The sequence below is a fragment of the Streptomyces sp. NPDC059816 genome, from assembly GCF_042732055.1.
In the GTDB taxonomy this organism is placed as follows: Bacteria; Actinomycetota; Actinomycetes; order Streptomycetales; family Streptomycetaceae; genus Streptomyces.
The window spans coordinates 166385-224055 of sequence record NZ_JBHWIQ010000013.1 but is presented as its reverse complement, the minus strand read 5'-3'; the positions used below and the strand labels follow the sequence as shown (position 1 = coordinate 224055).

Here is a 57671-nt window from a genome sequence, read left to right as displayed (position 1 = left end):
GAGGGGCGGGCGGTCAGGCCCGGTTCTCCGCGCGGCGGCGCATCCAGAAGAGTCCGCCGCCGATGGCCGCCGCTGCGACGAGCCCGCCGCCGATCGCCATGTCGGTGCGGGTGGCGCCGCTCTCGCTGCTGCCGCCGAGGCCGCCGCGCACGCCGCCGATGACGGTGAAGGCGTGGTGCCGGGTGTGCCGGCGACCGTCGCACTCGGCCGTGATCTCGTGGGAGCCCGACGAGGCGAAGCGGTGGACGGTGACGGTTGCGGTGGCAGTGCCCCGTCCGTCCCGGTCGTCGCGGCCGAGGCCGGTCAACCGGGTGCGTTCGAAGGCGGGTGACTCGACGAAGCCGTTGCCGCAGGAGCGTCCGTCGACCGTGACCGTGAGGCGTCCGCCCCCCGAGATCACGCTCGGGTGGGCGGTGATGTTACCGATCTGGTCGTTGTTGCCGTTGTTGTTGCCGTTGTTGTTGCCGTTGTTGTTCTGGTCGTTCCCGGCGGTCGCGGTGGGGGCGGTGGCCCCGACGGCGGCCACCAAGGCGGCCGAGACCACCAGGGCTCGGAGACTACGCATGAACATCCTCCGCGGCAGGCGCCCCGGGGTACGGTCCCCGGTCGGTCGGCGAGAGCGCCTCCGTACCCGACCCTCAGGGGGCGGGCGCGGGCCCGCATGTCGACGCTCGCCCGTCCCGGTGAGCGCACGTCCCCGGCCACCCCGCGCGCTGCGCCATCACCGCAGGTCACGGACCGTCAGAAATTTCCGCACGGGGCCGACCCGGATGGCGCACGGCGGCTCGGGGGCACCACCCGTTCGCACCTGTCGCGTCGCCGCCCGCGCGCACCGCGCTTAGCTTGCTCGTACGCACCGACGACACGGCCGGCCGGGGGTCGCGTCGAGAGGGGATGGACCATGTCAGCGTCCCAGCCGTTCGAGGCCGAGCGGCCGAAGAAGCGCGCGCCGTGGGGGGTGATAGCGCTCGTGCTGTTGACCGGTCTCGCCCTGATACGGAACGGGTCGGGCGAGTTCGACACGGGTCCCCCGCAGCCGGCCTCCGTGGCGGCGACGGACCGCCGCGGGCCGGCCCCCGCCCCGGTGGACGGCGAGGAGTTGGACGCGCTGCCCTTCGCCCGCGCGGAGCGGGTGGCCATCCCGGCGATCCGGGTGGACGCGCCGATGATGCCGGTGGCGCTGGACTCCCAGGGCTGGGTGGACGCACCACCGCCGGAGGACCCCAACCTGGCGGGCTGGTTCTCGGGCGCGGTGTCCCCCGGCGAGAAGGGCACGGCGGTCGTGGTCGGCCATGTGGACAACACCCGGGGGCCGGCCGTCTTCTACGGGCTCGGGGCGCTCGACAAGGGGAACAAGGTGGAGATCCACCGGGCCGACGGCAAGACCGCGGTGTTCGAGATCTACGGCATCGAGGTCTTCCAGAAGGAGAACTTCCCCGGCGACGAGGTGTACGGGGACACCGGGTACCCCGAGGTCCGGGTGATCACCTGCGGTGGCGGCTTCTCCCAGCAGGGCGGCTACGACGGGAACGTGGTGGTGTTCGCCCGCATGATCGACGTCCGCTGACCGGACCGGCCCGGACGGACGGGGGCGGGAACTCCGGCCGCTCCCGCCCCTCGCCGTCCGGGTTCCTCACACCGTCGTGCGGTCCGGCAGCACCATCTCGTACCCCTCGGCGAGGAGTTCGGGGAGCCAGGTGCGCAGGGCCCGAACCGTCTGGGAGCGGTCGCCGCCGGCGTCGTGGGAGAGGACCACCGCCCCGGGACCCGCGCCTTGGCGGATCGACCGGGTGATGGCGGCGGTGCCGGGCGTGTCCCAGTCGAGGGTGTCGATGTTCCAGGCGAGGGGTTCCATCCCGAGTTCGGCACCGATCTGGAACACCGAACGGTTCCACGCGCCGTACGGTGCGCGGAACCACTCGGGGGCCGTTCCGACGGTGCGCTCGACGATCTCGCTGGTGCGCCGCATCTCGGAGCGGATCGCGCTCCGGGAGAGCGAGGGCAACAGGGGGTGGCTCCAGGTGTGGTTGCCCACCAGGTGCCCTTCGTCGACCATGCGTCGGGTCAGGCCCTTGTTCCACAGGACCTGCTCGCCGCAGACGAAGAAGACGGCGGGCACGCGGTGTTCGCGCAGCACCCGAAGGATGTCGGGGGTGTAGAGGGGGTCCGGCCCGTCGTCGAAGGTGAGGACCATGGTGCGGCGCCCACCGCTGTCGATCCGCAGGATCGGGGCGCGACGCACTGCGGGTTTGACGACCACCCGGGTCCGGGCCGGGGGTCCGTAGCCGGTGAGCGGCTGGAGCCGATAGGCCGAGGGCTTCAAGGGGGCGATGGCCGGGGCTCCGGGGGCCGGGGCTCCCGTGGCGGTCGCGGGGGCCGCCCGGCCGGATGTGCGCGCCGGGTCGGTTGCGAAGCAACCCGCACTGGCAGCCACGCCGAGGGCCGCGGCACCGCGGAGCAATGCCCGACGCATGGGTGTCGTCCGATCGTCTTTCATGACTAATCCGTCGCACGGCTCACCCGTCGGATGGCTCACCGTTTCCGGAGCGCCGTCCGAATGCACCCGATGGGAGCAAAGGCCGTTCGGCCGGAACCGGAGGCAGTCTGCCACGCTCCGGTGGTCGCGGCGCGCGGGGACGCGCCGGGGGCGGCCACCGTTCCCCACGGCGCGCCGGGGCACTTCGGCGGCCGTCGGAGTCCGAATCAACGTGCCATGGTCAGACCGTCCTTGGCGGCGCCCCGGCTGAGCACGGTTTCGCGTACCCGCTCGCGCACCTCGGCCGGTTCCGTGCCGTCGGTGACCTGGGAGGTGGTCAGGTCCACCACGCGGCCCCGCCCGGTGTCGAACCACTGGGGCAGGAACTCGGCCTTGTCGACCTCCCACCGGGCGCCGGAGCGGACGGGGGGTCGGAAGGTGAAGCGGGCGATGCTGCCCTCGTTGCCGCGGGCGTCCCACTCGCCGTCGTAGTTCATCATGTCGCCCGCGATCTGGTCGCCCATGCCGTAGACGATCCAGGTCCCGTTGACCTTCTCGTACGCCTGGGGGACGTGGGCGTGGGTGCCGATGATGAGGTCGATGTCGGGCCGGTCGCCGGTGCGCAGCGCGGTGAGCTGCTCCCCCACGGCGAGTTGGTCCTCGTCGGGTTCCTCCTGCCATTCGGTGCCCCAGTGCAGGGAGACGACGACCACGTCGGCGCCGGCGGCCCGGGCCGCCCGGGCGTCCCTGGTGATCAGTTCCGGCTCCATCGGGTTGACGGCCCACTGCATGTCCTCGGGCAGGGGGTTGACGTTGGTGCCGAAGGTGTAGGCGAGGTGGGCGACCTTCGCGGTGCCCCCGGTCAGCCAGGCGGGGGTGCGCGCCTCCCGTTCGGTCCGGGCCGATCCGGCGTGTTTGACGCCGGCGCGGTCGAGGGCGTCGAGGGTGCGGGTGACTCCTTCGACACCGTCGTCCAGGGTGTGGTTGGAGGCGGTGGAGCAGGAGTCGTAGCCGGTGGCGCGGAGTCCGGCGGCGACCTCGGGCGGGGACTTGAAGGCGGGGTAGCCGGAGTAGTCGCCTTCCGCTCCGTAGATCGTCTCCATGTGGCAGACGGCCACGTCGGCGCCGGAGATCACCGGCCGGACCCCGGCGAGCATGGGGGCGAAGTCGTACCCCTCGCCGACCGCGTCGGCCCTGGCCCTGCGGATGATCGAATCGTGCGGGAGGACGTCCCCGGTGGCGACCAGGGTGAAGCCGCGTTCGCCGCGGGGGCTCGCGCTGGCCGCGGGCGCGGCCCGGCTCGCGGTGCCGCCGGTGGCCGGGGTCGCGGACGTGACGGCCGGGGTGCGGCTCGCCGCGGTGCGCTTCCCCGCCGGGTCCGCGCAGGCCGTGGCGGTGGCACCGAGCAGGAGGGCGGTGCAGGCCGCGAGGGCGTGCCGGGTCCTGGCGGGGAGGAGGGGACGCGGAGGGTGGTGCGAGGTCATGGAACCGGCTTCCCGTCGCTGCGCGTGTCTGCCGAGCCGGGGGGCGGGGAGGCGGGTGCGTGGATCACGGTCTGAGCTCCACACGCTCGACATTCTTCGTATGTGCGGACGATATGACTTCATAAGTAACGAAAGCGGGCAGCAACTCACCGCGCCGCCCGGTCACCCGATGGGACGCACCAAGCACCCACACCCCTACCGGAAGGAGCCGCCCATCCGTCACACCCTCGAGACCCACACGCACTCGCGGACGGACCCGCCTCCACTCACGAACCGACCAAAGCGCAACTCTCAAGTTGCACCCAATGGGGCGATGTGCAACTCTGTAGTTGCATCAAACGTCGACCTCGAAGGAGTCCCCTCATGAGCCAGGACCGGATCGAAAGCGAAACCCTGATCGAGGCACCCCTGGAGCGGGTCTGGCCCCTGGTGGCCCAGCCCGGTTTCTGGGTGGCCGACAAGGCGACCCTGCCCGGCACCGTGGCCAGGGAAGGCGAGGAGTTGCTGACGAAGAACCCGGAGTACGGCGACTTCCCGGTACGCGTGGAAAAGGTCGAGCCGCCGACCTACCTGGCCTACCGCTGGGCCAGCGCGTTCCCCGGGGAGGAACTGCGCGAGGACAACAGCACCCTCGTGGAGTTCACACTGACACCGGAGGGCGACAAGACGCGGCTGCGCGTGGTCGAGAGCGGGTTCGCGGCACTGGCCGGGTCCGAGGAACTGCGCGACCGGGCGGTCAGCGACAACAGCGTCGGCTGGCCCCAGGAACTCGACGCGCTCAAGACGCGCGCCGAACAGCCCTCCGCGTGACCGACGGACCCCGCGGCACCGTCGAGGCGGTCGACACCGTCCTCACCGCCCTGGCCGACCCGACGCGGCGTCGACTGCTCGAACTGCTCGCCGCCGAGGGCGAGGCCACCGCGACGACGCTCGCCGGACACCTTCCCGTCTCACGTCAGGCCGTGGTCAAGCACCTCGCGGTCCTGGACACCGCCGGGCTGGTGAGCGGCGGTCGCATCGGGCGCGAGGTGCGCTACACGGTGCGGCCCGCGGCGCTCGACGCGACGGCGCAATGGATGGCCTCGCTGGCAGCCGACTGGGACCGGCGACTGGCACGCATCAAGCAGGTCGCCGAGGCTGCGGAGCGGGAGTCGCAAGCCGATCGGGACAGCCGCGACGCTTCGCGCCCACCGATGTGACCCCGAAGAGGAGCACGATCATTTCCATGGAGAGCCGAGACCTCGCCCACGGCCCTGCCGCGTACGCCTGCATGATGATGCGCAGGCCAGCGGCCGAGGCGTTCCGGGCATTCGCCGATCCGGCCGTCACCTCACGGTTCTGGTACAGCAAGAGCAGCGGGCCGATGGTGACGGGAGCCGACCTGCGCTGGGAGTGGGAGACGTACGGGGGGTCAGTCGACGTCCGCGTCCAGGACGTGCAGGAGGGACGTCTGATCCGGTTCGGGTGGGGCATCTACGGGCAGCCGACCACGGTCGAGGTCACGTTCACCCCGCAGACGCCTCAGGTCACGTTCGTCGAGGTCACGGAGACCGGTTTCCAGGGCTCGGTGACCGACACCGTCGGCTGGCTGAACGACACCGTCGGGGGCTTCGCCACCACACTGTGCGCGATGAAGGCCCTGCTCGAACACGGCATCGAGCTGAACGCCGTGCCCGATCACCACCCCCACCCGGCCTGACCCCCCACCCGCCCCGCTCCCGATCCGCCCGCCGCGCGGCCTCGTTCCTCAGCGAGGCCGCGCGGCCGTGAGGGCGTGAGGTCGCGGGGCGTGAGGTCGGCGGAGCGCCCGCATCCCGCCATCGGCCTCCCGGGCGTTGCTCGACGTCCGGGCCGGGACTTCGAGGCCGCCACGGCACACCGAAAGGTGCCCGTGTGACGCATCTCACGTTTCATCCACCGCCCTCTCGGTGCGTGACGATGGTTCGCGGTTCAACCCCCGCACGTGCCGGTAACGCGACGCTCCGTAGCGGAATGGGCCGTTCCCGTGCGTCGGATGCGACGGGAAGGCCCATCTGCGCCCTCAGGGACGGTTGCGGGCATCTGAAAGGGCCTCTGAACGCCCCGCCCGGGCAGCAGTTGACCGGGCCCGGTGACGTCCGCCGGCCCAGGAGGTTCACGCTTCACCATCACATTCCGCCACCGACGGCCGTAATGTGAGGGCTCGGCCGACCGGACGTCGGGGCTCCCCGCCCCGTGCGTCACACCTGTGGCCTGCCGCCCGGGGACGGGTGAACCCCGGCAGGCCACCCGCGAAAGCACAGAGTCAACGTGAGTGAAGCCGGACCCGACAGCGTGTCTCACGGTGCGGGCCCCTCGCCGGAACCGGCGCGGGGTCCGTGAGCACGCCGAGGTCCAAGAAAAGGTGGAACGGTGCTGCCCGACAAGACGAACGGCACGAGTGACGACGAACTCGTGATCCCCATGGCCTGGCTGTACGCCGAGTACATCGCCGACGAAGTGCTCCGCACCGGCGATCTCGTCCCGGCCAGCACGTTGGAGTTCCGAGCCGGACGCCAGACGCTCGCCCTCACCGCCTACCTCTCGGACCTCAACAACGAACTGTCGGGCATCCGGGTCGTCTCGCAGTTCGACGAATGGCTCTCGCTGACCGCCTACGGCCACCCCTGGCAGGAGTGGGTGCGCGAACGTCTGGCGAGCCTCGCCGCCGAGGAACGCGCACGACGCCGCACCAACCCCGACCTCCGTCTCGCCGAGGCCGCCTGGCGTTGGCTGGAGCACACCGAACTCCTCGCCCCGGACCTCGACACGGGGCTGGCCTGGCGACGGAGCGAGCTGTCGGTCGACGAGAGCGATCAGGTCTGGACCCCCGCCTGGCAGCTCGGTGTCCCCCTCGGTCATCTGGCCATCCACCTGTTCTGACCACGCGTCCGACCCGCCGTCCGTGCGCCCCCCGGCACACGAACGGCACGGCTCCTTGAGTGAACGCGCCGGCCGTTCCGTATCCGAGGACGGCCCCGCCTTCCATCCCGAGGACCCCCATGAGCCCGCAGCAGCGGCACCGGGACGTCGCCGCCTACGCGCTCGACGCCCTGGAACCCGCCGACGCCCTCCACTTCGAGGAACACCTCGCCCACTGCGTCCCCTGCTCGGTGGTGCTCGGTGACTTCGCCCGCCTGGCCGCGCTGCTGGCGCCCTACGCAGGGCCGCGCCCCCGCGCCCGGCCGCCGCTGGAACGTCCCACGGGCGCCCTGCTCGTCCGGCTCCTGGACGAGGTGGCCGCCCTACGGGGCCGGGCCCGGGGCCGACGGCTACGGCTGGCGTCGATCGTCACGGCACTGATCGTCACGGCACCCGTGGGGGCGTACGCGCTCACCGAGCCGACCCGGCGCACCCCTGCACCCGTGGCGCCGGTGGCCCGGACCTGGCAGGCCACCGACCCGACGACCGGGGTGCGGGCCCGGCTGACGCTCGTCGACCGGTCCTGGGGCACCGAGGTGGCTCTGGCCCCGGCACGGGTGCCCGGGCCGGCCGTCTGCGAACTCGTCGCCGTGGGGCGGGACGGCACCACGCAGACCGTGCTGACCTGGACGGTCCCCCACCGTGGCAGATCGGCTGCCGACCCCCGGGGCGGCACCGGACTGCACCGTGCGGACATCGCACGGTTCGAGATCCGCGACGGGGACGGGACACCACTGGTGACCGTGACCCGTGCGGGGTGACCGACCCTCACCGGGACGGCGACACCAGACCGTACTCGTACGCCATGATGACGAGCTGCACCCGGTCACGCGCGCCCAACTTGGTGAACAGCCGGCCCACGTGCGCCTTGGCGGTGGCAGGACTGATCACCAGCCGGTCGGCGATCTCGTGGTTGGACAGGCCGCCACCGACCAGGGTGAGCACCTCCCGCTCCCGCTCGGTGATCCCACGGACCGCGGGAAGGGGCGGTGCGGGCTCGGGGCGCGCGGCGAACTCCTCGATGAGACGGCGGGTGACCCGGGGCGCGAGCAGCGCCTCCCCGCCCGCCACCACGCGGATGGCCGTCAGGATCTCGTCCAGGTCCATGTCCTTGACGAGGAATCCGCTCGCCCCGGCGCGCAGGGCGCCGTACACGTAGGCGTCGTCGTCGAAGGTCGTGAGGATCAGGACCCGCGCGGCGCCGGGTCCGCGGATGATCGCACCGGTGGCTTCGATGCCGTCCATGCCGGGCATCCTGATGTCCATCACGATCACGTCCGGGCGCAGGTCGGCGGCGAGCCGGACGGCGTCCTCGCCGCAGGCCGCCTCCCCCGCGACCGTCAGTCCGGGGCTGTCCGCGATGAGCACCCGCAACCCGGCGCGCACCAGGGGCTGGTCGTCCACAAGGAGCACCGCGACCTGCGGCGTCGGCCACTCCCCTGCCGTGGTGGGCGGCCCCTCTCCGGAGCCGATCACCGGACACCCACGGGTACGGGCAGCCAGGCCGTCACCCGGAAGCCGCCGCCGGGGCGGGGTCCGGCCGTGCACCTGCCGCGCAGCAGGGTCGCGCGCTCCCGCATGCCGGTGAGGCCGTAGCCCCTGCCCGGCTCTTCGGCGGTGCCCCGGCCGTCGTCGGTGACCGTCACGGTCAATGCCCTGTCGCCGTAGTCGACCGAGACCCGGCACTCGGAGACGGCCGCGTGCCGGATCACGTTGGTGAGCGCTTCCTGGACGATGCGGAAGGCCGCGAGTTCCACATCGGCGGACAGCGGGCGCTGTTCACCGGAGTGCACGACGTCGACCCGCACTCCGGCGTCCTGGGCGTGGGCGACCAGTCGGTCGAGGTCCGCGAGGGTGGGCGCGGGTGCCAGGGGTGGCCCCTCGGGGTCGGCCTGGCGGAGCGCCCCGAGCATGTGCCGCAGACCGGCGAGCGTCTCGCGGCTGGTCGATTCGATGGCGGTCAGCGCGTCCCTGGCGTCGGTGGGGCGGCTGTCGATGACCCGGCGGCCCACCCCGGCCTGGATGGCGATGGCGCCGATGCTGTGGGCGACCATGTCGTGGAGTTCCCGTGCGATGCGCAACCGTTCGGCGCTGACCGCGAGTTCCGCGGTGCGGCTCCGGTCCGACTCGGCGTGCCGGCGGCGCTCGTGGACCAGATGACCGACCGTGCAGGCGACGGTGAGCGCGAGCGCCAGGAACGCGAGGGTGGAGACGTAGGCGTCGGAGCCGGATCGGTAGTACGAGGCGCCGACGGCCTGCGCGGCGAAGGTGGGCCCGGCGGTCAGCAGCATGCGGAGCACTCCGGGGCGGGTGGCCACGATCCAGGCGACGACGAGGTCCGCCACCAGCGCCTGGAGGTAGCCGAGTTGCCACACCGGCGCCGGCGCCCACGCCCAGGGCGTCGTCACCGCCGCCCGGGAAGCCGCCGTCGTGGTCGCGAGGAACGAGGCGGTGAGGACCAGGACCAACGCGGGCAGCGGCCGGCGCCAGACCAGGGCCACGGGGAGCGCGGCGCACGCGACGAGCGGCAGCAACCGCAGCCCGGTGAGCTCGGGTTCGGCCACCACGGCGAAGTACAGCGCCACGGGGTAGGAGAGCGCGGCGCACCAGGCCAGGGCCTCCCCGACGGCCGCTGGCGGGCGCCGGGCCCACGGGGCGCGGATCGGGGCGGTGGTCATGGCCCGATCATAGGGACGCCCGTTCACCGGGGCATCCGCCCGGGGGCGTACGCCCCGGGGCCACCCCGGAGCCGGGCAAGCCCGGAGCGCGGCTCGGGGGGCTACTTGAGGAAGCGGGACGTCCGGCGGTCCGCCAGCGGTTTGCCGCCGGTCTGGCAGGTGGGGCAGTACTGGAGCGAGGAGTCACGGAAGGACACCTCGCGGATGGTGTCGCCGCAGACCGGACACGGTTCGCCCGTCCTGCCGTGCACCCGCAGTCCGCTCTTCTTCTCGGCCTTCAGGTGCCCCGCCGCCACCCCGCGGGACCGCTCGACCGCTTCGCTCAACGTGCCGCGCACCGCGGCGTACAGCAGCGCGGTCTCCTCGTCGGTGAGCGAGGCGGCGAGCTTGTACGGGGACATCTTGGCCACGTGCAGGATCTCGTCGCTGTAGGCGTTGCCGATGCCGGCGATCAGACTCTGGTCGCGCAGGGCGCCCTTGAGCTGGCGTCGTTCCCCGGCGAGCAGCGCGGCGAAGGCCGTCTCGTCGAAGGACTCGGCGAGCGGGTCGGGGCCGAGCCGGGCGATGCCGGGGACCTGCTCCGGGTCGTCCACCACGTAGACGGCGAGCCGTTTCTGGGTGCCGGCCTCGGTGAGGTCGAAGCCCTGGCCGGTTTCCAGGGCGACGCGCAGGGCGAGGGGGCCCTTGCCCGGCCGGGGCGGTCCGTCGGGGAGCCGGTCGCGCCAGTGGAGCCAGCCCGCGCGGGCGAGGTGCGTCACCAGGTGGGGGCCGTCCTCGGTGGCGAGGTCCAGGAACTTGCCGTGCCGCCGCACCGCGTTCACGGTGTGCCCTTCCAGCGCGGAGGGCGGCGGGGCGTAGGTCTTCAGGACGTGCACGGCGACGGGGAGGACGCGGACGATCTCGTGGCCGACCAGGTTGTCGGTGAGGAAGCCCCGGAGGGCTTCGACCTCGGGCAGCTCGGGCATGGCTTCAGCGTCACACGCGGGGCGGTGACCCGCCCGTCCGGCCGGCACGGCGGGCCGGCGGCACCGGGCCGGTCCGTCGCCGGGCCGGTCAGTCGCGCGGTCAGTCGGTCGCGCGGTCAGTCGGGCTCCGGGCGGGGGGCGACGGCGAACTCGGTCCACACGCACTTGCCGGTGCCGCGGGACTCCACGCCCCAGGTGTCGGCGAGTCGGTCGACCAGCAGCAGCCCGCGGCCGGAGACCCCCTCGTCCCCGGCGTCCCGGCGTCGGGGCAGCGCGCTGGAGGGGTCCTCGACCTCGACCCGGAAGCGGCGCTGCGCGTCGGCGAGGACACGGAGGGTGACGGTCGCGGGGCCTTCGGTGTGGATCAGCGCATTGGTGATCATCTCGTCGGCGACGAGTTCGATGTCGTCGGCCCGGTTCCCCGCGCCCCACGCAACGACCGCGGACCGGATCATCCGGCGGGCCCCGCGCAGCCCCTCGGGGTCCCCCGGCAGCACGCGCTGCTGGAGGCGGCCACCGGACTGCGGAGCGCCGACCCCCAGCCGGCGCAGCAGCAACAGCGCCACGTCGTCGTCGCCACCGCGTTCGTGGGCGGTGCCGCAGAGCCGGTCGGCGAGCTGCTGGATGTCCCGGGGGCCTTCCTCCACCAGGGCGGTCAGGGCCATCAGACCGTCGTCCAGGTCGGTGCCGGGGGTTTCCACCAGGCCGTCGGTGCACAGGACGAGGGTCTGGCCCGGGTCGAGTTCCGCGGTGGTGACCGGGTAGTCGAGGCGCCCGAACTCGGCGGAGAGCCCGAGCGGCAGCCCGCCCTCGACGGGCAGCCGTCGACAGGTGCCGTCGGTGTCTTTGACCAGCGGGTCGAGGTGGCCGGCGCGCACCAGCCGCACGACCCCGGTGGACAGGTCGACCTCGGCGTACAGGCAGGTGGCGAAGCGCTCGGTGTCGAGTTCGTCGAGGAAGGCAGAGGCACGGGCCATGACGGTGGCCGGGGTGTGTCCCTCGGCCGCGTAGGCACGCAGCACGATCCGCAGCTGGCCCATGACGGCCGCCGCGTGCGTGTCGTGCCCCTGGACGTCCCCGATGACGGCGCCGACCCGGCCGCCGGGCAGCGGGATCACGTCGTACCAGTCGCCGCCGACGTCCCGGCCGAGGGAGGCGGAACGGTAGCGCACGGCGAGGTCGGCGCCGGGTACGGCCGGGATGGTCCGCGGCAGCATCGCGCGCTGGAGGCCGGTCGCCAGGTCCTTCTCCTGTTCGTAGAACATCGCCCGGCGCAGGCCCTGGGCGATGCTGCTGCCGAGGGCGACCAGCACGTCCCGTTCCTCCTCGGAGAAGCCGTACCGGTCGTGGTAGAGCAGTCCGAGGGCGCCGATCGGCCTGGCCTGCGCGATCAGCGGCAGATAGGCGGCCGAGGTGATCTCCAGGTCGGTCAGGTGCGGCCACAGGACGGGGTACGACTCGGCGAACTCCTCCGGCGACTCGATGAAGCGCGGGGCGAGGGTGCGCACGACCTCGCTCATGGGATAGGGCTCGTCGACGCGGGTGACCCGGGTGCCGGGCACGAAGCTCCCGGCGGGGCCCTCGGCGACCAGTCGGATGCGGCCGGCCTCGACCAGCCCGAGGACCAGGCTGGTCGCGCCGAGGTGGGTGAGGCCCCGGGAGTCCTTGAGGGCGTCGATGACGTCCTGGACGGTACGGGCGTGGGCGAGGGCGTCGGTCGCGAGCTGCACGGCGCTGGTGCCGCGACCGGGGCGGGCGTGCGGTCGGGGGGTGCGGGTGGGGCCGTCGCTGAGCTCCAGGGCGGCGTCCCGGACGATGCCGACGATCCGGCGGGGCCGTCCGGTGCCGTCCCGCCGGATGTGGGCCTGGACGTGGGTCCAGCGCAGCGTGTCGTCCCGGTGGCGGACCCGGAAGTAGCCGGCGTATCCGTCGCTGCCCTTCTTCATGGCCTGGGCGATCCGGGAGTCCAGGCGTTGCGCGTCGACCGGGGGGACCCGTGCGGACAGCGTTCCGGGACGGGCGTCGAACTCGTCGGGAGCCTGGGCGAAGAGTGCGCAGGCTGTCGCGTCGAGGTGCATCCGCCCGCTGTCGAGGTCCCAGTCGAAGCTGCCCATGCGGTTGGACGACAGGATCGCTGCCGGCTCGGCGGGCCAGTCGTCCGGCAGTGACGGGTCTCGCGCTCCCCGCTCAACCATGGGCCCACCTTGCCACCACTTGTCCGGATGTTCGACTTGTCGGGGGATTTTCCGTGCTCCACCGGCCCACCGGGAGTGACGGACTCCACAATGGAGGGGTGCAGTGGTTCACGGAACCCGACTACGAGCTGGCCCGGCTGGTCTTCCAGCGCATGCTGGCCGTGGTGTACCTGTTCGCCTTCCTCGGTGCGGCCCGTCAGTTCCGTGCGCTGCTCGGCGACCGGGGGATGCTCCCGGTGCGCCGGTACGTGGCGCGGACCCCTGCGCGGCGGGCCCCGAGCGTGTTCCAGCTGTACTACTCGGACCGGTTCTACGCGCTGTGGGCGTGGGCCGGCTGTGCGGTGTCCGTGGCGCTGGTGGCGGGCGTGGACGGGCTGCTGCCGTTGTGGGCGGCGATGCTGCTGTGGGCGGTGCCCTGGGTGATGTACCTGTCGGTGGTGAACGTCGGGCAGACCTGGTACGGGTTCGGCTGGGAATCGTTGCTGCTGGAGACCGGGTTCCTCGCGGTGTTCCTGGGCAACGACGAGGTGGCACCCCCGGTGCTCGTGCTGTTCCTGCTGCGCTGGGTGCTGTTCCGGGTGGAGTTCGGTGCGGGGCTGATCAAGCTGCGGGGCGACGCGTGCTGGCGGCGGCTGACCTGTCTGTTCCACCACCACGAGACGCAGCCGATGCCGGGCCCGCTGAGCTGGTTCTTCCACCGCCTGCCCCGACCCTTGCACCGGGTGGAGGCGGCGGCGAACCATCTGACGCAGCTCGTGGTGCCGGTGTTCCTGTTCGCTCCGCAGCCGGTGGCGAGCTGGGCGGCGGTCGCGATGATCGTCTCCCAGCTGTGGCTGGTCCTCTCGGGCAACTTCGCCTGGCTGAACTGGCTGACGATCGCGCTGGCGGCGTCGGTACTGGACCCCTCGGCGCTGTTGGTGCCCACGGCGGCCCCCGCCCCGGCGAGCGCCCCGCTCTGGTACGTGGTCGTGGTGTGCGCCGTGACGGCCCTGGTCCTGGTGCGCAGTTACCGTCCGGTGCGCAACCTGGTGTCCCGGCGACAGGTCATGAACCGCTCGTTCGACCCGTTGCACCTGGTCAACAGCTACGGTGCGTTCGGCAGCGTGAGCCGGGTGCGGTACGAGATCGTCATCGAGGGCACCGCCGATCCGGTGCCGCGGGCGGACGGCACCTGGCTGGCGTACGAGTTCCGGGGCAAGCCGGGGGACGTCCGGCGCTGGCCCCGCCAGTTCGCTCCGTACCACCTGCGGCTGGACTGGCTGATGTGGTTCGCCGCCCTCTCCCCCGCGTACGCCCACCCGTGGTTCGGCGCCCTGGTGGAACGGCTGTTGACGGGCGACCCGGACACCTTGCGGCTGCTGCGGCACTCCCCGTTCCCGCCGCACGCCCCGCCGCGCCACGTCCGCGCCCGGCTGTTCCGCTACGCGTTCGCCTCGGGCCGGGAGCTGCGGGAGACGGGGGCCTGCTGGACCCGGAGTTACGTCAGGGACTTCCTGCCGCCAACCCGCGCGGCCTGACCCGGAAGCGGGCCGGGGCCGGGGGGGGGGCGGGCGCGCGGCGCCCCCCCCCGCTGGGGGCCCCCCCCCCGCCGGGGGGCGGCGGGGGGCGGGGGGGGCGGGCCCCCCCCCCCGGCGGCCCGCCCCCGGCCGGGCCCGCCGCGGGGCGTCCGCCCCCGCCCCACGGCCCCGGCAGTGAGGTGCCCGGCTCCGGTGCGGTTGCCGCTGGAGCGCGTCAGTCGACGCTGGGCAGGATGTGCGGCTCGGCGAGGTCGTCCTCGTACCCGGCGAGCCTGATCGGCGCCGAACGGGACCACACCTCCAGGCTGCCGAGCGTGTCGGGCCCTCGGCGGGGGGCCCGCTCAACGGGTTCCGGGGGTTGGTCGCTGGTGGTCTTCTCTGGTGTCACCGCGCACTCCTTCTGTGTCGGGTCACCCTCCGGGTCGGCTGGCTCCACGCTGTCGGCGGGCGCCCGGCGGCCGGTCGGGCATGGCTAGAGGGCAGTTCGGACGCGGTGGCGCCGGCAACTCGCTGAGGAGCGGACCGTGTGAGTGGTTCGCCCCGGGACGGACCATGGGTACGGGTACGAACCCCTTGGTGCTGTCCGTCCGCTACAGCCTAACCATCTGAGCGGGCAGCTGCTCTATAGGGCCGGTAACAAATAGGGGCGGCTCAGGGGGGTGTCGACGCCATCCGGCCATGATCCGCTGGCGGGCGGCCGACCTTCGCCCACCAGCGGCGACGACGCCCGCCCGCACCACGGGTCGACGAACGGCTGCCCGCACCCCAGGGGGGTGCGGGCAGCTGGGCCGTCCGGGTGAGGCGGGGTGTGCGGTGCGGCGACCGGGACCGGAGGGTCAGGCCCGCCGCGGCGGGATCACCACTTGCCCGGCGCGTAGTCCTTCATGAAGACCCCGTACAGGTCCTCGCCCGCCTCGCCGCGCACGATCGGGTCGTACACCCGTGCCGCGCCGTCCACGAGGTCCAGGGGCGCGTGGAACCCGGCGTCGGCGAGCCGGATCTTGTCCGGGTGCGGACGCTCGTCGGTGATCCAGCCGGTGTCGACGGCCGTCATCAGGATGCGGTCCTGCTCGAACATCTCCTCGGCGCTGGTGCGGGTGAGCATGTTGAGCGCGGCCTTGGCCATGTTGGTGTGCGGGTGCCCGGCGCCCTTGTAACCGCGGTTGAAGACGCCCTCCATCGCCGACACGTTGACGATGTAGGCACGACGCGCGCCGCCCGCCACGGCTGCGGTCATCGCCGGGCGCAGCCTGCTGATCAGGATGAACGGCGCGGTGGAGTTGCAGAGTTGGACCTCCAGCAGCTCCACGGGGTCCACCTCGTCGACGGTCTGCACCCAGCTGTTGCTGGCGTGCAGGTCGGGGACGAGCCCGCCCGCGTCGATCGCGGTTCCCGCGGCGATGCGCTCCAGGGACGCCGAGCCGGAGACCAGGGCCAGCTCGGTGACGTCCTGCGCGGACAGCCCGCCTTCACGGGCGGCGGGCAGGGCGGCCACGGCTCCCGACCCGAACCCGCCGATGATCTCGGCGGCGGGCAGTTCGCCCGCCGGCAGTGGCGCCGACTCGGCGGCGAGCAGTTCGCCGTAGGCGCGCGGGGAGCGGCGGACCGTCTGGGCGGCGTTGTTGACCAGGATGTCGAGGGGGCCCGCTGCGCTTACCGAGTCGGCGAGGGCCACCACCTGGGCGGGGTCGCGCAGGTCGATGCCGACGATCTTGAGTCGGTGCATCCAGTCGTCGCTGTCGGGCATGGCCTTGAAGCGGCGGATCGCATCGTTGGGGAACCGGGTGGTGACGGTGGTGTGGGCACCGTCCCGGAGCAACCGCAGGGCGATGTACATGCCGATCTTGGCGCGTCCGCCGGTGAGCAGGGCCCGCTTGCCGGTCAGATCGGTCCCCGCCTCGCGCTTGGCCCGGTTGGTGGCGGCGCAGTCGCGGCAGAGCTGGTGGTAGAACGCGTCGACCTCGACGTAGCGGGCCTTGCAGGTGTAGCAGGACCGGGGGCGCTGGAGTATCCCGGCGAGCTCGCCCGAGGCACTGCCGGAGGGCAGGATGCCCTGGGTCTCGTCGTCGATGCGCTCGGCGGAGCCCGTGGCGGTGGCCTCGGTGACCGTCTTGTCGTGAGCGGTCTTCGCGGCCCTGCGCTCCTGGCGGCGGCGCTGCTTCACGGTGCGGTAGATGCCGGCGGTCGCCCGTCGCACGGTGATCGCGTCGGGGTGGTCGACGTCCAACTCGTCGAGCTCTTCGAGCACGCTCAGGCACACGGCGAGCCGTTCCGGGTCGATGCCCGGACCGTAGATGGGAAGGTCCTCTGTCGCCGTCATGCCGTTCCTCGTGCCGCTCGTGCCGCCGTGGCCCGGGGGTCGGCCGGGCAGGGTGGTGGGTGGTCGTCCGAAAGCGGAACTTTACGTGAGGGGCCCGCCCGCACGCCAAACCGCGGCCCCGTGCTCGGGGCCGGAGCGGGGGCCGCTGCGACCGCTCAGACCGCGGTGGCCTGGCGCAGGGCCGAGAGTTCGGCGCCGAAGGCGGCGGCGAGGGCGTCCAGGTCGGGGACGGCGAGGGCGTCGGCGACGAGCCCGATGTGCACCCCGCCCCGGTAGGTGGAGACGGCGACCGCGACGGACTGGCCGTGGGCGAGGGGGGCGAGCGGGTAGACCTCCGTGAGGGGGCAGCCCCCGAGGCGCAGGCCGAGACTGGGCAGCGGCACGCTGGTGACCAGGATGTCGAAGAGGAGCCGGGCGGCCTGCGCGACGACGGGCCCGCTGACCCGGTGGCCGAGTGCGGGCAGGTGGTCGGCCAGGAGTGCCACGGCCCCGGCGCCCCGCTGGGGACCCGCCTCCTTGTTGCGGTCCATGGCGGTGCGCACGGCCCGCAGCCGGGCCAGCGGGTCGCCTTCGTCGACCGGCAGCCGCAGGAGGTAGCCGGAGAGTCGGTTGCCGTGGGGGTGCCCGGTGCCGGAGCGGCGCCGGGAGACGGGCACCAGCGCCCGTGGCCGTACCCGGTCGTCGCCGTCGCCACGGCCGTCGAGCCAGCGCCGCAGGGCCCCCGCGACGAGGGCGAGCACCACGTCGTTGACGGTGCCGCCGGCGGTCTTGCGGATCCGGTGGACGTCGTCGAGGTCGAGGAGCACCCCGGCCGTCCGGCGGGTGCCGGTGGGGCGGGAGGTGAGCGCGGGAGAGGAGCGCACGTCCCAGGTGGCGCGGGCGACGGCGGCGCCGATGTCCAGGGCGCGGGTCAGCTCGGCGGCGGCGCCCCGCAGGCGCTCGGCCAGCGGTGTCGCTCCGGCCACGGGCGCACGGCGCGGTCCCGGACCGGTGGCCCGGTGCGGGCGTTCCTCGGTGGCGGTGGGGTCCATCATCCCGGCGGCGAGGGTCAGGGCGCGCATCCCGTCGGCGAGTGCGTGGTGGAACTTGAAGAGCACGGCGAAGCAGGAGTCGTCTTCGACGGCAGGGAGGACCAGGGCCTCCCACGGCGGCTTCGTCCGGTCGAGGGGCCGGCTCATGGCGTGTCCGGCGGCCGAGTGGAAGTCGGACACGGGGTCGGACAGGCGGACGTGTTCCGCCGGGTCGAAGTGGGCGGACGGTTCCCGCGCGGCCCCGCCGAGGGGAACGGTCACGTCCCGGATCCGCATCCGCAGTCCGGGGACGGCCGCGGCGCGGGTGGCGAGCAGTTCCGCCGCGTGCCGGGCGGCGCCGGGGGCGCCCTCCGCGAAGACGCCGAGGGCGCCCATGTGCATGGGGTGGCGGGCCGACTCCATGTTCCAGAAGGCCAGGTCGAGGGGTGCCAGCGGGTCGGTGCCCATGCTCTGCTCTCGCGTGGGAGACGGGGTACGCAGTCAATCGCCGCGGTCCGCCCCGGTCAAGCACGGTCACCCCGTACACGGGCGGCAGCGCGGGAAGTCCCCCCGTCCGGGAGGCGACGGCCCGCCAGCCGGCTCAGCGGCGGGCGGCGCCCGGGTCCAACGGCGGCGGCGCGGCGTCCTTCCCGGTGCCCCAGGTGGAAGGCGCGTCGCCGACCGTGAACGACAGGTCGCGCACTGCGCGGAGGGTGTCGGTGGTCAGATGGGTGTGCGGATGGGGCGTGCCGTCCAGCGTGGCCGCGCGGATGTAACGCCGGTCCGCGGTGACCCCGGGGGCCCGGATGCTGAAGCCGCCCTTCGGGTAGTGGCGGCGGTCGAGGGTGAGGTCGACGCGCGGGAACACCGGGGTGGACAGGCCCCACACGTCGGTGCCCGGGCGCACCGGGTAGATGCCGAGGGCGGACAGGACGTGCCAGGCGGACATCGTGCCGAGGTCGTCGTTGCCGGTCATCCCGGTGGGCCCGTCGGTGAACAGGGTGAGCGCCGCGTGCACCACGTCGGTGGTCTGCCAGGGCCGGCCGGTGGCGAGGTAGGTGTAGGGGGCGATGAGGTCGGGCTCGTTCTGTGGGTTGTACCGGTCGGCGTGGTAGTAGGCGTACGGCCCGTTGACCCAGACCTCGCGGGCGGTTCGGGCGGGGTCGGCGAGCAGTTGCTCGTAGGCGAAGAAGGCGTCGAGGCGGGCGTTGGTCCGCTCGCGCCCGCCGAGGAGGTCGATCAGGCCGGGGAGGTCCTGCGGGACGAGCCACTGGTACTGCCAGGAGGTGCCTTCGTGGAAGCCGACGCTGTGGGCCGGGTCGGCGGGTCCGGTGAAGGCCCCGGCGCCGTCCCGGGCGCGGAAGAAGCCGGTGGCGGGGTCGAGCAGGGTGCGGTAGGCGCGGGAGCGGGCGGCGTAGCGGCGGGCGTCCTCGTGGTGGCCGAGGTCACGGGCCATCTCGGCGAGCGCCGCGTCGGAGAGGGCGTACTCCAGGGTGGCGGACGCCCCGTGGTCGAAGTCCGAGTCACCGGGTTTGGCGTGCGGGCGGCCGTGCAGGTAGGGGGCGTACCCGTGTTCCAGGTAGGCGGCGTTGGCCTCCCTGCCGACCGCCGGGGAGTCGGCGGGCGGTACGCCGTCGGCGTTGCGTTTCAACGCCCGGTACGTCTCCTCCTCGTGGCCCTCGAGGAGTCCCTGTTGGTAGGCGTTGGTGAGGAACGGGGTGACCGGGTCGCCGGTCATGATGTTCGTCTCGACCGTTCCGTAGCCCCATTTGGGGAGCCAGCCGCTGTCCTTGCCGATCTGGAGGACCGAGCGGGCCATGTCCCGTGACTCGCGGGGCGCGAGGAGGGCGAGGAGTTGTGCCTGGGTGCGGTAGGTGTCCCAGAGGGACCAGTTCTGGTAGTAGGTGAAGCCCTTCGCCCGGTGGACCCGTTGGTCCCAACCGCGGTAGCGGCCGTCGGTGTCGCTGCCGAGGTTCGGCGCCAGGAAGGACCGGTAGAGGGAGGAGTAGAACGTCCGGCGCGCCTCGGGGTCGCCGCCGTGGACGCGCACGTTGTCGAGGCGGTCCTCCCAGGCGGCGTGCGCGGCGCTGCGCACGCGGTCGAAGGAACGGCCGCCCTCGGCGCGCAGGTTGCGGGCGGCTCCCGGGGCGTCCACGTAGGACAGGGCGGTGGTGGCCTCGACGGTGCGGTCGCCCCGGGTGTCGAAGCGGAGCCAGGCACCGCTGCGGCCGGTGGTGGCGGTCGCGGTGGTCGTGCCTGTGGTGACGGTGGCGCCGCGCCAGGTGCCGTGGGTGGTGAAGGGGCGGTCGAAGCGGGTGAGGGTGTGGACCGTGTACGGCTCGGTGGCCTGGCAGAAGCCGCTGCCCGTGATGCTGGTGCGCACGGTGCGGTCGTCCAGGATCTCGACCTCGCTGGCGCGGTTGCGGTGCAGTGCCTGACCGGCGTTGAGCAGGACGTTGGCCTTGGCCGTGGCGGGGAAAGTGTAGCGCTGGACGCCGGTGCGGGCGGTGGCGGTGAGTTCGGCGCGGATGCCGCTGCCGAGGTCGGCCCGGTAGTAGCCGGGGGCGGCGCGCTCGTCGGCGTGGTCGAAGGGGACGGCGTACTTGGCGTTGTCCGTCTCGGTGACGTCTCCGGTGGTCGGCAGGACCGGTAGGTCGCCCCCGATGCGGCAGCCCACCCCGGACAGGTGCACGGTGGAGAAGCCGCGGATGCGGGTGTCGGCGTGGTCGTAGCCGGTGTTGTGGCCGGTGTCGGGGGAGAGTTGGACCATGCCGAAGGGCACGGCGGCGCCGGGGTAGGTGTTGCCCTCGTTGGTGGTGCCGATGAACGGGTTCACCAGTTCGGTCGGGTTCTGCGGGGGCGTGGCCTGTGCCGCGGTGGTCTGCGGGGCGGCGAACCCGCCGGCGATCAGGGCGAGTGCCGTCACCGCGACCGCGCAGCGCGGGAGGTGCGGACGCCGGGTCCGTGCCATGGGGGGAGACCTCCGGGAGGGTGGTGTCGCCGCTGTCGCCGTGCGGGTGCGAAGGCGGCGGGCGGACCTCGTGCGTACGGCGTTGCCCGGGGCCGGGTGGTGGACGGCGGGTCAGCGGGGGCTCATTCTTGGCAGCGGGAACGGGGTGGTCAAGGCGCCGTGCGGGTGGGCACGTCCTGTCCCCCGTACGGCCGTTGTCCTTCGGGCCGCGGCGCCCGCGGGCCGTCCCCCGTGGGGAGGACGGCCGGGGGCTGACCCGCGTCCACCTTGGGGACGACTACGGGCGGAGTTCCCTAAGGGGACTACTCCATCGGCAGTAGGACGGATTGCGTGCTCAGGTACGACGACGTGACGACCCATGAGCGGGATGCTGGAACCATGACATCCCACCCACCGCCGCGCCGGGCGCGCCGCACCCCGCGTAGGGCCCTCCGTACTGCCGGGAGACGCGCATGAGCGGCTTCGTCCTCGCGGTGGTGCTCTGCCTCGTGTCTGCGGTGGCGTACGCGGGTGGGGCGATCGTCCAGGAGCGGGTGGCGGCGAACGCCCCGGACCGTGTCCTCGCGGCGCTGCGGCGTCCCGCGTGGTGGGGCGCGGTCGGGCTCAACGGCGTCGGAGCGGTGCTCCACGTGATCGCGCTCGCTTACGGACCGCTCAGCCTGGTGCAGCCGTTGGGCGCCCTGACGATCGTGTTCGCGCTGCCGATGGCGGCCTACTTCGTGCACCGCAAGGCGGGGGCGGCGGCCTGGCGCGGGGCGCTGATGGCGACGGTCGGCCTGGCCGGTCTGTTGTCGCTGATGGGCGCCGCCGACGACCAGTCCATGGACGGTCAAGAACGCGTGGTGCTGGCGCTGGTGACCGCGGGCGTGCTGGTGACCCTGACGGTGGCGGGTCGGGCGGCCCACCGGCATCCGGCGGTGCGCAGCGTGTTGCTGGCCGGTGGCGCCGGTGTGGCGTTCGGGATCGGATCGGTGTTCACCAAGGCCGTCGCCGTGGACTGGGCGGGCCGTTCGCCCTCGGTGGACGTCATGAGCCTCGTGGTGATCGCGGTGATGGCGACGGCGGGCATGTTCCTGTCCCAGTCGTCGTACCGGGGCGCGGGGCTGGCGGCGCCGTTGTCGACCGTCACGGTGGTGAACCCGGTGGTGGCCACCGCGGTGGGGCTGACGCTGTTCGGCGAGACGTTCCGTTACGGGGCGACGGGGACCCTGCTCGCCCTCGGCTGCGGGGTGGTCGCGGCGGGCGGTCTGATCCTGTTGACGACCGAACGCATCGGACGCGAGCAGCAGGCGGGCACCTCGGTGACCGCGGACGAGGAGTCGGACACCGCGGGTACCGGGGCGGGCGACCGGCCGGACGACGAGGTGAGCGAAACGGACGTGCTGCCCGGAAGGCGGCCGGACGGGGCGGTCCCGGGAGTGCTGACGGTTTCCTCCGGCGTGTCGGCCGTGCCCTCGCAGCGCATCGGCCCGCAGGGGCACCGCGAGCCGGAGCTGCCCGGCGAGTTGCGCAGGCCGCGCGAGTCGGGGGCGGGGGCGGGACCGCGTTCGGTGCGGGACCACACGGAGTACCGGATCCACCTGCTGCGGGACCGGGTGGGAACGTAGGTCCGGGTCGGCCCCGGCGGCGGGTGCCGCCGGGGCCGGTCGGTGTCAGATGCGGACGCCGCCCGCGCGCAGGTAGGCCACCGGGTCGATGTCCGTGCCGAAGCCGGGGCCCGTGCGGATCTCGAAGTGCAGGTGGGGCCCGGTGCTGTTGCCGGTGTTGCCCGAACGGCCTATGCGCTGCCCGCTCACCACGCTCTGACCGGACCGGACGGAGATCGCGGAGAGGTGGGCGTACTGGCTGTACCGGCCGTCCGTGTGACGGATGATCACCTGGTAGCCGTACGATCCGGCCCATCCGGCGGACACCACCTGGCCGTTGGCCACGGATCTGACCGAGGTCCCGGTGGGCACCGGGAAGTCGATGCCCGTGTGGTACCCCTTCGACCAGTGCCGGCCGGCCACCCGGTAGCCCGTGCCGGTGTCGGCGGCGACCGGGGCGGTGAGTTGGCCGGAGGATCGGCGGTCGTCGCCGCGGGTGGCCGAGGCGGGTTGACGGCGTTCGGGAGTGTCCTTCTTCTTGGGTTTCGCGGTGGCCGAATCTCGACCGCTCTTCTCCGGCGCGGCGGACGGTTTCTTGGCCGCGGGCTTGTCGGCCGCGGGCTTCTCGGCCGCGGGCTTCTTCGCCACCGGTTTCTTCGCCTGCGGTTCGGCGGCCCGCTTGCGTTCCCGGTCGGCGGGCCGGTCGCGCTCCTTGGGAGCGGTGCGCGCCTTGGGGTCCAGGGCGAGCCGCTGACCGGGGATGATCAGGTCGGGGTCGTCGCCTATCGTCGCCCGGTTCCCCTGGTACAGGCGCTGCCAGCCACCGGGGACCCGGCGGTCGGCGGCGATCCCGGAGAGCGAGTCCCCGGTGACAACGGTGTACATCTTCGCCTTGCCCGCGCGGGACTGCGGGGTGGTCTCCGGCTTGGCGTCCCGTGCGTCACCGCGGGCCGACCGGTCGGGCAGCGCCTTCTGCCGGCCGGCCGTGGGGTTGACGTCGGGTGCGTCGCCGCCGCGGGTGAGGCCCGCGCGGACCGAGCAGTTGGGCCAGGCACCGGGGCCCTGCCCCTTGAGCACCCGCTCGGCGATGGCGATCTGCTGGTCCTTGGTGGCCAGGTCGGCGCGGGGTGCGTAGACCCGGCCGCCGTACTCCTCCCAGGTGGACTGGGTGAACTGGAGGCCGCCGAAGTAGCCGTTGCCGGTGTTGGTGTTCCAGTCACCGCTGGACTCGCAGGCGGCGACCTTGTTCCAGGTGCTGACGTCCGCCGCGTGGGCGAGGTCGGCGCCGATGAGCGGCATGGCGAATCCGGCGCCGCCGACGGTGAGGGTCAGAGAGGTCCGGTTGATCCGCTTCGGCTGGACCCTGCGGTGTCGGCCACGCACGGCCATTTGCGCCCCCTTGTTGTCCTACGGGGTCGGCCCCCGAGGCATCAGGATTCGCCAAACTATGTGTTACCCGGCCGGGCGGACAAGAGGGTAATCAGTCGCTCACCGACCGCACGGCCGGCCCCGGTGCGTGCCGGGGCCGGCACGGTCCGCTACCCCTTCAAGTGTTCCGACACCCAGCGCAGTTGGACTGCCTGCTGATAGGGGCCGCCGCCCTCGTGACCGTTGAAGGAGTACACCTCCATGGAGCGCTCCCCACCTGCGTAGGCGTTGAACGCGGCGAACACCGTGGACGGCGGGCACACCTCGTCCTCCAGTGCCGTGGAGAAGAGGGCGGGCGCACGGCCCCGGGCCGCGAAGTGCACCCCGTCGAAGTAGGACAGGGTGTGGAAGACCCGCTCCTCTCCCCCGCGACGCGCCTTCAGGTACGCACCGATCTCGCGGTACGGAAGGCGGTCGGTGAGGGTGGCTCCCCTGCGGAAGTGGCACAGGAACGGCACGTCGGGGGCGATGGCCGCCAGGTCAGGCACCAGACCGCCCACGGCGAGCGTGATCCCGCCCCCCTGACTGCCGCCGACGGCGGCGACCCGGTCCGCGGCGACCAACGGGTGGCTGCGGACCGCGTCGACCGCCCGGACCGCGTCGGTGAACACCCTGCGGTAGTAGTAGTCCCGGGGGTTCTCGACGCCCCGGGTCATGAAGCCGGGGTGCGAGGGCGGGGAGCCGACCGGGTCCGGCGTGTCGCCCTGCCGGTCCCCGTCGCAGCCCTGTCCCCGGGTGTCCATCACGAAGTGGGCGAACCCGGCGGTCGCCCACAGCAGGTGCTCGTGCGGCAGTCCGCGACCGTCGCCGTAGCCGAGGTACTGGACGACCGCCGGTATCGGCCCGGTCGTGCCGGCGGGCAGTACGAGCCATCCCTTGACGGGGTGTCCGCCGAAGCCCGCGAACGTCACGTCGAAGACCTCGACGCCGACGAGCGCCGCGTCGACCGGCACGAAACGGGCGTCGACGTCGTGCTCACGGGCCTCGCCCAGGGTCTGCTGCCAGAAGGCGTCGAAGTCCTCCGGTTCCGACAGATCGGGGCGATAGGTGCGCAACTCGGGAAGGGGCAGATCGAAATGGGCCACGGATGTTCCTTTTCGTACAGGTTGTCGGCGCCCCACCCTACGGGTGAGCGCAATACTGATCATCACGACCTACAACATCCGAATCCAGGAGCCTCAGGAATGACCACCCAAGCTCAGATCGGTGTCACGGGCCTCGCCGTGATGGGACGCAACCTCGCTCGCAACTTCGCCCGCAACGGCTACACCGTCGCCCTACACAACCGCACCGCCTCGCGCACCCACGACCTCGTCAGGCAGTTCGGCGAGGAGGGCATCTTCGTACCCACGGAGAGCGCCAAGGACTTCGTCGCCGCCCTGGAACGCCCGCGCCGCCTGGTGATCATGGTGAAGGCGGGGGAGCCGACGGACGCCGTGATCCGGGAGTTCGCCCCACTGCTGGAACCGGGGGACACCATCATCGACGGGGGCAACGCGCACTTCGCGGACACCCGACGCCGCGAGCGGGAGCTGCGCGAGCAGGGACTCCACTTCGTCGGCGCCGGCATCTCCGGCGGCGAGGAGGGCGCACTGCACGGGCCGAGCATCATGCCCGGCGGTCCGGCCGAGTCGTACGCGTCGCTCGGGCCGATGCTGGAGAGGATCTCCGCGAAGGCGAAGGACGGCGCGCCCTGTGTGACGCACATCGGGCCGGACGGCTCCGGACACTTCGTCAAGATGGTGCACAACGGCATCGAGTACGCCGACATGCAGCTCATCGCCGAGGCGTACCAGCTGTTGCGCGATGTCGCGGGGTACTCTCCCGCGCGGATCGCGGAGATCTTCCGCGAGTGGAACACCGGCCGGCTGGACTCGTACCTCATCGAGATCACCGCCGAGGTCCTCTCCCACGTCGACGCGGCGACCGGGAAGCCGTTCGTGGACGTCGTCCGGGACAGCGCCGAGCAGAAGGGCACCGGCCGCTGGACCGTGCAGATCGCGCTCGACCTGGGGGTTCCGGTGTCGGGCATCGCGGAGGCCGTGTTCGCACGGTCCGTGTCCGGCCACACGGACCTGCGCGACGCCTCCCGGTCGCTGCCGGGGCCGACGGCCCGGCCCCTCGACGAGGCGCAGGCCTCGGCGTTCGCCCGGCAGGTGGAGCAGGCCCTGTACGCGTCGAAGATCGTCTCGTACACCCAGGGCTTCCACGAGATCGCCGCGGGCAGCGCGGAGTACGACTGGAACATCGACCTGGGCGCGGTGGCGTCGATCTGGCGGGGCGGCTGCATCATCCGTGCGGCGTTCCTGGACCGCATCCGGGCCGCGTACGACGCACGGCCCGAGCTGCCGAGCCTGCTCTCGGACGAGGGCTTCGCCAAGGAGATCGGAGCGGCGCAGGACGACTGGCGGGCGGTGCTGGTCGCCGCGACGCAGCAGGGCGTTCCGACGCCCGGTTTCTCGGCGGCGCTCGCGTACTACGACGCGTTGCGCGCCGAGCGGCTGCCGGCGGCGCTGACCCAGGGGCAGCGGGACTTCTTCGGGGCGCACACCTACCGGCGCACGGACCGGGACGGCTCGTTCCACACCCTGTGGGGCGGGGACCGTTCGGAGGTGTCCGCCGACTAGCCCGCCGAGCCGAACGGGCCCCGGGACCGGTCGCGCACCGGTTCCGGGGCCCGTGGGCGGGGCCGGACGGACCTACGGGTTCAGGAAGGTGATCCTGCCGGGCGCGGGCGGTGACCTCGGTGAACACGGTGAAGCCGTTGCCGCCGTTGGTGAGGAAGTCGTTGACGGGCACCCGGTAGGTGCCGTCCGCGGTGACGGGCTGCCCCTTCACCCGGATGGCGTCGGCCAGCAACCGGTCCGCTCCGGACCGGCTCAGGTCGACCGAGTAGCGGAGCTCGTCGGACAGTTGGAGGCAGACGGGCACGGCCGCGTCGGCGCCGCTGAACTGTTGCCGGAGCGCCGCGGTGAGTTGGGCACCGGTCAGCGGCGTGGGTGCGCAGGGAGCCGACCTGGGCGGCGGTGAGGAAGCTGCCGAGCGGGGTCGATGAGCTTCGCCATCGCGGACTGCCACCGATCATGTCGCCCGCTGCGACGGTCAGCGTGTTGCGTTGGTCCGCCCGTGCACGCTCCGCGAGGGTGGCCAACTGCGCGAGGCCGCCCGCCTGGATCGCCTGACCCCGGTGCGTGATGCGGCCGGCCACGCCGTCCACGGGGTCGAGGTTGCCGTGGAGGTCGTTGAGGGCGAGCAGTTGAACGGGCTCGCGCGGCGCGGGCGCGGCGCTGGGCGCCGCCGCGGACCGGCGGCGCAGGAGATCAGCCGGACGGCGGGGTGCTTCACCCCCGACCGGTAGTGGTCGTTCGATCCTCCACGCCCCGGCCCGCGGTGGCCGGCTGACGCTCAGGAGGCGGGTCCCGGTTGCGGGGTCGGCTCGGGGCCGGGGGGCTCGGGGACCGGCGACGGCGAGGGCACGGGTTCGGGGGCGGGCGGGGACGGCGGACGGGGGCCGGGGGGTGTGGGGACCGGGTCGGTCGGCGGGGGCTGCGGATGGTCGGGGCCCGGCAGCGGGCCGGGGGTCGGTCCGGGCGGCACGGGGGTGGGGAAGGGATGGGTCATGAGGGGCCTCCGATGGTCGCGGTCGACTAGCTGGACTCCTCCCCCGGCTACCCGCTCCCCCACCCGGGAGTGCCCGTCCGCTCACCCCGAGGGGGGACGCCGACCGGCGCCTCAGCCGAGCAGGCGCCGTAGCGCGGCGCAGGCAGCCGCCTCGGTGGTGTGGTGGGTGACCACCTCGTACCTGCCGCGTTCGTAGACCCCGGTCTCCCAACCTCCGTCCGACGAGCGGCGCAGGAACAAGAAGTCGGTGGGGACGGGGACCGGCTCGTGGGCGTCCTCGATGCGGTAGTAGCCGTCGGGGACGCCCGCGGCGGCGAGCGCGCGGTGCAACTCGTAGCGGTTCACCGGGTCACCTGCCCGGCGGCGTCCCTCGAGGGGTCAGCGGGTGGCCGGGGTGAGGTAGCCATGGTCGAGGAGCCACTTGACGTTCAGGCGCTGGCCCTGGCCCGGGTCGAGGAAGACGGGGTCGAGTTTGATCTGCTTGCCGCCGCCGGGCTGCTCGAACCACGGGGCGATGCCGCCCTTCCACACCCAGAAGGGCTTGGCCACCTTGTAGACGCGGTAGTCGCAGGGGACGGCGGCGTCCCGGGTGTTGAGGCTCTGCGGAGGCAACGCCCGCTTGGCGTAGGCGTCGCCCGCCGGAGCGAGGTAGGAGCCGTACTCGGAGCCGAAGCGGTCGAGGCGCTGGCCCTTGCGCAGCTTCGCCGGTTCCTTGTCGAGCTGCCCGTTGACCTCGGCGAATCCGTCGTTGGGCGGGTACTTCCAACCACCGGTGTCGGCGGGGCCCTCCCAGTACTTCTTCAGGAAGTCCTCGGAGTTGAGCTGGCCGGTGCGCTGCCAGCCCTTGAGGAGCGGGCCGACCGGCTTGTCGCGTTTGGCCGGGAGGTGCTCGGGGCCGAGCCGGGCATCGCCCTCGTACGCGCCGGTGCAGGGCGCGGCCGTGGGGGCGGCGGGGGAGCCCGCGGCGGTGGGGGCGGGGGCGGCATGGGCGGCGGGTGCCGCCGCCGCGGTCGCCGCGACACCGAGCGCGGCCAGGACGGTACGGACGCGGTTCACTCAGACATCTCCTCGGGTGGTGATCATCCGAGCGCACAGCTTACGCACCGCGTTCGTGCGAGCGCGATGCGTATCGCCCACCTGGTCAGTGTCGGATCCAAAGCAGACCCGCCGTTCGGCGGGGGGGCGACGAGGAGTCACCCACGGCCCGGTGACCGGTCGGCGAGCAGGGCCGGTACGTCACCGAGGAGGAGCGACGCGGGAAGGTGTGGAGTCGATCAGACGGGACACAAGCGGGAGGACCGTAAGGAGTTCATCCCGTGCACCCATCGTCACCCGAGGTCCTTCGCGACCTGCTCACCCGGTACGCGACCCTGCGCATCGCCGTCGCCGAACAGGACGGCCCTCGGCAGCGCCGGGCGCTGGAGGACGTCTCCCGTGCCCTGTGCCAGGTGACCCGCACCGACGACCCGCGGGACGCGGTCGCCGCGGCGGACACCGCACTCGCCCGGAGCTGCTGTGGCGCGCACGCCCCGTCGGCCGTGCGCCGGGCGGCCTGAGCCGCCCCCGTGGCCGAGCCGTTCGCATCCGCCCCACCGCGCACCTCGGCCGGTGCCGCGGTCGCCCGAGGGGCGGGCCCCGGCGAGAGCCGGCCGGCTTCTGACGCCGGAGCGGGCGCCGCCCGAGTCGGGCACCCCGCGGTCACGGGGTGCCCCGCAACCGCCGGCGAGGCCCGTCGCCTGGTGCTGGCCCTGATGAGCGGGCACTCACCGGGTGGGTCCGCCCGGCTGGACGAACCCACCGTCCTAGACGAACCCACCGTCATCGACCTGCTGTTGGTGACCTCCGAACTCGTCACCAACGCCCTCGTGCACGGCGGTGGGGTGACGCGCTTCGAAGCGACCGTGGTGCCCGACGGCGTGCGGCTGACCGTGTGCGACCGCAGCGAGGCGCTGCCCGGCGCCGCCCACGGCCGGAGCGGGTTCCCCCGACCGCACCTGGGCGGCGGCTACGGGTGGCCGCTGATCATCCGACTGGCACGGGAGATCACCGTGACCCGGCTCCCCGGGGGCGGCAAGGCCGTCCGCGCTCTCGTACCGACGGGCTGATCCGCCGGACCGGTTCGGGCCCCTTCACCACTGCTCGGGGTGCGCGGCGACGTACCGCTTGGCGGCCCGCAGGAGCTCCGGATCGGCGACGGGCGCCTCCTCCGGATGGCGGGCGGCCCACTTCACGACGTACGGGCACAGCGGGGCGACCGGGACGCCCTCGCGCGCGGCGATGGTGTACAGCTCACGGGCGAGGGACCCGGCGATGCCCCGGCCCTCGAACTCCGGCCGCACCACGGTGTGCACGGGGACCAGGGCGGGACCCGGTTCCGTCAGGACGAAGTAGGCGATGTGACCGGCGAGTTCGCCGTCCGCGTGGGCTTCCAGCCGGCCTGCCGCGCGGTCGTCCCTGATCTCCGTGTCGGTCATGGTGTTCCCGTTCCTCCGGTCTGCTCGTCGATCCGGGACCGCTGGTACGGGCCCGGACGTTCCACGTGGTGCGGCACCCGGTGACGACTCGGCCGCCCCTCCGGTGCTGGTGCTGGTGCTGGTGCTGGTGCTGGTGCTGGTGCTGGTGCTGGTGCTGGTGCTGGTGCTGGTGCTGGTGCTGGTGCTGGTGCTGGTGCGACGACGGTACGGGCCCGGGGGGCTCGGCGCGGCGTCGGGCTCGCCTCAGCGGGCACGTTCGTACCCTCAGGCGGACGCGGGCACCGCGGTGTGCGGGGCCCGCCGGGTGTCGCCGCCGGGTGCCGGTGCGGAGGGGTCGGCGCCGAGCTCGACGATCCGGTTGCCCTCGTCGACGTGGACCACCCGGGGACGCAGCGCCCTGGCCTCGGCGTCCTCGACCTGGGCGTAGCTGATGATGATCACCAGGTCGCCGGGGTGCACCAGGTGGGCCGCCGCGCCGTTGATCCCGATGACGCCGGTACCCCGCTCGCCCTCGATGACGTACGTCTCCAGGCGGGCGCCGTTGGTGATGTCGACGATGTGGACGAGCTCACCGGGCAGCAGGTCAGCGGCGTCCAGGAGGTCCGCGTCGATCGTCACGGAACCGACGTAGTGCAGGTCAGCCTGGGTGACGGTCGCCCGGTGGATCTTGGACTTAAACATGGTGCGCAGCATCGGGGTACTCCTGGGGCTAGGCTCCCTGCCTGCGTTTATGCAGGTCAAGGGCGGTTTCTCCACCCTACAACGAGATGATGCCGGGCAGGGGCCCGCGGGTCTCCCCGGCCCGCTGGAGCTGGCCCCACTCCTGTCGAACAATCTGGCGGGCCGTTGTTGCGGACTTGCAGTGCGGGGGAGCTTGGAACGCGGCGAGGACGTACGGACGCTCCGCAGGAGGCTCAAGGCCTTTCGGGCTCAGCGGTCCGCCTGCTGTGCGAGTCCGTCGAGGAGAAGGTCGAGACCGAAGGTGAACTCGTCGTCGGGGTTGACTGCGGTGAGGCTTTCGGCCGTGGCGGCGATGGCGGGGTGGGTGGTGGGGTCGAGTTTGCCGTAGTAGTCGGCGAGGGGCGGGCCGTCGGATTCGCGCTGCTGGACGGCGAAGCCGATGACGTAGTGGCCGACGGCGATGAAGGCGCGGGCCGCCAGAGCGGGCGGCAGGCCGTGGCGGAGCAGGGCGGCGAGGACGCGTTCGCGCTGGGCGAGGGCGTTGGGGCCGACGGGGACGTGGTCCATGAGGGTGGGAAGGAGGCTGGGGTGCCGGGTGAGGACAGCGCGCAGCTGGTGCCCCATGGTGCTCAGTACGTCCCTCCAGCTGGCGGGAGCGGCTGGAGGGACGGTGTCGGCTTCGCCGAGGGCGAGGTCGACGGTCAGGGCGAGGATTTCGTCCTTGTTGGCGAAGTGGCGGTAGAGGGTGGCGGTACTGGAGCCGAGGGCGTCGGCGAGGGTGCGCAGGGAGAACGCCTGAACGCCGTGTTCGTCGATGAGGTGCAGGGCGGTGGCGACCATGTGGTCGGTGTCGAGGGAGGGCCGGCCGCGGCCCCGGCGGGGGGTAGCGGTCGGTGCGGTGCGCCGGAGCCACCAGGCCGGGGTTCCGGGGGCGGGGGTGCTGGTCATGCGGTGTCCTTTGTGCACGGGGCCTGGTTCGCGGGGTGGGTTTGCGGTTCACGGTAGCGGGCGCGGGGCCGCCGGAGACGCGATCGTGCTGCCGGTGGCCCCGCGGTCAGGCCGCGGGTGGGGCGGGGGTGAGCCGGCGGAGGGTTTCGGTGAGGCCGGCCCCGGGGGGCGTGGGGGTGCCGGGCCGGTGGATGTGGGCGATGTAGCCGTCGGGGCGGACCAGGATGAGTGTGTCGTCGGTGATGCCGTAGGCGGTCAGGAGGCTCGCCGCGTCGGGGGTGGAGGTGCTCGCGGTGGTGGCGGTCAGGAGGGTGTGGCGGTGCAGGGGGGTGCCGGCGGCGGGCCAGTGGAGGGAGGCGAGCGCCTCACCGGCGCGGGTGCCGAAGGCGAGGGCGGTGAAGTGGGGGCCGCGGTAGAGGTCGAAGATTCGGCCGCCGTCGGGCAGGGGGGCGTCGGGGGCGCGGTCGCCGGGGTGCAGCGCGGCGGTGGAGGCGGCGTCGGCGGGCGCCAGGGGGCCGCCGAAGTAGGACAGACCCAGCTGGCGTTCCTCGTCACCGCGGGTCAGGGCGCGGGCGCGGGGCTGCTTGAGTCCGGCGTAGAGCTCGGTGGAGCGGCCCAGAACCTTGGCGGCGACCGGGCGGCGCTCGCCCTGGTAGGTGTCGAGCAGGCTGTCGGGGGCTCCGGCGAGGACCTGCTGGAGCTTCCAGCCGAGGTTGTAGGCGTCCTGGATACCGGTGTTGAGTCCCTGGGCTCCGGCGGGGGTGTGGACGTGGGCGGCGTCACCGGCGATGAGCAGGCGGCCATTGCGATAGCGGTCGGCCAGACGGATGTTGGGCCGGAACACGGAGGCCCAGGTCAGGCCGTGCAGGCGCAGTGAGCGCCCGGCCCGGCGCTTGAGCAGGGCGGCCAGGGCCTCCTCGGTGAGGTCGGCGGGGTCGTCGGGCCGGATGGTGATCATGAGTTGGAACAGGTCGCTCCCGGGCAGGGGGCAGGCGGCGAGGGTGCGGCTGCCGGTGCGGGGCCAGACGTGCCAGCGGTCCGGGGCGAGGCCGTCGACGCGGGCGTCGGCGATGATCATCCGGTCGGCCTCGTCGGTGCGGCCTTCGAAGGCGGCACCGATGGCCTTGCGGACCGTGCTGCCGCCGCCGTCGGCCCCGACGACGAACCGGGCGTGCAGCAGTCGGCCGTCGCCGGTCGTGACGGTGGCAGCGTCCTCGTGCTGGGTGATCTGCTCCGCGGTGACACCGAATTCGACCGTGCCGCCCTGGGCCAGCACGGCGCGGTGGAGCAGGGCAGTCGTGGCGTACTGCGGCAGCAGCAGGATGTCGGGGTAGGGGGTCGCGGCGGCGGCCGGGGCGGGGTGCTGCATCTGCCACGTCTTGGTGAAGGGTCCGATGTGCAGGCCCATCGGCGGGTACGGCCCGCCGGCGGCCCTGGCGTCGGCGGCGATCCCGAGGTCGTCGAACACCTCCAGGGTGCGGGGCTGCACACCCTTGGCCCGCGACCCCTCGAAGGTTCCCGAGCCGCGCTCCAGAACGCGTGCGTAGATGCCGCGGCGGGCGAGGTCCAGAGCGAGCGCCAGGCCCACCGGCCCGGCTCCGACCACGACCACGTCGGCGTCCATCGGCGTGCCGTTGAGCTGTCCGTCGACCGTCATCACTCCCCATAAGTCCGTTTCGGATGGATTCTGCTTCATTTACGGCTACAGTGTAGCCGTAAATAGGCGCCGGTTATCCGGCCCGTCGGCGAGAGCAGCGCTCGATGGCAGCGGAGGCAGCGATGGAGGCGGCAGTGGTCACACAGGCAGGGCCTCCACGCAGTACCTGGACTTCCCCGAGCCCGAGGCGGGCCTCGGTGAACATCTGGTGAATCCGGTCGCGGCCACGATCCACCCGGTCGCGCGGTCCAAGGCCACCGGGCGCCACTACAGCAACACGAGGGGTGGGGTACCTCTTCGGTGCGGTTCTGGGCGCGGGGCGACTCGTCGCAGAGGCTTGGTACCTGCCGACAACTCGCGGTCGAGAATCCGGCGCGGCGAGGGCGACGGCCACCATCGGCGCGGGGTGTCCCGCGCGGCGCCAATCCGGGACGAGGTTGGCCGGGGCGCGCTGAGCTTGAGAGAAGGCCGACCTTGTGCATCATGCCGCCGCGCCAGTGGACGCCCTCGCAGGAGGCGAAGAGAGGGGGCGCAATCGACCGATTCCGCGCCCGGCAGCGCTATGGAGCTGCGGGAAGCCAGTCAGCCCGCAGGTGAACCTGGGATGACACAGTGCTTGGAGATCCACGGTTGCAGAGGTCCGGCCACGAGCGGTCGGCGGGTGCTCGGGAAAGCCATCGGCCGGACCGTGAGGGCACGGTCGCACCAGCTCGTCGGTGCGAGCGCGGCCGCGCGGCCTCGGTCGCTGCGGCCTGGCGGCGGTGCGAACCCCCGCACCTGCCGGCCGCGGACCTGCTCCCGCTCGGCCTCACGGACCCACGCCCAGCTAGGTCACGGACACGCGTCGAGCGCTCTTCCGTTCGTCATGACACCGCGCAAGATGTCCGCCACGTCCGCGGCGCGCTCGTTGGTGAAGAAGTGGCCCCCTGGCAACTCGTGCACCCGCAGTGTCGAGGAGGTGTGCCGCTCCCCTGCCCAGACGTCGAGTCCTCGCCGACAGGGTCGTCCAGGGCGGGCAGCGTGATGCGCGAAGGGGCGGGATGCCCGGAGGCCACCAGTACGAGCCGTCGCCGATCGGGCATGCGTCGGACGACCTCGTAGGCCACCGCCGCCCCCAGGCTGTGACCGAAGAGGACCAGCGGTCCGTCCCCGCGGGCCGGGGCCAGCGCTTCGGCCACCTGGCCGGCGAGGACGTGCACATCGGTGAAGGGAGGCTCGTACCTTCGCTCGGCCCGCCCGGGGTACTGCACGCACGCCGTCCGGGCCGTGTCGGCCAGCCGTGCCGCGAGCTCCTGGTAGGAGCCGGTGGAGCCGCCCGAGTGAGGGAAGAAGAGGACCGTCCAGGGGGTGGTGGGTATCGCCGCGGCGGGGAAGGGCCGTATCCACGGTTCGGCATCGAGCATGGCTACCGCTCTCTGGGAGGGCGACGGGCGACGACGTGGCTCAGAGGGAGTGGAGGAGGGCGAGGGTCTGTTGGAGCTCGTCCCGCAGCGCTCGTCCGGCCGCCTCGGCATCCCCCCGCACGACGGCGTGCACCAGAACGGCGTGCCCCTCGTCGCCGTGGTTCGGATCGTCGGAGCGCAGGCTGAGCAGCTCGACCAGATCGAGGAGTCGTCGCTGCAACACCGGTATGAACTCGGTGAACAGGGCGAGGAGTACCTGGTTGTGGGCCGCGGCGACCATGACCTGGTGCAGGGCGATGTCGGCCGCCACGAACTCGGCGTTGCCGGCGTTCGCGGCGTCACGGCGCCTGGCCAGGGCCTCGTGGAGGGCGGTGATGTCGTCCTCGGTCCGGCGCTGCGCGGCCAGTTGCACGGCCTCCACCTCGATGAGCATCCGCACTTCGTAGACGTCCGTGATGAGCGCCTGGCGGAGCTGGGCGGACCAGTCGTCCTTGGGCTTGGCGGCGATGACGAAGACACCGGATCCTTGGCGCGCCTGCACCAGTCCCGCACCGGCCAGTGCGCGCAGCGCTTCACGGATGGTGGAGCGTCCCACGCCGAGGGACTTGGCGAGAGCGGTCTCGCCGGGGAGTTTCGTTCCGACGGCCCACTCACCGCCCGTGATCTGCTCGCGCAGGTGTTCCGTGGCCTGTTCGACCAAGGGGAATGGCCGCAAGGCGCCTAGCGACATGGGAGATTCACCTTCCCGTACCTCTCGGGTTGTCTGAGGAGCTGAGTTCTCGTTACCGTACCTCGCATGCTGTGGCACGGAATCCTTCTTCTCGGCTGCCGCTGCGGGGCCTGACACGACCGGCACCCCGCAGCGGGGTATCGGGCTGCGCCGGTCACACGATGACCGACTGAAAGAAGTTCCGCACACCATGGCAGTTCTTCCCTCTCAGAGCACGGTGTTTCCCGCCCTGCGCACTCCTGCCGGCGGTGTCCCGGCGGACGCGCCGCGCTGGAACCCGCAGCGCCCGAGCGCGATGCCGCACCACCGTTACCAGCCCGCGCACCAGCGGGTGGCCCTCCCGCTGACGGACCGCACCTGGCCCTCGCGTCAGATCGAGCGGGCCCCGTTGTGGGTGCCGGTCGACCTGCGGGACGGGAACCAGGCGCTGGCCGAGCCGATGGACACCGAACGTAAGCGTCGGATGTTCGACCTCCTGGTCACGATGGGTTTCAAGGAGATCGAGGTCGGCTACCCGTCCGCCAGCCAGACCGACTTCGACTTCGTCCGGCACCTGGCCGACAGCGGCGCCGTCCCCGACGACGTGACGATCTCCGTGTTCACCGCGGCCCGCGAGGACCTGATCGACCGGACCGTCGCCTCCGTGGAAGGGCTCCCCCGGACCCTCGTACACCTCTACACCGCGACCGCGCCCACCTGGCGGGACGTGGTCTTGGGCCGCTCCCGCGCCGAGGTTCACGGGCTGATCCTGGACGCCGCCGGCTATCTGATGCGCAAGGCCGAACAGAAGCCGGGCACCGATCTCCGTTTCGAGTTCTCCCCGGAGGTCTTCAACCTCACGGAGCCGGACTTCGTCCTGGAGGTGTGCAACAGCGTGACCGAGCTGTGGGAGGCCAGCCCCGACCGGCCGGTGATCCACAATCTGCCCGCGACCGTGGAGATCGCCACACCCAACGTGTACGCGGACCAGATCGAGTACATGCACCGCCACCTGGCGCGCCGCGACTCGGTGATCCTCTCGGTCCATCCGCACAACGACCGCGGCACCGGCGTCGCCTGCGCCGAACTCGCCGTCATGGCGGGGGCGCAGCGCGTGGAGGGCTGCCTGTTCGGCAACGGCGAGCGCACCGGGAACGTCGATCTGGTGACCCTGGCCCTCAACCTGTACGCACAGGGCGTGAACCCGATGGTCGACTTCTCCGACATCGACGCGGTGCGCGAGGTGGTGGAGCATTGCAACCGGCTACCGGTCCACCCCCGTCACCCGTACGGCGGCGAACTCGTGCACACCGCCTTCTCCGGCACCCACCAGGACGCCATCGCCAAGGGCATGGCCCACCACGCCAAGCAGGCCGCCGAGCAGGGCCTCGCCGCCGAGGAGGCGCCGTGGGCCGTGCCCTACCTGCCCATCGACCCGGGTGACATCGGCCGTACGTACGAGGAGGTCATCCGCATCAACTCCCAGTCCGGCAAGGGAGGCATCGCCCACCTCCTGCACACCCACCACGGGCTGGACCTGCCCCGGTCGATGCGCCCGGACGTCTCCCGCACGGTGCAGCACGTCACCGACTCCACCGGCCGGGAGTTGAGCCACAAGGAGCTGTGGCAGCTCTTCCGCACCACCTACATCGCCCCGGCCCTGGACGGTCCCCTCACCCTGGCCTCCTGGAATTCCGCGGAACCCGCCCCCGGGGAGCACCGGTTCACCTGCACCCTGCGCCTGCGCGGGCAGGAGCACCATTGCCGCGGCACCGGCAACGGACCGCTGTCCGCCCTCGCCGACGCCCTGCGCACCGTGGGCATCACCGTCGACATCCTCAACTACACCGAGCACTCCATCAGCACCGGGCCGGGCAGCTCCGCCGTGGCCTACGCCGAATGCCGGGTGAACGGCGTGACCTGCTGGGCCGCGGGTTGGGACACCTCCGTGCTGACCGCGTCCGTTCACGCGGTCATGGCCGCCGTCAACCGCTGCGAACAGGGGTCCTCGTGACCACGGCACCGGTGCTCCACGCGCGGGACGTGGAGGTCGTCCGCGACGGCAGCGCGATCCTGAGCGAGGTGTCGCTGACCGTGCGGGCCGGCGAGCACTGGGCGCTGCTCGGCCCCAACGGTGCGGGCAAGACCACCCTGCTCGGCCTCCTCGGGGCGCTCACCCACCCCACCCGTGGCAGCGTCGAGGTACTGGGCCACCGGCTGGGACGGGTCGACATGCGTCAACTGCGTTCCCACGTCGGACACGTCAACCCACGGCACCACCTGCTCTCGGCCCTCAAGGTCCACGACGTCGTCCTGACCGGGGTCACCAACACCCTCGAACGCGTGCCGCGCTGGACCCCGGCCCCCGAGCAGGTCGCCCTGGCCGATCGTCTCATCGGGCTGCTCGGCCTCGGCGACCGCCGGGAGGCACGTTGGCCGACTCTCTCCCAGGGCGAGCGGGGCCGCACGCTGATCGCCCGGGCGCTGATGCCCAGTCCGCGGCTGCTGCTGCTCGACGAACCCGCGACCGGTCTGGACGTCGCCGGCCGCGAGCAGCTCATCGAGCGGCTCGACACGTTGCAGCACACGTACGCGGACCTCGCCTCGGTCCTGGTCACCCATCATCTGGAGGAGCTCCCTCCCCGGACCACCCACGTGATGCTGCTGCGCGACGGTCGCTGCCTGGCCTCCGGCCCCGCCGACGAGGTCCTCACCAGCGATCAGGTCAGCAAGTGTTTCGACCACCCCATCCGGCTCACCCGCACTGACGGACGCTGGAGTGTGACGGCCCGCCGCGCGCCCCGGCGGGCCGACTGAGGCGACTGGGAGGGGTGGTGCGCGCCCGCCGGCGTGCACCACCCCTCCCCTTGTAGACGCACTCGTGCTTGACCGGAAGCAGTTGCTGGAACGCGGCGCGGTCGCCGGACTGGTCGAAGAAGGGGTCGGAGGCCGCACGGCGTTCCAGCGGCAGGCCGACCTCTCCGGCCAGGGCGTCCAGGAAGTGCGCCGATTGATCGAGGTGGTCCACCACCTGTTCCGGGGTTCTCAGCGCCACGACCTCGCGCATCCTGAACGCCTTGAGGCGGCGGAGTCCGTCGAAGTGGTCCTCGTTGCGAGGGTAGACGTCGAACGCGGCGAGGTGGGCGACCGGCAGCGGCGGCGGCACGGTCAGGGCGTCCGCACCGATGCCCTGGCCCACCGGGTGCAGATGCCGTCCAGCATCTCGGCGAGTCGGACCGGCCCCTCCTCCAGCGCGACGAGTCCCTCCGTTATGCGGACAGCGGCCTGGCCGGCACGCACGCGGTCAACGACCCGTACCAGGGCGCGATCCCCGCGATGCTGCCATTCCTGATGTCCGAGCGTCACTACGGCGATGCCGCGGTCGCCGGCCTGGCGTTCGCCGCGAGCGGCGTCTCCAGCCTGTTCCAGCGCCGCACCGCGCGCGGCAGCATGACGGCCCGGGTCCGGCTGGACGCGACGATGCGCCTGGACACCGTGTTCGTGGTTCGTGCCCTTCCACGTTCCTGACGCGGGCCGGGCCAACCTGTTCACCCACCCGGCGCTGGACCCGCGCAGCGGCATGCCCGAGTTGACGGTGTGCGCCGTGCGGATAGCCCCCTCCCAGGAGTGACACGTTGAGCAACGTTCTTGTCGTCGGCAACGGACCGGTAGCCCAGCGGCCCGTGGACCGCATGCGTCACCACGGGTCCGAGGGCACCGTCACCGTCCTGGGGACCGAACCGGCCGGCGCGGCCGTCACACGGCGCCGTGCGGTCGTCGCCGAGGGACTCACTGCCAGGGGAACCGCTTCGCGGGGGTGATGCGCTCCAGCTGGTAGTACCTCGCCACGCAGCCGCTGGGCCAGGCCCTTCGTCCGCCCCTTCCGAAGGGCTCCGTCATCTTGCTGATCGACGTGGGGCGGTAGGGCAGTTCGTGAGCGCCGCGCTGCGCCTGAGTGTGGAGCCAGTGGTCCTGACGGTCCCAGTTCCGGGCCCGCACCCGCATGGTGTCCTCCAGCTGGTTGAGGGGGAGGGCGAGCATCACGCACACCAGGCCGCAGAGAGCGGTACTGGCCACCGTCACCAGTGCGGGGCGCCGCACCCGTCGGCGCAGCCGATGCCCCAGGAGCACGCCGATGCCGAGGAGCAGCACGAGGTAGAGGAACAGGAAGTCGTTCCACACCCGGGTGGACGTGACCGTCCCGGGTCCGAAGACGGGATAGACGGCGAGGACGCAGAGGTAGCCGGCGAGGAGGAAGGCGAGGACGCCCGCGCCCATCAGCGAGAGGTGTCTCGACAGGGGGGCGGTACCGCCGCCCGCCCTCGTGGCGAGCACGCCCAGCAGAACGCCGGCGGCGATCGCTCCACCGTACGACCAGGTGGTGAGGAGGGTTTCGAGGATGCGGGCGAAGCTCTTCGCGGCCCCGGTCAGGGATTCGGGAGCGAACATGGACGCCAGCCCCGCGTCGCGTCCTTCACGTCGGTTGCGTGAACCCGGGGACGTGACGAGCACGAGGGTCCCGATCACTGTTCCCGCGGTTCCCGTGAGACACCAGAGGCGTACGTAGCTCCGCTGGGGTCGGGGGACGATCCGGCGGCTGAGCAGCAGCACGCCCACCAGGACGACCAGGACGACCACGGTGGTCTCCTCCGAGAGGGTGCCGATGACGACACCGGTCAGGAGGGCGGTGCCGAGGGCGACGGCCTTCCCCCCGCGTGAGCGCGCTCGGAGCAACGGGATCGCGGCCGCACTGGCCAGCACCGGAGCCAGGGTGTGGGAGACGGAGGCCGCCGGCCAGTAGAACGTCTTGTAGGTGTTGGGCGAGGCGAACAGGAAGAGGACCGTCACCATGGACGCCACCAGGAGCGGAACCCCCCGAGGGACGGTCACGCCGGCCCTGCGTACCGCCGCGGCGGTCACGGCCCAGAGCACGCCCACCACCACGAGGCCGCTGACCAGTGCGAACCACTGGTGACCGGGAACGCCGAACCTCGCGTAGGCCCAGACCAGCAGGGCGTTCGCCACCCGTCCGTTGTCGCGGACGTAGAACTTCTCGACCATCCCCGGGAGACCGCCGTCGCGCACCACGGGCAGGAAGCACCAGTCGTCGCCGCTGGGCCGTACCCACCGTCCGAACCACATGGCCGCGGCGAGCAGGCCGAGCGGCACCAGGGAGCAGACCGTGGCCCAGTGTTCCTTCCACCGGCGCACGGACCGCGTGCGTTGCCCCCGCGGCTCCCCTTCAGCCTTGTTCGACTGCGGGGGACCGACCGTTCCGGAGCCGTCGATGACCATGCGCGGTGTTGCCCTTCGTCCGTCCTTCGGGGTGCGCCGATCCCCAGTCCGGGGGTGACCGTTCTCCTCAGGCGATGTCGGACTCGTCCGCCGGCTGTCTGAGATCGCTGCCGCGCGCCTGGTACTGCGCCGGCGCCCCGGAGGTGATGGCCCACCGGGCGAGCAGGAAGGACAGCGGCGTGACGAGGACTCCCGCGGCCAAGGCGGCGATGTTCTCGTCCATGCCCAGATGGCCGACGGCGAGGTAGAGGAGACCACCGGCCGCCAGGAGGCCGGCGACGCTCGACAGCGGGTAGCGGACGAACGCGTGCCACGTCGGTTTGGTCCGGCAGGTGATGTACGAGTTCAGGAGGAACGAGCCCACCACGCTCACCGCGTACCCCAGCACGTGCGCCGCCAGGTAGGGGAGCCATCGGTTCAGCGACATGTAGACGACCAAGTAGACGGCCGTATTGACGAAACCGATCGCGACGAAGAGCAGGAACTGACGTACCACCCGTCGCGTCCCTTCGGGTATCGCGGACACCGCGCCGGCCGTGTCCGGCACCCGCTCTTCGGGTGGGGATGCTCCGCGGGCCGCGTCCGTTTCCCGGATCACGTAGTGCGGACGCTTCTTCGTCTCGTGGTAGATGCGCCCCACGTACTCGCCGATGATTCCGAGGGTCACCAGCTGGATTCCGCTGAGCGCGACGACGGCGGTCAGCAACGTGGCGTAGCCGGGGACCGAGGCGCCGTCCAGGGCGACCTTCGTCAGGGTCCACAGGGCGTAGGCGAGGGCGGAGAGGAAGATCCACAGGCCGGTGTGGATGGCGAGGCGCAGCGGACGGCTGTTGAAGGAGATGAGTCCGTCGATGCCGTAGTTGAGCAGCCGCCTGCCTCCCCACTTCGACGTGCCCGCGGCGCGCCGACAGTTGTGGTAGGTGAAGCTGACCGTGTCGAAGCCGATCCAGGAGAAGATGCCTTTGGAGAAGCGGTTGCTCTCGGGCAGCGACAGCACGCTCTCCACCGCGCGCCGCGACAGCAGCCGGAAGTCGCCCGCCCCGTCGACCACGTCGACGTCCATGCAGTGACGGACCAGCCGGTAGTACGCACGGCTGAGGGCGGCGCGCAGGACGCCTTCGCCGCTGCGGTCGCGCTGGGCCACCACCTGGTCGAAGCCCTGCCGGTGCAGTTCGAACATGCGGGGCAGGAGTGCCGGTGGGTGCTGGAGGTCGGCGTCCATCATGACGACGGCGTGTCCCCGGGCCATGCGCAGACCGGCGAGGAGCGCGGCCTCCTTGCCGAAGTTGCGGCTGAAGGCCGTGTAGTGGACGCGCGGGTCGACGGCGGCGATCCCGCTCAGCAGGGAGCGGGTACCGTCGCTGCTGCCGTCGTCCACGTAGCACACCTCGAACGTCTCCCGGGTCGGCTCGACGGCCGAGAGCAAGGTGGTGTGGAACGCCTCGATGACTTCGGACTCGTTGAAGCAGGGCACCACGACGGAGATTTGCGGAGTAGTCACCGGGCACGATCTCCCTGGGGTAGCGAATGGGCCACAGCCGTACGTTCGGGGGGTCTCCCTGGGTCCGCTGCACCGAATCCTCTGCACCGGATCCCTCCGTCTCACGTCATGCACAGGAATCACGACGGAACACGTGCGTGCGTCTCCCCTCCGATGCCTATCACCCCTTTCCGGGCCCGGCCGTGTCATTGGTTCGCACGGGTGAGTGACGACGGACGACGCCCCGTGAGGTGCCCCCGACCGCCGGACCACCCGATCGGCCGACGGTGCGCGCCGGATCCGGCGCGTCGGTTGCCGGCGGGGCTCCGCACAGTGATCATCTGCGGGTCGGGGGTGCCGTCGCGGGAGGTCCGCAGTGTGGTGGACGCAATGCCTTCGCCGGGCGCCGGGGCCGTGGGCCTGTGGGCTGCTCGTCCTCGGCGCCCTGCTCGGCTCGGCCTGCTCACCGGGGACGGCGCCCGCTCCTCGTGATCCGGGTACGCCCGCCGTCGGCTCCGCCCCGTCCGAGGTGCCCGGGTGCCGACGCACGCTGGTGGGGGTGGCGCACCCCGACGACGACGTGTTCTTCGTCGATCCCGAGGTCCGGCGGACGATCCGCGCGGGGTGCCCGGTCGACACCGTGTACCTGACGGCGGGGGACGCGGGGAAGAAGGACCGCCGCGCGGCGGTGGCCTACGCCGACCAGCGGGAGTTCGGGGTCCGGGCCGCCTACGCCGAGATGGCGGAGGCGGACAACCGTTGGAAGCGGGCCGACGTGAACGCCGGGAGCCGTCGTGTGCGCTCCTATCTGCTGGACGACCGGGCACGCGTCAGCAATGTGCGTCTCACGTTCCTCGACCTCCACGACGGCCTGCCCCAGGGCGAGCAGGAGAACAGTCTGCTGAGGCTGTTCAGGGGCGACCGACGGAGCATCGCGGCGTTCCGCGGGGGCGGCTCGTACACGGAGGACCAGCTGCTGGCGACGGTCACGGCGCTGGTCCGACTGAGCCGGGCCGAGCGCATCCTCACCCTCGACCACGACAACGCCAGCTTCGCCTTCAGCCTCGCCGGCGGGGTCGACCACAGCGATCACGGCATCGGCGCCCGCTACGTCCGCCGGGTGGGCTACGCACTCGGCGTGCCCGTCACCGCCTACCTCGCGTACACGATGTCGCCGTTGAAGGCCAATCTGGACGCGGCACAGGTGGCGGAGAAGGACGAGACCGTGCGCTGGTACATCGCCAACCGGGAGTGCCACGGCACCGACCACTGCACCATGCCCACGCCCTATCGGGGCCCCCTGGCCGAGGACTGGGACCGCTGGACCCACCGCCAGTACCAGCAGGTCCACCGCGAGCCGCGCCCCGGGGAGGTCCTCGGAGACATCGGGCGCACCACGTTCTCCTCCGGAAGGGCCCCGGAGCGGTGTCTGCACTCGGGAGCGGGGACCCGGGACGTCGGCGCGGTCGGCATCCGGGCCTGTGACGGGTCCCCCGCGCAGCAGTGGGACACGGGGCCCGGCGACACGATCAGGCCCCGACTCGCCCCCGGTTCCTGTCTGACCGCGCTGCCGTCGGCCGTAGGTCTCCAGCGGTGCGGGCCGGGCCGCCCGGACCAGCGGTGGACCCGTGAGCCGTGGCCGAGCAGCACGTGGAAACGCACGGCCTGGCGGATCTCGGGGAACGGGGGACGCTGTCTGTTCCAGGACGACCGGAAGTTCGCCCCCCGCTGGAACGACCGCAGCCACCAGGACCCCGAGTTGACGCTCGCCGACTGCGGGACGCGGCCCCGGCCCGAACTCTACTGGCGCTGGGGCGGCTGACGGCGGCGGACGGCGGTCCCGCACGCGTCCGCGGGTGCCCCCTTCGGTGGCGGCGCCGCCGGCCCGTCCCCCGTGTCACCGAACCGTGCCAGGGCCAACGCTCCCGTCACCGCCGCCGCGAAACCCGTGACGGCCAGCCACTGGAGACCTTCGCGGGGCCGGTCGCCCAACCAGATGACGCCCGTCAGGGCGGGTCCGGCCGTTTCGGCCACGATCATGCCCGCCGTCGCCACGGTCACCGAGCCGCCCCGCAACGCCGAGGTGAGCAGGAGGAACCCCGCCGCCCCGCCGAGCAGCAGCGCATAGAGGGCCGGGTCGGCGAAGAGCCGGGGAACCGCGAGGGAGTCGATCATCCGGACCGCGACCTCGACCACTCCGAAGCCCGCGCCCGCACCGAGCCCCAGCAGCAGTGTGCGCGGTCCCTGCGGGAACCGCCCCGCGAAGACGCCGACCAGGAGGACGGCGAGGGCGGCGCCGAGCAGGGACCAGCGCAGGGCAGCCGGTCCGACGCGGTTCCCCGCCGGCCCGGAGGCGAGGGCGATCATCGCCAGTCCCCCGCAGACCGTGGCCACCGCGGCCCACTCCACGACGGTCAGCCGGGTTCCGAGGAGCCCGGCGGCGACCACGGCGGTGACCGCGAGGCTCGCGGCGAGCGCGGCGCCCACCGCGTAGAGGGGGATCGAGCGCAGGGCGATGACCTGGAGGAGGAACCCCAGGCCGTCGAGCGCGAGACCGGCGACGTACCGCCACTGGCGCAGAGCACGGAACAGCAGCACGGGGTCGACGCCGGAGCCGGAGCCGGCTTCCACGGCTCTGGCGGCGATGGCCTGGAGAACGGAGGCCGTGCCGAAACAGCAGGCCGAAGCGAGCGCGCACACCATCCCCAAGGACACGGGATGGACTGTAGGCCACCGCGCGGCCAAGTGCCGTGGGGAGGGCCCAAGGCCACGCGGGGCGCACCCGTACGGGATCGCCGGTCCGTCCACGGTCCCGGGTCAACGGCCGGGCCGGACGTCGACCGAGCCGATGTACTCCTGACTCGCCTCGTCCGGCAGGCGGACCGACTGCGCCCAGAAGTAGACGAGCAGGCTGAACCCGGCGATGACCGCCGTGTCCCACCACAGGGGCAGGGCACCGGTCGCACCGCAGGACACGGACGAGGCCGGCCCGCCGCTGCAGTACCCGCCCTGCCAGGAGAGCAGTCCCATGCCCCCCAGATAGACCGGCAGCCACTGCGCGGAGCGCCAGTCCGGGTGCGGGGCCCGCGGGTTCAGTCCGAGCAGTGCGGAAGTGCCCAGCAGTACGTAACCGAGCACGATCGCCAGGCCGAGCCGCCACAGGGTGTCCCAGCCCGCCCAGTAGATGATCAGGTTGGACACGATGAAGGCGACGGGCGCCCAGAAGGCACCACCTGCGAGACGGTACGGACGGCGACGTCCCGGGTCCTGCTTGCGCAGGCACCCGAACGCGAGCGGCGCGCCCGCGTACATCAGCACGCTGGCGGAGGTGACGAAGCCGACCAGTTTCTGCCAGGTGGGGAAGGGCAGGAAGAGGATCAGGCCGACGGCGAAGGCGAAGAGCAGGCCGAACCAGGGGACGCCCCGCGCGGTGGTCCGTTCGAAGACCGCGGGCACGTAGCCGTTGCGGGAGAGACCGTACGACACCCTGGACGCGGCGGTGGTGTAGATCAGGCCCGTGCCGGTCGGGGAGATGACCGCGTCGATGTAGATCAGCGCGGCGAGCCAACTGAGCCCCGCGGAGAGGGCGAGGCCGGCGAACGGCCCCGCCTTGTCGGTGAACGACAGGTTGGCCCAGCCGTGGGCGAAGGCGTCCTGCGGCAGGGCTCCGATGAAGACCACCTGGAGCGTCAGGTAGAGGAGCGAGCCGATGACGATCGAGCCGATCACCGCCCGCGGGATGTCCCGTGCCGGGTTGCGGCTCTCCCCCGCCAGTTGGTCCGCCTGTTCGAAGCCGAGGAGCGCGAAGATGATCCCGCCGGTGCTGACGGCCGAGAGCACGCCCTGGATGCCGAACGGGGCGAAGCCCTGGTGACCGAAGTTGCTCCCGTGGAAGGTGGTGCTCGCCAGGACGGCGATGGTGAGCACGGGGACGGCGACCTTCCACCAGGTGGCCAGGCTGTTGGTGTGGGCGAGCCAGCGGATGCCGAAGAAGTTCACGAGGACGAAGAAGGCCATGAAGGCGACGGCCAGCCCGTATCCGGCGGCGGACAGCCGGTTCTCCCCCGTCTGCACCCAGTCGGCGTGGACGCTGAGGTAGTTCAACGACGCCATGACCTCGATCGGAGCCGTGGCAGCCGCCTGAAGCCATGAGAACCAGCCGAAGGAAGCCCCCGCCACGGTGCCGAAGGCGTAGTGCGGGAAACGTGCGGTGCCTCCGGCGACCGGGTACGCGGCCCCCAGCTCGGCGTGGACGAACGCCAAGACCGTGACCGCCAGAGCCCCGATCCCCCAGGAGACGAGGGCAGCGGTCCCCGCCGACTGCGCGGCGAACAACGCTCCGAACAGCCAACCGGAGCCGATGACGGACCCCACGGAGGTCCAGACGAGGCCGATCAGGCCGATGTCCCGTCGAAGACCCGGTTTCGGTGCCGCCCCGGGTGGGATCGGCGTCGGCAGGGACACACGACCTCGCTGACGGTCAGGACGGGACGCACGACCGTCTCACGCGTCCGCTGGCTCCCCTTCCCCTTCCCGGTACCCGCCCGGGCGCCCCGCAACGGCGGGAACTTGCTCCGAACGGGGCCCGACCGGCGGAAGGGGCGGTGACCCGGCGCGGCCGGGCGGGGCGGCGGCCGGCGGCGGGGCTCAGGTTCCGGGCGGTGGCACTGCGGACCGGCCCGCGCCGCCGTCCGCACCATGGGCGGACGCACGCCGACGCAGCAGGGCCGTCAGTGCGCAGAGCACCAACGCCGTCACGATCGCCACGAAGTGCTCCCTGCCCGCCAGGTTGGTCTTCACCACCACTTCGACGGCCATCGCCACCACCACCAGCACCGCGGTGAACCACGCCCGCAGGCTCATGCACACGCAGATCGCGAGTCCCGTGACCGCCGCCGAGGGCCCGGTGTCGACGACCTGCGCGTCCACGGCGGACAGTCCGAGCAGGCCGTCGGGGCCGACGGCGACCCCGAACCGCGCGTACAAGGTCCCCGCGAGGGTGCAGACGTAGGCGACCACGAGGGTTCGCGGTCGACCCAGGACGATCTCCGCGGTGCCGAACACCAGCAGCACCTGCGCCAGCGCACCCCACGTGGGCAGGCTGAGTGCGGGCACGAAGAGCGAGGCCGGGGTGCGGAGCAGGGCGAGCCACATCGGGTCCGCCGCACGGACGAACCCGATGTCCTGGACGAAGCCGTGACCCCACTCCTGGTTCTGCACGGCGTCGAAGAGCACGATGAGGGCCATCGAGACGAGCGTCAGCGGGATCGCCCGCCACCCCTGGACGACCAGCGCGTTCCGCACGGCCTCGTAGAACGGTCCCCACTCCCGTCGGGCGAACGAGGCCGCCCGGTTCAACGGCGGCTCCCCAGGTGCGCACGGTGCAGCCACTTCGGTGGTCCGGGTGCTTCCAGGAATCCCTCGGCGCGGGCGCTCGCCACTCCGATCCGCAGCAGGTCGGTGCTCTGGCCGTAGAGCAGGAACCGGGGCTCCCAGATGGGTCGGTACTTGGCGTTGGCACGGTACAGCGACTCGATCTGCCACCAGCGGGAGAAGAAGGTCAGCAACGAGCGCCACAGCCGCAGTACCGGTCCCGCGCCGAGTCGCGAACCGCGTTCGAAGACCGCGCGGAACATCGCGAAGTTCAGCGACAGCTGGCTGATGCCGAGGTCGCCGGCGCGCCGGATCAGTTCCAGCACCATGAACTCGAACAGGCCGTTGTCCGCGTCGTGGTCACGTCGCATCAGGTCCAGGGAGAGCCCGTCGGCGCCCCAGGGGACGAAGCTCAGCAGCGCACGCGGCAGCCCGTCGGCGTCGTGACAGACCAGCATCACGCACCGGCCGTCCCCGGGATCGCCGAGTCTGCCCAGCGCCATGGAGAAGCCGCGTTCGGTGTCCCCGCCGCGCCAGTCGTCGGCCAGCTCGATCAGCCGGTCCATCTCGTGCGGGGGGAGGTCCCCGTGCCGGGCGACGCCGACGGTGTAGCCGGCGCGTTCGATCCGGTGGTGCGCTTGGCGGACGTTACGCATGGCGCGCCCCTCAAGGGTGAACTCGCCGATGTCGACGATCGCCTCGTCGCCCAGCTCGAGGGCGTTGAGCCCGTGTCGGACGTAGACGGTGCCGCCCTCCTGACTCGCCCCGATGACGGACGGGGTCCAGCCGTGCTCGCGGGCCTGGGCGAGCCAGCGGTCGATCGCCCCCGGCCATGCCTCCGGGTCGCCGATCGGATCGCCAGAGGCGAGCGACACCCCACCGACCACTCGATAGGTGACGGCGGACTTGTTCGTCGGCGACCAGATGACGCTCTTGTCCCGGCGCAAGGAGAAGTAGCCGAGGGAGTCGCGGTCCCCGTGCTGCTCCAGCAGTGCGCGCAGGCGCACTTCGTCGTCCTCGGTGAGCGGGTCGACGGCTCGACGGGACCTGAACGCCGCGTAGAGGACCAGCAGGATCAGCGCCGTGCTCATCAGGTTGATGAGCACCTCGGCCCAACCGGGGGTGGTGATGCCCTCGAAGTGGATGTCGTCGTAGGCGAGGGAGAGCATGCGGAGCAGACCGTAGTGCCAACGCTCCAGGAAGTCGGAGCGTCCGGGGTCGGGGTCGGTGTTGGTCACCGTGACCATGGCGGCGGCGAGCAGCGACCCCACGGCCAACCCGCCCACCGCGATGGCCGTCGCCAGTTTCGGATTGGAGCGGTCGCCCTTCGCGTAGAACTCGCGCCGGCCGGCGAGCAGGGCGGTGACGAAGAGGGCCGTCACCAGGGCCGCGATCCAGTTCTGGGCGTGCTGGCGGTACACCGGCAATCCGAGGGCCACAGCGCTCAGCACCAGCGCCGGGCCGCTCAGCGCGAGATTGAGAATCCACGCGGCCCGTTTGCGACGCCGCATGGTGATCGCCAGGAACAGGACGAAGGAGCCGGAGAAGAACCCGGGGGTGACCAGGTAGGGCGTGAAGAACTCGTCGTCGTTGTGCCGTCTGATGTCGTTCCCGAAAGAGATCCACACGGCGCTGAGAAGGTCGATGAACGCGACCGCACGCAGGTACCAGACCGCGAACGCGTACGAACGTCGCCGCCACTGACTGAGACCGACGCTTCGACGCGGACTCGGATGAACGCGCCCCATACGAGCGAGCCTAGAAGGAACGGAACGCGGGAACCCGCTGGAACGGCGTGGTGAACGGGTGGACTACTTCGGCCCCGGCACCGCTGGCCGGAGCGGGCCCGGTTGCGGATCACGCGTTCCGCGCCGCGCGGGCACGGACGACACCGGCGGCTCCGTGGGGTCGGCCTCCGCTCGGAACGGAGGCGGAACTCACCGGTACGACGATCGGCAGACCGGTGCGCGGGTCGGTCAGCACGTCCGCGTGGAGTCCGAAGACCTCGGCCAACGTGCTCGGGGTGAACACCTCGTTCGGCTCTCCCAACAGCAGTACCGGCAGAACGCGGACCGACCACGGGTCTGACGGGGTCGGGGGCCGGCCCGGTGCCTGACACACCTGGGTGAGCGGGGTTTTTGCGAGCGGGCGTGGGGGGGGGGGGGGGGCCCGGTGCCTGACACACCGGGCCGGCCCCCGCCGCTCTACGTTCAGCCGCGCGGCCGGCCGGCTCCCGCGGCCCCGGTGCGCGGTCGCAGTCGGTCACCGACCGCGGCCACCACCGTCTCCCATGCGTCGTCGACGAAGAAGTGGTCCCCCGGGAAGGCGAGCAACTCGAAGCCGCCGGTGGTGTGCTGGCGCCATCCGGCGAGTTCCGCCAGCTCGGCGTCCCGGTCCTCCTCGCCGCCGAGTGCGGTGACGGGGCAGGTCAACGGTGGTCCTTGCGTGAAGGCGTAGGTCTCCGACGCGGTGAAGTCGGCCCGCAGGATCGGCAGCAGCAGCTTGCGGAACCCGGGATCGGTCAGTGCGCGCAAGGTGCGCGAGCGTTCGCTGAGCTTCGCCAGGAACTCCGCGTCCGGCAGGTGGTGCAGTACCTCCTCGCGCATCGGCAGCTGGGGTGCCCGGTGGCCCGACACCAGCAACCTGACCGGCTGGACGCCGTAGTCGGCCACCAGCATCCGGGCGCTCTCGAAGGCGAGCAGTGCCCCGAGGCTGTGTCCGAACAGGGCGATCGGCCGGTCCGCCAGGGTCGCCAGCCTCGTCCGGACGTCGTCCAGCAGTGCGTCCCAGCGGTGCTCGGGCCGTTCGCCGATCCGCTCGCCGTGGCCGGGCAACTGCATGGGGCACACCTCTACGCCCTCACCCAACGGCCGCCGCCAGCGGACGTACGTCTGGGCGTTGCCGCCGGCGTAGGAGAAGCAGAGCAGGCGCAGCCGGTCAGTCACCCGGGCTCACCCCGATCATGATCGAAGCGATGGTGCGGAGCAGCACGTTGGACGTACCCTCGTAGATCTTCCCCGCCTTGGCGTCCCGGTAGAACCGCTCCACCGGATAGGCATCGGTGAACCCGTTCCCGCCCAGGGTCTCCACGGCCACCGAGGCAGCCCGCTCCGCCACCTGGGACGCGGTGTACTTCGCCATGGCGGTGCCCCGGATCCGCTCGACCGGGTCGGCGTCCCGTTGGAAGAGGCCGACCGTCTCGTACAACAGCGCCCGCGCCGCGGCCAGCTGACTGGCCACGTCGGCCAACGGGAACTGGACGCCCTGGTAGTCCGCAATGCGGTTGCCGAACTGCACGCGGGACCGGCTGTAGCCGACCGCCACGTCCAGCGCCCCCTGGGCGAGGCCGATCATCTGGGCGGCGATGCCGAGCCGCCCCAGGTCCAGTCCGCCCATGGCCACCGTCTGGCCGCCGCCGGGCGGGCCGATGCGCTGGGCGGCACGGACCGGGGTTCCGTCGAAGACCACGTCCGAGGTGGCCGCCGCCCTCACCCCCATCTGTTCCACCCGGTTCTCCATGGACACCCCGGGGGCATCGGCGGGTACCACGAACGCCGTGGGTCCGCCGTCGTCGAGGAGGGCGAAGGTCAGCAGCAGATCGGCGTTGCGCGCATTGCTGGTCCACCGCTTGCGGCCGTGGAGCAGGTACCCCCCGTCGTCCTCCCGGGCGACCGTGGTCAGGGCGAACGCGTCACTGCCGGCCTGCTCCTCGGACAGGGCGAAGGCCCCGATCTTCCCGGTGGCCAGCAGCGGGAGGTACTTCCTGCGCTGATCGCCCGTGGCGTGCCGCAGCAGCGATCCGGCGACGAGCACGTTGTGGACGTGGACCCCGACGGCGATCCCGGGGTCCACCCGGGCCACCTCCTCGATGGTGAGGACCAGTTGGCAGAGGGTGCCACCGGTGCCGCCGTAGCCGCGCGGGATCTCCACCGACATCAGACCCGCCGCGAACAGCTCCGCGCGGAGCGTGGCGTCCAGGCTGGCCGTCCTGTCCATCTTGGCGGAGAGGGGGCCGATCTTCTCCTCGGCGAACTGCCGGACCCGCGCCCGCCACTCCCGGTTCTCCGGACTGTCGTGGCGCTCCGCAGGTGCGGGCCGTTGCGGTGTCGCGCTCACCGTGCCTCCCCTGCCGCCACCGGGCGCACGGCGTCCAGCGCACCCGCCAGCTCGGCCACCGTGCGGGCGGCCAGCAGCTCGCTCAGTGCGAGGTCGAGCGTGTGTTCGCTGCGCAGCCGGGCGGTCAGTTGCATGGCGCCGATCGAGTGCAGGCCCAGCTCGCCCAGTGCGTCGCCCGCGCCCACCTTCGGCACCTGAAGCACCTCGGACAGCAGCCTGGCGAGCAGGTGTTCGGTCTCGGTCCTCGGGGCGATGAACTGACCTGCCGTCACGTCGTCCGGTGCGGGCAGGGCGGCGAGGTCCACCTTGCCGCCGGGGGTGGTGGGGATCCGGTCGATCAGGTACACGGCGACCGGCACCATGTGTTCGGGCAGCCGGGCGCGAACGAAGTCCCGCACCGGTTCGGCGAGCCGGGGTTCGACAGCGAGCGCCGGGTCGGGTTCCTCGGGGACGACGTAACCGACGATCCGCTTCGCGCCTCCGGTGCCGTGGACGGCCACCGTCGCCGACCTGGTGCCCGGGGCCTCCCTCAGCGCGGCTTCGATGTCGCCCAGTTCGACGCGGAACCCCCGCACCTTGACCTGTGAGTCCGCCCGCCCCAGGAACCGGTACTCGCCCTGCGAGGTGCCGGTGGCGAGGTCGCCGGTGCGGTACAGGGGGACGGGGGCGGAGGGCGAGCCGACCAACGGGTCGACTCCGAAGCGCTGCGCGGTGAGCGGGTCCCGGGCGTGGTACCCCGAGGCGACCGCGTGTCCGGCCACGCACAACTGACCGGTGGCGCCCACCGGGACCGGGCGGTCGTGCTCGTCGAGCAGGTACACCCGCTGGTTGGGCAGCGCACGACCGATCGGGATCGGCTGGTCGGTGCGCACGTCCTCCGGGCGCACCAGGTGGTAGGTGGACACGACGGTGGCCTCGGTCACCCCGTAGAGGTTGTACAACTCGACGTCCCGGTCGCCGAAAGCGGCGAACCAGGGCCGCAGGATCGCGGGGTCCAGCCGGTCGCCGCCGAGGAACACCTTGCGCAGCGTCGTGTCGCCGGCCAGCTCGGGCACCAGGTGTTCGAACAGCGAGGGGGTCTCGCTGAGCACCGTCACCCGTTCCGCGGCGATCAGGCGGGCCAGGGCGCGCGGATCGCGTCCGGTCTCCCGCGGCACCACGACCAGCTCGGCGCCGTTGCCCAGTGCCCCCCAGATCTCCCACACCGAGTAGTCGAAGGCGAAGGAGTGCGCGAAGGTCCACACGTCCTGAGCGGCGAAGCCGAAGGCTTCACGGCCCGCGGCCAGCAGGCTCTGCACATGGCGGTGGGTGATCGGCACGCCCTTCGGCCGGCCGGTCGAGCCCGAGGTGTAGAGCAGGTAGGCCGCCGCGTCGGGGTCGGTGGCCGCCGGCGGTTCGCCGGCGGCCGGCTGCTCGGCCACCTCCGCGAGGGTGACCACGGCCGCGTCGCCGGTGGCGAGCGGCCCGTTCGGCGCGCCGTCGGTGAGCACCAGTTCCGCGGCGGAGTCGGCGAGGACGTCGGCCAGCCTGCTCGGCGGGTAGTCCTGGTCCAGGGGAACGTAGGCGGCACCGGCCTTGAACACGCCGATCATGGCCGCGACCAGATCGACGGAGCGGGGCAGGCTCAGACCCACGCGGGTCACGCCCGGACAGCGCTCGGCCAACGTGGCGGCGATGCGGTCGGAGTACTCGTCCAGCTCCCGGTAGGTGAGTGTCTGCTTCTCGCAGCGCACGGCGACCGCGTCGGGGCGAGCAGCCGCGTGCCGCCGGAACGTTTCGTGCAGGCAGGCGTCCGCCGGCTGGACGAGCGGGGTGATTTCGGGCCGTGGGGTGCTCAGGAAGGACAGCTCCCCCAAGGTCACCTCCGGACGCCCGATGATCTGCGTCAGCACCGAGACGACCTCGTCGGCGAAACGCTTCGCGACGTCGTCGGCCACCCTCCTGCGGTCGTAGACGACCCGCAGCGGCATGTCGTCGCCCGGCATGATCACCATGGTGATCGGGAAGTGCGGCCTGCCGTCGTAGGCCAGCCCGGTCATCTCCGCTCCGACGTCGGCGAGGTCGAAGTCCGGCATCGGCACGTTCTCGTAGGAGACGCTGCTCTGGAGGATCGGCACCGCGGTGTCCAGGCCGAGCAACGACTGCATCTCGGGCAAGGGCACGGCGCTGTGCTGGCTCGCCTCGACGACGTGCTTGCCGAACTCCCGCAGCCAGGACCGCAGCACCATCGCGGGGTCCAGCTTCCGGCGCAGCGGTAGCGTGGCGATCATCGGGCCCAGGATGTCCGTGGAGCCGACCAGGTCGGGGGGCCGGTGTGCCATGGTGATCCCGCAGGCGAGGTCGGTGCGACCGAGGAACCGGCCCAGCACGATGAACCAGGCGCCCTGGGCCAGCGTGGCGAGGGTCAGCTGTTCCGCCCGGGCCAGGATGGTCAGCCGGGGGGCCAGATCGGTCAGCAGCTGCTCGAAGTGGGCGTGGGTGGACTCCCCCGCGGGCACCTCGATCCCTCCCAGGTGCACCTGCTCGACCGGCCGGTAGTGGGCCAGTTCCCTGCGCCAGAACTCCTGTGCCGCCGTGCTGTCCCGGTCGTGCCACCAGGACAGGTAGTCGCGGTACGGCCGCCCCGGGGAGGTGGTCGGCCGCCCGCCCCGGCGCAGCAGCCGGTAGTGGTCGATGAAGTCCTGGATGGCCAGCGTGAACGACCAGCCGTCCATCAACAGGTGCGAGAACCGCCAGGAGAACGTCCACCGTTCGGCACCGCGCCGGATCAACGTGCTGCGCATCAGGGGCACGTCGGTCAGATCGAATCCGGCCGCCCGCTCCGCGGCGAGGGACGCCTCCAGCCGGTCCTCCTGCTTCCGGTCGTCGAGTCCGCGCCAGTCCAGTGTTTCCAGGGGGAGTCGGGCCGTGCCGTGGACGACCTGCATCACGGTGCCGTTCTTGCGCCAGTGGAAGGAACTGCGCAGGATCGGATGCCGGTCGACCACCAGTTGCCAGGCCCGTTCGAAGTGCTCGGGGTGCATCGTCCCGGAGAACTCCAGCCGCAGCTGTTCCACGTAGATGCCCAGGCCGGGCTGGGCGAGCTGCTCGTAGAGCAGGCCCTGTTGGATCGGGGAGAGTTCGTAGATGTCCGCGATATCGCGGACAGGTCGCTGGGTCGCGCCGTTGTCAGTCATCGCTGTCCCGTCCGCTTCGTCACACGTCACCGCAGTTCATTGAGGAATTCGTCGAGCTCGTCTTCGGACAGACCGGCCAGGGGGAAGTCGGACGGTTCGTAGGAGCCCTCCCCCGCTCCGCGGCAGTGCGCAGCGATCTCCTCCAGCACCGCGTCGAACGCGGCGGTCAGGCGGTCCTGTTCGGCCTCGGTCACGGACCCGTCGAGCTGCCAGCGGATGCGCAGGGCTCCGTCCACCACGGCCGTGCTCAGCTGTCCGACCGTCCGGTCGTGCCATCCGGCGAGTCCGGCCACTCCGGCGAAGTCCGCCGCCACCGTGATCGCGCCGTCGACGCGGTCCCAGGTCACCGGTTCCCGCACGGCGAGGGTCGTCCCGCGGACCGGGTGCGGTTCCGGGGCCCGGAGCTGGGCCTTCACCGCGGGCAGGAACTGGCTCGGCGCGATGCCGGCCGCCACCGGCTCCACGGTCCGTAGTTCGGTCACCCGACCCACCAGCCGGCCGGCGGGTTCCTCGCTGCCGGCCAGGTCGGCCCGCAGCGAACGCTCCACCAGCAGCTGCGGCGGTTCGGGCAGCACTCGGCCCAGCGCGGCGGACGCGGCCGCCGCCAGTACCTCGGTCGGGTCCAGGTGGTAGCTGGCCGCCGCGGCGGAGAGCAGGTCCGCGGTGCGCGCGGCAGTCAGCTCGACCGTGTGCTGTCGGGGCAGCGCCGGCGGGGTGCCGGGGGCCTCGGCGAGCCCGGCCGGATGCACCAGGTCCCGGCGCAGGCCACGGTTCCACGCCGGGAGCGAACCCGCGCCCGCGCTCCACACCACCGACTGATCGGCGGCCAGCCGCTGGTACGCCTGGATCAGTTCCCGGCAGAAGAGGATCACGGAGGCGTCGTCGATCAGCCCCTGGGCCACCGTGCAGGCCAGCGCGCTGCCCTGCTCGCCCAGCCGGAACACCGCGAGCTTGACGGTCGGCCCGGCCCCGATGTCGAGTTCCTCGGTCATCTCGCCGAGCATCTGCGGCAGCGCGTCGGCCCGCACCTGCTCGGGCAGGGCACTGAGGTCGATCTCGGGCACCTCGGGCGTCTCGGGGTCCTCGGCCCGTTCGGGCTGCACCGCGAAGGCGCGCCCGTCCTCGGCCCGCACCCGAGTGCGCAGGGCCGGATGGCGGTGGAGCAGCGCGCCCAGCGCCCGCCCGGCCAGCACCGGGTCGAAGGCGTCCGGCACCTCCAGTATCACCGAACCCACCTGGGCGCTCGCCAGTGCCTGGTGCGGGGTGAGCGCCACGGCCGGGCCCGCGCCCTCGATGCCCGTCTCGACGGGGACGGCCCGCGCCAGTTCGAGGAAGGTCGTGCTCTCGAACAGGTCCTGCGGGTTGATGGCGATGCCCTCGGCGTTCGCCCGGCCGACGAACTGGACGCCCATGATGGAGTCGCCGCCCAGTTCGAAGAAGTTGTCCCGCCCCCCGGGCTGGTCCACCCCGAGCAGATCGGCCGCCAGGGTCAGCAGCGTGCTCAGCGCCCCGGCGTGTTCCGCCCCTTCCGCCGTTTCCGCCGTTTCGCCGCTGCCCGCGCGCTGCGGATCGGGCAGGGCCGAGCGGTCGACCTTCCCGTTGCTGCTCAGCGGCATCTCGTCGATGAGCACGAAGTCGGACGGGATCATGTAGGAGGGCAGCGACAGGGCGAGGTGGGCCCGCAACCGGTCGGCGAAGTCCCCTTCGACCTGGTCGTCCGAGGCGGTCGGCACGACGTGCGCGACCAGCCGTTGCTGGGTACGGGGCCCGAGTGCGGACACCACCGCGTTGACGACCTGCGGGTGCTGGGCGAGCCCGTGCTCGATCTCCCCCAGCTCGATCCGGTAGCCGCCGACCTTGACCTGGAAGTCGTCGCGGCCCAGGAACTCGATGGTGCCGTCGGGCAGGTACCGACCGAGGTCGCCGGTGCGGTACAGCCGCTCCCCCGTCTCCGGGTGCACCAGGAACGACTCGGCGGTGCGCTGCTCGTCGTGCCAGTAGCCCTCGGCCAGCCCCGCCCCGGCGATGTAGAGGTGTCCCGGCACCCACACCGGTGCGTGCCGCATGCGGTCGTTGAGGACGTGGAAGCGCTGATTGCGCAGGGGGCGCCCGTAGGGGATGGACGGCCAGTCGGGGGAGACCGCACCGATCGGGTGGGCGATCGACCACACCGCGGCTTCGGTGGCACCGCCGAGGCTGATCACTTCGGTCGAGGGCACCACCGCCCGCAACCGGTCCGGCAGGGACAGCGGGATCCAGTCCCCGCTGAGCAGCGCCAGCCGCAGCGAGGAGACCGGAGTCGGGTCGCCCGCCGCCTCGACGTGCTCCACCAGCATCTGCATCAGGGCGGGTACCGAGTTCCACACGGTGACCCCGTGTTGCTGGCACAGCTCGGCCCAGCGGGCCGGGTTGCGGCGGTCCGCTGCGTCCGGAAGCACGATGGCCCCGCCGGCCGCGAGCATCCCGAACACGTCGAACACCGAGAGGTCGAAGTTGAGCGCGGACAGCCCCAGGACGCGGTCGCCCGGCTGTACGCCGAAGCGTTCCTCGATGTCCACCAGGGTGTTCAGCGCGGCCTGGTGGCTGACCGCCACCCCCTTGGGCGTTCCGGTGGAGCCGGAGGTGTAGATGACGTAGGCGGTGTCCTCGGGTCGGGCCGGACAGATCCACTGCGCCGCGTCCGCCGGAGACCCCTCGGCGTCCTCGGACACCGGCAACACCTGCGGCGCGTTCGGCCAGTGCGCGGCCGTCCCCGGTTCGGACAGCACGCACCCGATGCCGGCCTGTTCGACCAGCCAGCGACGCCGGGCCTGAGGCAGGTCGGGGTCCAGCGGCACATAGGTGCAGCCCGCCGCGGAGGCTCCCAGGGCCGCCACGATCTGGCGCCACCCCTTGGCCAGGCCGATGCCGACCACGCTCCCCGGTCCGAACCCGGCCGCGGTCAGCGTTCCGGCCAACGCCACGGCGCGCTCGGTGAGTTCGGCGAAGTCGAGGACGCGGTCCTCGGTGATCACCGCCGGCTCGGTGGAGCGGGACCGGGCCAGCACCCGGGCGGGCAGCACATCGCTCGGGAGCTCGCCGTCCGTGTCGTTGGCCGCGGCCCTCGGTGCGAGCTGCGAGGGCGGCAGGTCGAGCACCGGGGCCCGGTGCCAGCCGTCGGTCTCGGCC

General features: G+C 72.3%; 49 protein-coding genes and 1 pseudogene (1 of these 50 cut by a window edge). 16 read left to right on the top strand and 34 right to left on the bottom strand.

Annotated features, from left to right (window positions below; all coding sequences use genetic code 11):
• Positions 1-13: 13 nt before the first annotated feature.
• The gene (locus tag ACFV88_RS19190) at positions 14-565 is read right to left on the bottom strand and encodes a hypothetical protein (RefSeq protein ID WP_385492695.1); all 552 of its coding nucleotides are present in this window, start codon (positions 563-565) and stop codon (positions 14-16) included.
• Between the two features lie 336 nt (positions 566-901).
• On the opposite strand from ACFV88_RS19190, the gene ACFV88_RS19185 reads away from it, so the two are divergent.
• A complete protein-coding gene (locus ACFV88_RS19185; protein ID WP_385492692.1) occupies positions 902-1567 on the top strand; it encodes a class F sortase in 666 nt (221 codons plus the stop codon).
• A 66-nt stretch (positions 1568-1633) separates the two neighbouring features.
• Here ACFV88_RS19185 and ACFV88_RS19180 read toward each other — a convergent pair whose 3' ends face one another.
• Both ACFV88_RS19180 and ACFV88_RS19175 read right to left on the bottom strand, forming a co-directional pair.
• The gene (locus tag ACFV88_RS19180) at positions 1634-2323 is read right to left on the bottom strand and encodes a polysaccharide deacetylase family protein (RefSeq protein WP_385492690.1); all 690 of its coding nucleotides are present in this window, start codon (positions 2321-2323) and stop codon (positions 1634-1636) included.
• 380 nt (positions 2324-2703) lie between these two features.
• Positions 2704-3960, bottom strand: a complete 1257-nt coding sequence (locus ACFV88_RS19175) for a CapA family protein (protein ID WP_385492689.1) — start codon at positions 3958-3960, stop codon at positions 2704-2706.
• A gap of 363 nt (positions 3961-4323) precedes the next feature.
• On the opposite strand from ACFV88_RS19175, the gene ACFV88_RS19170 reads away from it, so the two are divergent.
• The 5 genes from ACFV88_RS19170 (at position 4324) to ACFV88_RS19150 (ending at position 7661) form a co-directional block, all read left to right on the top strand.
• Positions 4324-4770, top strand: coding sequence for an SRPBCC domain-containing protein (locus tag ACFV88_RS19170; RefSeq protein WP_385492687.1), 447 nt, complete (start codon positions 4324-4326; stop codon positions 4768-4770).
• Complete coding sequence (locus ACFV88_RS19165) at positions 4767-5159, top strand: ArsR/SmtB family transcription factor (protein WP_385492685.1); 393 nt, start codon at positions 4767-4769, stop codon at positions 5157-5159. The genes ACFV88_RS19170 and ACFV88_RS19165 overlap by 4 nt, the downstream gene beginning before the upstream one ends.
• Positions 5160-5185: 26 nt before the next feature.
• Positions 5186-5659: an SRPBCC domain-containing protein gene (locus ACFV88_RS19160; protein WP_385492683.1), complete on the top strand. Its 474-nt coding sequence runs from the start codon at positions 5186-5188 to the stop codon at positions 5657-5659.
• A 743-nt stretch (positions 5660-6402) separates the two neighbouring features.
• On the top strand, positions 6403-6861 hold the full coding sequence (locus ACFV88_RS19155; protein ID WP_385492728.1) for a hypothetical protein: 459 nt from the start codon (positions 6403-6405) through the stop codon (positions 6859-6861).
• Positions 6862-6980: 119 nt separating this feature from the next.
• Positions 6981-7661: a hypothetical protein gene (locus ACFV88_RS19150; RefSeq protein ID WP_385492682.1), complete on the top strand. Its 681-nt coding sequence runs from the start codon at positions 6981-6983 to the stop codon at positions 7659-7661.
• A gap of 7 nt (positions 7662-7668) precedes the next feature.
• Here the strand turns inward: ACFV88_RS19150 and ACFV88_RS19145 are convergent, their stop codons facing one another.
• From ACFV88_RS19145 to ACFV88_RS19130, 4 genes are all read right to left on the bottom strand, one after another.
• Positions 7669-8373 (bottom strand): response regulator, encoded by a 705-nt coding sequence (locus tag ACFV88_RS19145; protein WP_385492727.1) that lies wholly within the window; start codon positions 8371-8373, stop codon positions 7669-7671.
• Positions 8373-9578 carry a sensor histidine kinase gene (locus tag ACFV88_RS19140; RefSeq protein WP_385492680.1) on the bottom strand — a complete coding sequence of 402 codons (1206 nt, stop codon included), beginning with the start codon at positions 9576-9578 and terminating at the stop codon, positions 8373-8375. The genes ACFV88_RS19145 and ACFV88_RS19140 overlap by 1 nt, the downstream gene beginning before the upstream one ends.
• A gap of 101 nt (positions 9579-9679) precedes the next feature.
• Positions 9680-10543, bottom strand: a complete 864-nt coding sequence (locus tag ACFV88_RS19135) for an Fpg/Nei family DNA glycosylase (protein ID WP_385492678.1) — start codon at positions 10541-10543, stop codon at positions 9680-9682.
• A 116-nt stretch (positions 10544-10659) separates the two neighbouring features.
• A complete protein-coding gene (locus ACFV88_RS19130) occupies positions 10660-12738 on the bottom strand; it encodes a SpoIIE family protein phosphatase (protein ID WP_385492677.1) in 2079 nt (692 codons plus the stop codon).
• Positions 12739-12836: 98 nt separating this feature from the next.
• On the opposite strand from ACFV88_RS19130, the gene ACFV88_RS19125 reads away from it, so the two are divergent.
• On the top strand, positions 12837-14255 hold the full coding sequence (locus tag ACFV88_RS19125) for a lipase maturation factor family protein (RefSeq protein WP_385492674.1): 1419 nt from the start codon (positions 12837-12839) through the stop codon (positions 14253-14255).
• A 214-nt stretch (positions 14256-14469) separates the two neighbouring features.
• On the opposite strand, the gene ACFV88_RS19120 is transcribed toward ACFV88_RS19125, so the two are convergent.
• The 4 genes from ACFV88_RS19120 to ACFV88_RS19105 form a co-directional block, all read right to left on the bottom strand.
• Positions 14470-14643, bottom strand: a complete 174-nt coding sequence (locus ACFV88_RS19120; protein WP_385492672.1) for a hypothetical protein — start codon at positions 14641-14643, stop codon at positions 14470-14472.
• Between the two features lie 468 nt (positions 14644-15111).
• Complete coding sequence (locus ACFV88_RS19115; RefSeq protein ID WP_385492671.1) at positions 15112-16575, bottom strand: SDR family NAD(P)-dependent oxidoreductase; 1464 nt, start codon at positions 16573-16575, stop codon at positions 15112-15114.
• 155 nt (positions 16576-16730) lie between these two features.
• Entirely contained in the window at positions 16731-18053 is a 1323-nt protein-coding gene (locus ACFV88_RS19110; RefSeq protein WP_385492669.1) for a wax ester/triacylglycerol synthase family O-acyltransferase, read from the bottom strand.
• A gap of 133 nt (positions 18054-18186) precedes the next feature.
• The gene (locus tag ACFV88_RS19105) at positions 18187-20556 is read right to left on the bottom strand and encodes a GH92 family glycosyl hydrolase (protein ID WP_385492667.1); all 2370 of its coding nucleotides are present in this window, start codon (positions 20554-20556) and stop codon (positions 18187-18189) included.
• A gap of 452 nt (positions 20557-21008) precedes the next feature.
• Between ACFV88_RS19105 and ACFV88_RS19100 the strand changes: the two genes are divergently transcribed.
• Positions 21009-22163 carry a DMT family transporter gene (locus ACFV88_RS19100; protein WP_385492666.1) on the top strand — a complete coding sequence of 385 codons (1155 nt, stop codon included), beginning with the start codon at positions 21009-21011 and terminating at the stop codon, positions 22161-22163.
• Positions 22164-22208: 45 nt separating this feature from the next.
• Here the strand turns inward: ACFV88_RS19100 and ACFV88_RS19095 are convergent, their stop codons facing one another.
• Together ACFV88_RS19095 and ACFV88_RS19090 are read right to left on the bottom strand one after the other, a co-directional pair.
• The gene (locus tag ACFV88_RS19095; RefSeq protein ID WP_385492663.1) at positions 22209-23531 is read right to left on the bottom strand and encodes a transglycosylase family protein; all 1323 of its coding nucleotides are present in this window, start codon (positions 23529-23531) and stop codon (positions 22209-22211) included.
• 149 nt (positions 23532-23680) lie between these two features.
• On the bottom strand, positions 23681-24655 hold the full coding sequence (locus tag ACFV88_RS19090) for an acetylxylan esterase (RefSeq protein ID WP_385492662.1): 975 nt from the start codon (positions 24653-24655) through the stop codon (positions 23681-23683).
• Positions 24656-24754: 99 nt separating this feature from the next.
• Here ACFV88_RS19090 and gndA point away from each other — a divergent pair, with 99 nt between their 5' ends.
• Entirely contained in the window at positions 24755-26197 is a 1443-nt protein-coding gene (gene gndA, locus ACFV88_RS19085; RefSeq protein WP_385492660.1) for an NADP-dependent phosphogluconate dehydrogenase, read from the top strand.
• 127 nt (positions 26198-26324) lie between these two features.
• Here gndA and ACFV88_RS19080 read toward each other — a convergent pair.
• Positions 26325-26648, bottom strand: a pseudogene (locus tag ACFV88_RS19080) (5'-nucleotidase C-terminal domain-containing protein); the annotation flags it as partial.
• Positions 26649-26685: 37 nt separating this feature from the next.
• Here ACFV88_RS19080 and ACFV88_RS19075 point away from each other — a divergent pair.
• Positions 26686-26928, top strand: a complete 243-nt coding sequence (locus ACFV88_RS19075) for a hypothetical protein (RefSeq protein WP_385492658.1) — start codon at positions 26686-26688, stop codon at positions 26926-26928.
• 374 nt (positions 26929-27302) lie between these two features.
• On the opposite strand, the gene ACFV88_RS19070 is transcribed toward ACFV88_RS19075, so the two are convergent.
• Entirely contained in the window at positions 27303-27536 is a 234-nt protein-coding gene (locus ACFV88_RS19070; protein ID WP_385492657.1) for a hypothetical protein, read from the bottom strand.
• Positions 27537-27569: 33 nt separating this feature from the next.
• Complete coding sequence (locus tag ACFV88_RS19065) at positions 27570-28247, bottom strand: TNT domain-containing protein (protein WP_385492655.1); 678 nt, start codon at positions 28245-28247, stop codon at positions 27570-27572.
• Positions 28248-28507: 260 nt separating this feature from the next.
• On the opposite strand from ACFV88_RS19065, the gene ACFV88_RS19060 reads away from it, so the two are divergent.
• Positions 28508-28747, top strand: a complete 240-nt coding sequence (locus ACFV88_RS19060; protein ID WP_385492654.1) for a DUF5133 domain-containing protein — start codon at positions 28508-28510, stop codon at positions 28745-28747.
• Between the two features lie 195 nt (positions 28748-28942).
• Positions 28943-29296: an ATP-binding protein gene (locus ACFV88_RS19055; RefSeq protein ID WP_385492652.1), complete on the top strand. Its 354-nt coding sequence runs from the start codon at positions 28943-28945 to the stop codon at positions 29294-29296.
• A 24-nt stretch (positions 29297-29320) separates the two neighbouring features.
• Here the strand turns inward: ACFV88_RS19055 and ACFV88_RS19050 are convergent, their stop codons facing one another.
• The 6 genes from ACFV88_RS19050 to ACFV88_RS19025 form a co-directional block, all read right to left on the bottom strand.
• Entirely contained in the window at positions 29321-29665 is a 345-nt protein-coding gene (locus ACFV88_RS19050; RefSeq protein WP_385492650.1) for a GNAT family N-acetyltransferase, read from the bottom strand.
• Positions 29666-29929: 264 nt separating this feature from the next.
• Complete coding sequence (gene panD, locus ACFV88_RS19045) at positions 29930-30358, bottom strand: aspartate 1-decarboxylase (RefSeq protein WP_385492649.1); 429 nt, start codon at positions 30356-30358, stop codon at positions 29930-29932.
• A gap of 237 nt (positions 30359-30595) precedes the next feature.
• On the bottom strand, positions 30596-31294 hold the full coding sequence (locus tag ACFV88_RS19040) for a TetR/AcrR family transcriptional regulator (RefSeq protein WP_385492647.1): 699 nt from the start codon (positions 31292-31294) through the stop codon (positions 30596-30598).
• Between the two features lie 106 nt (positions 31295-31400).
• Complete coding sequence (locus tag ACFV88_RS19035; protein ID WP_385492645.1) at positions 31401-32951, bottom strand: FAD-dependent monooxygenase; 1551 nt, start codon at positions 32949-32951, stop codon at positions 31401-31403.
• Between the two features lie 863 nt (positions 32952-33814).
• Complete coding sequence (locus tag ACFV88_RS19030) at positions 33815-34354, bottom strand: thioesterase II family protein (RefSeq protein ID WP_385492644.1); 540 nt, start codon at positions 34352-34354, stop codon at positions 33815-33817.
• 40 nt (positions 34355-34394) lie between these two features.
• On the bottom strand, positions 34395-35084 hold the full coding sequence (locus ACFV88_RS19025; RefSeq protein ID WP_385492642.1) for a FadR/GntR family transcriptional regulator: 690 nt from the start codon (positions 35082-35084) through the stop codon (positions 34395-34397).
• Between the two features lie 190 nt (positions 35085-35274).
• On the opposite strand from ACFV88_RS19025, the gene leuA reads away from it, so the two are divergent.
• Together leuA and ACFV88_RS19015 are read left to right on the top strand one after the other, a co-directional pair.
• Positions 35275-37077 (top strand): 2-isopropylmalate synthase, encoded by a 1803-nt coding sequence (gene leuA, locus ACFV88_RS19020; protein WP_385492641.1) that lies wholly within the window; start codon positions 35275-35277, stop codon positions 37075-37077.
• Positions 37074-37880, top strand: a complete 807-nt coding sequence (locus ACFV88_RS19015) for an ABC transporter ATP-binding protein (RefSeq protein ID WP_385492639.1) — start codon at positions 37074-37076, stop codon at positions 37878-37880. The genes leuA and ACFV88_RS19015 overlap by 4 nt, the downstream gene beginning before the upstream one ends.
• On the opposite strand, the gene ACFV88_RS19010 is transcribed toward ACFV88_RS19015, so the two are convergent.
• Positions 37819-38262, bottom strand: coding sequence for a hypothetical protein (locus tag ACFV88_RS19010; RefSeq protein WP_385492638.1), 444 nt, complete (start codon positions 38260-38262; stop codon positions 37819-37821). The two genes, ACFV88_RS19015 and ACFV88_RS19010, sit on opposite strands and share 62 nt — an antisense overlap.
• Before the next feature lie 137 nt (positions 38263-38399).
• Here ACFV88_RS19010 and ACFV88_RS19005 point away from each other — a divergent pair, with 137 nt between their 5' ends.
• Complete coding sequence (locus ACFV88_RS19005) at positions 38400-38591, top strand: hypothetical protein (protein ID WP_385492636.1); 192 nt, start codon at positions 38400-38402, stop codon at positions 38589-38591.
• A gap of 261 nt (positions 38592-38852) precedes the next feature.
• On the opposite strand, the gene ACFV88_RS19000 is transcribed toward ACFV88_RS19005, so the two are convergent.
• Both ACFV88_RS19000 and ACFV88_RS18995 read right to left on the bottom strand, forming a co-directional pair.
• A complete protein-coding gene (locus ACFV88_RS19000; RefSeq protein WP_385492635.1) occupies positions 38853-40274 on the bottom strand; it encodes a DUF6056 family protein in 1422 nt (473 codons plus the stop codon).
• A 151-nt stretch (positions 40275-40425) separates the two neighbouring features.
• Positions 40426-41859 carry a glycosyltransferase gene (locus ACFV88_RS18995; protein ID WP_385492632.1) on the bottom strand — a complete coding sequence of 478 codons (1434 nt, stop codon included), beginning with the start codon at positions 41857-41859 and terminating at the stop codon, positions 40426-40428.
• Positions 41860-42397: 538 nt separating this feature from the next.
• On the opposite strand from ACFV88_RS18995, the gene ACFV88_RS18990 reads away from it, so the two are divergent.
• Positions 42398-43660: a PIG-L family deacetylase gene (locus ACFV88_RS18990; RefSeq protein WP_385492631.1), complete on the top strand. Its 1263-nt coding sequence runs from the start codon at positions 42398-42400 to the stop codon at positions 43658-43660.
• Here the strand turns inward: ACFV88_RS18990 and ACFV88_RS18985 are convergent.
• The 9 genes from ACFV88_RS18985 to ACFV88_RS18945 all read right to left on the bottom strand — a co-directional run.
• Entirely contained in the window at positions 43639-44541 is a 903-nt protein-coding gene (locus ACFV88_RS18985; protein WP_385492725.1) for a hypothetical protein, read from the bottom strand. The two genes, ACFV88_RS18990 and ACFV88_RS18985, sit on opposite strands and share 22 nt — an antisense overlap.
• A gap of 114 nt (positions 44542-44655) precedes the next feature.
• Entirely contained in the window at positions 44656-46302 is a 1647-nt protein-coding gene (locus tag ACFV88_RS18980; RefSeq protein ID WP_385492629.1) for an APC family permease, read from the bottom strand.
• Positions 46303-46485: 183 nt separating this feature from the next.
• Positions 46486-47196: a hypothetical protein gene (locus ACFV88_RS18975; RefSeq protein ID WP_385492628.1), complete on the bottom strand. Its 711-nt coding sequence runs from the start codon at positions 47194-47196 to the stop codon at positions 46486-46488.
• Entirely contained in the window at positions 47193-48959 is a 1767-nt protein-coding gene (locus tag ACFV88_RS18970; RefSeq protein WP_385492625.1) for a phosphatidylglycerol lysyltransferase domain-containing protein, read from the bottom strand. The genes ACFV88_RS18975 and ACFV88_RS18970 overlap by 4 nt, the downstream gene beginning before the upstream one ends.
• Positions 48960-49068: 109 nt before the next feature.
• Entirely contained in the window at positions 49069-49260 is a 192-nt protein-coding gene (locus tag ACFV88_RS18965) for a hypothetical protein (RefSeq protein ID WP_385492623.1), read from the bottom strand.
• A 161-nt stretch (positions 49261-49421) separates the two neighbouring features.
• Positions 49422-50156, bottom strand: coding sequence for a thioesterase II family protein (locus tag ACFV88_RS18960; protein WP_385492621.1), 735 nt, complete (start codon positions 50154-50156; stop codon positions 49422-49424).
• Entirely contained in the window at positions 50149-51327 is a 1179-nt protein-coding gene (locus tag ACFV88_RS18955; protein WP_385492619.1) for an acyl-CoA dehydrogenase family protein, read from the bottom strand. The genes ACFV88_RS18960 and ACFV88_RS18955 overlap by 8 nt, the downstream gene beginning before the upstream one ends.
• Complete coding sequence (locus ACFV88_RS18950) at positions 51324-54503, bottom strand: amino acid adenylation domain-containing protein (protein ID WP_385492618.1); 3180 nt, start codon at positions 54501-54503, stop codon at positions 51324-51326. Before ACFV88_RS18950 ends, ACFV88_RS18955 begins: the two co-directional genes overlap by 4 nt.
• A gap of 26 nt (positions 54504-54529) precedes the next feature.
• On the bottom strand, positions 54530-57671 hold the 3' portion of the coding sequence (locus tag ACFV88_RS18945; RefSeq protein ID WP_385492616.1) for an amino acid adenylation domain-containing protein. The gene runs 4346 nt beyond the window's last position; only the last 3142 of its 7488 coding nucleotides appear in the window; the start codon falls outside the window, past its right edge; its stop codon occupies positions 54530-54532.

Coding starts and splice junctions, on each gene's coding strand:
- ACFV88_RS19190 (WP_385492695.1), bottom strand. CDS start 565: ATGCGTAGTCTCCGAGCCCTGGTGGTCTCGGCCGCCTTGGTGGCCGCC.
- ACFV88_RS19185 (WP_385492692.1), top strand. CDS start 902: ATGTCAGCGTCCCAGCCGTTCGAGGCCGAGCGGCCGAAGAAGCGCGCG.
- ACFV88_RS19175 (WP_385492689.1), bottom strand. CDS start 3,960: ATGACCTCGCACCACCCTCCGCGTCCCCTCCTCCCCGCCAGGACCCGG.
- ACFV88_RS19170 (WP_385492687.1), top strand. CDS start 4,324: ATGAGCCAGGACCGGATCGAAAGCGAAACCCTGATCGAGGCACCCCTG.
- ACFV88_RS19160 (WP_385492683.1), top strand. CDS start 5,186: ATGGAGAGCCGAGACCTCGCCCACGGCCCTGCCGCGTACGCCTGCATG.
- ACFV88_RS19155 (WP_385492728.1), top strand. CDS start 6,403: ATGGCCTGGCTGTACGCCGAGTACATCGCCGACGAAGTGCTCCGCACC.
- ACFV88_RS19150 (WP_385492682.1), top strand. CDS start 6,981: ATGAGCCCGCAGCAGCGGCACCGGGACGTCGCCGCCTACGCGCTCGAC.
- ACFV88_RS19140 (WP_385492680.1), bottom strand. CDS start 9,578: ATGACCACCGCCCCGATCCGCGCCCCGTGGGCCCGGCGCCCGCCAGCG.
- ACFV88_RS19135 (WP_385492678.1), bottom strand. CDS start 10,543: ATGCCCGAGCTGCCCGAGGTCGAAGCCCTCCGGGGCTTCCTCACCGAC.
- ACFV88_RS19130 (WP_385492677.1), bottom strand. CDS start 12,738: ATGGTTGAGCGGGGAGCGCGAGACCCGTCACTGCCGGACGACTGGCCC.
- ACFV88_RS19115 (WP_385492671.1), bottom strand. CDS start 16,575: ATGACGGCGACAGAGGACCTTCCCATCTACGGTCCGGGCATCGACCCG.
- ACFV88_RS19110 (WP_385492669.1), bottom strand. CDS start 18,053: ATGGGCACCGACCCGCTGGCACCCCTCGACCTGGCCTTCTGGAACATG.
- ACFV88_RS19105 (WP_385492667.1), bottom strand. CDS start 20,556: ATGGCACGGACCCGGCGTCCGCACCTCCCGCGCTGCGCGGTCGCGGTG.
- ACFV88_RS19100 (WP_385492666.1), top strand. CDS start 21,009: ATGAGCGGCTTCGTCCTCGCGGTGGTGCTCTGCCTCGTGTCTGCGGTG.
- ACFV88_RS19095 (WP_385492663.1), bottom strand. CDS start 23,531: ATGGCCGTGCGTGGCCGACACCGCAGGGTCCAGCCGAAGCGGATCAAC.
- gndA (WP_385492660.1), top strand. CDS start 24,755: ATGACCACCCAAGCTCAGATCGGTGTCACGGGCCTCGCCGTGATGGGA.
- ACFV88_RS19055 (WP_385492652.1), top strand. CDS start 28,943: ATGAGCGGGCACTCACCGGGTGGGTCCGCCCGGCTGGACGAACCCACC.
- ACFV88_RS19050 (WP_385492650.1), bottom strand. CDS start 29,665: ATGACCGACACGGAGATCAGGGACGACCGCGCGGCAGGCCGGCTGGAA.
- panD (WP_385492649.1), bottom strand. CDS start 30,358: ATGCTGCGCACCATGTTTAAGTCCAAGATCCACCGGGCGACCGTCACC.
- ACFV88_RS19040 (WP_385492647.1), bottom strand. CDS start 31,294: ATGACCAGCACCCCCGCCCCCGGAACCCCGGCCTGGTGGCTCCGGCGC.
- ACFV88_RS19035 (WP_385492645.1), bottom strand. CDS start 32,951: ATGACGGTCGACGGACAGCTCAACGGCACGCCGATGGACGCCGACGTG.
- ACFV88_RS19030 (WP_385492644.1), bottom strand. CDS start 34,354: ATGCTCGATGCCGAACCGTGGATACGGCCCTTCCCCGCCGCGGCGATA.
- ACFV88_RS19025 (WP_385492642.1), bottom strand. CDS start 35,084: ATGTCGCTAGGCGCCTTGCGGCCATTCCCCTTGGTCGAACAGGCCACG.
- leuA (WP_385492641.1), top strand. CDS start 35,275: ATGGCAGTTCTTCCCTCTCAGAGCACGGTGTTTCCCGCCCTGCGCACT.
- ACFV88_RS19005 (WP_385492636.1), top strand. CDS start 38,400: ATGCTGCCATTCCTGATGTCCGAGCGTCACTACGGCGATGCCGCGGTC.
- ACFV88_RS18985 (WP_385492725.1), bottom strand. CDS start 44,541: ATGGTGTGCGCGCTCGCTTCGGCCTGCTGTTTCGGCACGGCCTCCGTT.
- ACFV88_RS18970 (WP_385492625.1), bottom strand. CDS start 48,959: ATGGGGCGCGTTCATCCGAGTCCGCGTCGAAGCGTCGGTCTCAGTCAG.
- ACFV88_RS18950 (WP_385492618.1), bottom strand. CDS start 54,503: ATGACTGACAACGGCGCGACCCAGCGACCTGTCCGCGATATCGCGGAC.